The organism is Halorussus litoreus (genome assembly GCF_003382685.1).
GTDB classification, from domain to species: domain Archaea; phylum Halobacteriota; class Halobacteria; order Halobacteriales; family Haladaptataceae; genus Halorussus; species Halorussus litoreus.
Map to the genome: position 1 here is coordinate 1 of NZ_QLVG01000001.1, position 56730 is coordinate 56730.

The 56730-nt window shown below is 66.6% G+C and carries 52 protein-coding genes (1 of these 52 only partly in view); 24 read left to right on the forward strand and 28 right to left on the reverse strand.

Going from position 1 to position 56730, the window contains the following annotated elements:
• From DPQ64_RS08900 to DPQ64_RS08910, 3 genes are all read right to left on the reverse strand, one after another.
• On the reverse strand, window positions 1-695 hold a 695-nt coding region (locus DPQ64_RS08900; RefSeq protein WP_115864003.1), incomplete at its 3' end, for a flippase activity-associated protein Agl23.
• Window positions 696-698: 3 nt separating this feature from the next.
• Window positions 699-1331 (reverse strand): hypothetical protein, encoded by a 633-nt coding sequence (locus tag DPQ64_RS08905; protein ID WP_115864004.1) that lies wholly within the window; start codon window positions 1329-1331, stop codon window positions 699-701.
• Between the two features lie 400 nt (window positions 1332-1731).
• The gene (locus DPQ64_RS08910) at window positions 1732-2541 is read right to left on the reverse strand and encodes a DUF63 family protein (RefSeq protein WP_115864005.1); all 810 of its coding nucleotides are present in this window, start codon (window positions 2539-2541) and stop codon (window positions 1732-1734) included.
• Window positions 2542-3314: 773 nt separating this feature from the next.
• On the opposite strand from DPQ64_RS08910, the gene DPQ64_RS08915 reads away from it, so the two are divergent.
• Window positions 3315-4232: a hypothetical protein gene (locus tag DPQ64_RS08915; RefSeq protein ID WP_115864006.1), complete on the forward strand. Its 918-nt coding sequence runs from the start codon at window positions 3315-3317 to the stop codon at window positions 4230-4232.
• Between the two features lie 255 nt (window positions 4233-4487).
• Here DPQ64_RS08915 and DPQ64_RS08920 read toward each other — a convergent pair whose 3' ends face one another.
• Window positions 4488-5072 (reverse strand): DUF7553 family protein, encoded by a 585-nt coding sequence (locus DPQ64_RS08920; RefSeq protein ID WP_115864007.1) that lies wholly within the window; start codon window positions 5070-5072, stop codon window positions 4488-4490.
• Between the two features lie 122 nt (window positions 5073-5194).
• Complete coding sequence (locus tag DPQ64_RS08925) at window positions 5195-5620, reverse strand: SPW repeat protein (RefSeq protein ID WP_115864008.1); 426 nt, start codon at window positions 5618-5620, stop codon at window positions 5195-5197.
• A 204-nt stretch (window positions 5621-5824) separates the two neighbouring features.
• Between DPQ64_RS08925 and DPQ64_RS08930 the strand changes: the two genes are divergently transcribed.
• The 4 genes from DPQ64_RS08930 to DPQ64_RS08945 all read left to right on the forward strand — a co-directional run bounded on the left by DPQ64_RS08930 (window position 5825) and on the right by DPQ64_RS08945 (window position 12561).
• Window positions 5825-8749, forward strand: a complete 2925-nt coding sequence (locus DPQ64_RS08930; RefSeq protein WP_115864009.1) for an N-6 DNA methylase — start codon at window positions 5825-5827, stop codon at window positions 8747-8749.
• A 1211-nt stretch (window positions 8750-9960) separates the two neighbouring features.
• Window positions 9961-10311 (forward strand): hypothetical protein, encoded by a 351-nt coding sequence (locus DPQ64_RS08935; RefSeq protein ID WP_115864010.1) that lies wholly within the window; start codon window positions 9961-9963, stop codon window positions 10309-10311.
• 106 nt (window positions 10312-10417) lie between these two features.
• Complete coding sequence (locus tag DPQ64_RS08940; protein ID WP_115864011.1) at window positions 10418-11014, forward strand: NUDIX hydrolase; 597 nt, start codon at window positions 10418-10420, stop codon at window positions 11012-11014.
• Window positions 11015-11262: 248 nt separating this feature from the next.
• Complete coding sequence (locus DPQ64_RS08945; protein WP_115864012.1) at window positions 11263-12561, forward strand: COG1470 family protein; 1299 nt, start codon at window positions 11263-11265, stop codon at window positions 12559-12561.
• 55 nt (window positions 12562-12616) lie between these two features.
• Here the strand turns inward: DPQ64_RS08945 and DPQ64_RS08950 are convergent, their stop codons facing one another.
• Window positions 12617-13090: an FxLYD domain-containing protein gene (locus tag DPQ64_RS08950; protein ID WP_157971646.1), complete on the reverse strand. Its 474-nt coding sequence runs from the start codon at window positions 13088-13090 to the stop codon at window positions 12617-12619.
• Between the two features lie 149 nt (window positions 13091-13239).
• On the opposite strand from DPQ64_RS08950, the gene tgtA reads away from it, so the two are divergent.
• The 4 genes from tgtA to DPQ64_RS08970 all read left to right on the forward strand — a co-directional run bounded on the left by tgtA (window position 13240) and on the right by DPQ64_RS08970 (window position 20645).
• Window positions 13240-14712 (forward strand): tRNA guanosine(15) transglycosylase TgtA, encoded by a 1473-nt coding sequence (gene tgtA, locus DPQ64_RS08955; RefSeq protein WP_115864014.1) that lies wholly within the window; start codon window positions 13240-13242, stop codon window positions 14710-14712.
• Between the two features lie 119 nt (window positions 14713-14831).
• Window positions 14832-17663 carry a PQQ-binding-like beta-propeller repeat protein gene (locus DPQ64_RS08960; protein WP_157971647.1) on the forward strand — a complete coding sequence of 944 codons (2832 nt, stop codon included), beginning with the start codon at window positions 14832-14834 and terminating at the stop codon, window positions 17661-17663.
• 72 nt (window positions 17664-17735) lie between these two features.
• Entirely contained in the window at window positions 17736-19532 is a 1797-nt protein-coding gene (arcS, locus tag DPQ64_RS08965) for an archaeosine synthase subunit alpha (RefSeq protein ID WP_115864016.1), read from the forward strand.
• Between the two features lie 240 nt (window positions 19533-19772).
• Window positions 19773-20645, forward strand: coding sequence for a GNAT family N-acetyltransferase (locus DPQ64_RS08970; protein ID WP_115864017.1), 873 nt, complete (start codon window positions 19773-19775; stop codon window positions 20643-20645).
• A gap of 18 nt (window positions 20646-20663) precedes the next feature.
• On the opposite strand, the gene DPQ64_RS08975 is transcribed toward DPQ64_RS08970, so the two are convergent.
• From DPQ64_RS08975 to tmk, 6 genes are all read right to left on the reverse strand, one after another.
• Window positions 20664-21893, reverse strand: coding sequence for a hypothetical protein (locus tag DPQ64_RS08975; RefSeq protein WP_115864018.1), 1230 nt, complete (start codon window positions 21891-21893; stop codon window positions 20664-20666).
• Window position 21894: 1 nt separating this feature from the next.
• On the reverse strand, window positions 21895-22377 hold the full coding sequence (locus DPQ64_RS08980) for a MoaD/ThiS family protein (protein WP_115864019.1): 483 nt from the start codon (window positions 22375-22377) through the stop codon (window positions 21895-21897).
• Window positions 22378-22448: 71 nt separating this feature from the next.
• A complete protein-coding gene (locus DPQ64_RS08985; RefSeq protein WP_115864020.1) occupies window positions 22449-23249 on the reverse strand; it encodes an ABC transporter permease in 801 nt (266 codons plus the stop codon).
• The gene (locus DPQ64_RS08990) at window positions 23246-24382 is read right to left on the reverse strand and encodes an ABC transporter ATP-binding protein (RefSeq protein WP_115864021.1); all 1137 of its coding nucleotides are present in this window, start codon (window positions 24380-24382) and stop codon (window positions 23246-23248) included. Before DPQ64_RS08990 ends, DPQ64_RS08985 begins: the two co-directional genes overlap by 4 nt.
• 73 nt (window positions 24383-24455) lie before the next feature.
• Window positions 24456-25013 carry a hypothetical protein gene (locus DPQ64_RS08995; RefSeq protein WP_115864022.1) on the reverse strand — a complete coding sequence of 186 codons (558 nt, stop codon included), beginning with the start codon at window positions 25011-25013 and terminating at the stop codon, window positions 24456-24458.
• 31 nt (window positions 25014-25044) lie between these two features.
• Window positions 25045-25692: a dTMP kinase gene (tmk, locus tag DPQ64_RS09000; protein WP_115864023.1), complete on the reverse strand. Its 648-nt coding sequence runs from the start codon at window positions 25690-25692 to the stop codon at window positions 25045-25047.
• A gap of 362 nt (window positions 25693-26054) precedes the next feature.
• Between tmk and DPQ64_RS09005 the strand changes: the two genes are divergently transcribed.
• The 5 genes from DPQ64_RS09005 (at window position 26055) to cofG (ending at window position 31355) form a co-directional block, all read left to right on the forward strand.
• On the forward strand, window positions 26055-26975 hold the full coding sequence (locus DPQ64_RS09005) for a complex I NDUFA9 subunit family protein (protein ID WP_115864024.1): 921 nt from the start codon (window positions 26055-26057) through the stop codon (window positions 26973-26975).
• Between the two features lie 228 nt (window positions 26976-27203).
• A complete protein-coding gene (locus DPQ64_RS09010; protein ID WP_115864025.1) occupies window positions 27204-28382 on the forward strand; it encodes a tubulin/FtsZ family protein in 1179 nt (392 codons plus the stop codon).
• Window positions 28360-29145: a hypothetical protein gene (locus DPQ64_RS09015; RefSeq protein WP_115864026.1), complete on the forward strand. Its 786-nt coding sequence runs from the start codon at window positions 28360-28362 to the stop codon at window positions 29143-29145. The genes DPQ64_RS09010 and DPQ64_RS09015 overlap by 23 nt, the downstream gene beginning before the upstream one ends.
• A 296-nt stretch (window positions 29146-29441) precedes the next feature.
• A complete protein-coding gene (cofC, locus tag DPQ64_RS09020) occupies window positions 29442-30173 on the forward strand; it encodes a 2-phospho-L-lactate guanylyltransferase (RefSeq protein WP_115864027.1) in 732 nt (243 codons plus the stop codon).
• A 36-nt stretch (window positions 30174-30209) separates the two neighbouring features.
• Entirely contained in the window at window positions 30210-31355 is a 1146-nt protein-coding gene (gene cofG, locus DPQ64_RS09025) for a 7,8-didemethyl-8-hydroxy-5-deazariboflavin synthase subunit CofG (RefSeq protein ID WP_115864028.1), read from the forward strand.
• Here the strand turns inward: cofG and DPQ64_RS09030 are convergent, their stop codons facing one another.
• The gene (locus tag DPQ64_RS09030; protein ID WP_115864029.1) at window positions 31356-31913 is read right to left on the reverse strand and encodes a metal-dependent hydrolase; all 558 of its coding nucleotides are present in this window, start codon (window positions 31911-31913) and stop codon (window positions 31356-31358) included. It lies immediately after the preceding gene.
• Window positions 31914-31955: 42 nt separating this feature from the next.
• Complete coding sequence (cofH, locus tag DPQ64_RS09035; protein WP_115864030.1) at window positions 31956-33401, reverse strand: 7,8-didemethyl-8-hydroxy-5-deazariboflavin synthase subunit CofH; 1446 nt, start codon at window positions 33399-33401, stop codon at window positions 31956-31958.
• A gap of 251 nt (window positions 33402-33652) precedes the next feature.
• Between cofH and DPQ64_RS09040 the strand changes: the two genes are divergently transcribed.
• Window positions 33653-34735: a phosphoribosylaminoimidazolesuccinocarboxamide synthase gene (locus tag DPQ64_RS09040; RefSeq protein WP_115864031.1), complete on the forward strand. Its 1083-nt coding sequence runs from the start codon at window positions 33653-33655 to the stop codon at window positions 34733-34735.
• Window positions 34736-35099: 364 nt separating this feature from the next.
• Entirely contained in the window at window positions 35100-35714 is a 615-nt protein-coding gene (locus tag DPQ64_RS09045; RefSeq protein WP_115864032.1) for a class I SAM-dependent methyltransferase, read from the forward strand.
• Window positions 35715-35752: 38 nt separating this feature from the next.
• Here the strand turns inward: DPQ64_RS09045 and DPQ64_RS09050 are convergent, their stop codons facing one another.
• The 3 genes from DPQ64_RS09050 to DPQ64_RS09060 form a co-directional block, all read right to left on the reverse strand.
• The gene (locus DPQ64_RS09050; RefSeq protein ID WP_115864033.1) at window positions 35753-36091 is read right to left on the reverse strand and encodes a hypothetical protein; all 339 of its coding nucleotides are present in this window, start codon (window positions 36089-36091) and stop codon (window positions 35753-35755) included.
• 152 nt (window positions 36092-36243) lie between these two features.
• Entirely contained in the window at window positions 36244-37803 is a 1560-nt protein-coding gene (locus tag DPQ64_RS09055; protein WP_115864034.1) for an arylsulfotransferase family protein, read from the reverse strand.
• Window positions 37804-37890: 87 nt separating this feature from the next.
• Window positions 37891-38925 carry a formyltetrahydrofolate deformylase gene (locus tag DPQ64_RS09060; RefSeq protein ID WP_115864035.1) on the reverse strand — a complete coding sequence of 345 codons (1035 nt, stop codon included), beginning with the start codon at window positions 38923-38925 and terminating at the stop codon, window positions 37891-37893.
• A gap of 238 nt (window positions 38926-39163) precedes the next feature.
• On the opposite strand from DPQ64_RS09060, the gene purS reads away from it, so the two are divergent.
• Both purS and purQ read left to right on the forward strand, forming a co-directional pair.
• A complete protein-coding gene (gene purS / locus DPQ64_RS09065; protein WP_115864144.1) occupies window positions 39164-39418 on the forward strand; it encodes a phosphoribosylformylglycinamidine synthase subunit PurS in 255 nt (84 codons plus the stop codon).
• Window positions 39415-40092, forward strand: coding sequence for a phosphoribosylformylglycinamidine synthase I (gene purQ / locus DPQ64_RS09070; RefSeq protein ID WP_115864036.1), 678 nt, complete (start codon window positions 39415-39417; stop codon window positions 40090-40092). The genes purS and purQ overlap by 4 nt, the downstream gene beginning before the upstream one ends.
• Window positions 40093-40280: 188 nt before the next feature.
• On the opposite strand, the gene DPQ64_RS19770 is transcribed toward purQ, so the two are convergent.
• The 3 genes from DPQ64_RS19770 to DPQ64_RS09085 all read right to left on the reverse strand — a co-directional run bounded on the left by DPQ64_RS19770 (window position 40281) and on the right by DPQ64_RS09085 (window position 42695).
• Window positions 40281-40406 carry a hypothetical protein gene (locus tag DPQ64_RS19770; protein ID WP_269814477.1) on the reverse strand — a complete coding sequence of 42 codons (126 nt, stop codon included), beginning with the start codon at window positions 40404-40406 and terminating at the stop codon, window positions 40281-40283.
• Between the two features lie 649 nt (window positions 40407-41055).
• The gene (locus tag DPQ64_RS09080; RefSeq protein ID WP_115864038.1) at window positions 41056-42141 is read right to left on the reverse strand and encodes an archaeosine biosynthesis radical SAM protein RaSEA; all 1086 of its coding nucleotides are present in this window, start codon (window positions 42139-42141) and stop codon (window positions 41056-41058) included.
• Window positions 42142-42263: 122 nt separating this feature from the next.
• Entirely contained in the window at window positions 42264-42695 is a 432-nt protein-coding gene (locus tag DPQ64_RS09085) for a VanZ family protein (RefSeq protein ID WP_115864039.1), read from the reverse strand.
• A gap of 212 nt (window positions 42696-42907) precedes the next feature.
• On the opposite strand from DPQ64_RS09085, the gene DPQ64_RS09090 reads away from it, so the two are divergent.
• Window positions 42908-44839 (forward strand): aldehyde ferredoxin oxidoreductase family protein, encoded by a 1932-nt coding sequence (locus DPQ64_RS09090; RefSeq protein WP_115864040.1) that lies wholly within the window; start codon window positions 42908-42910, stop codon window positions 44837-44839.
• 29 nt (window positions 44840-44868) lie between these two features.
• Here DPQ64_RS09090 and DPQ64_RS09095 read toward each other — a convergent pair whose 3' ends face one another.
• Both DPQ64_RS09095 and DPQ64_RS18740 read right to left on the reverse strand, forming a co-directional pair.
• Window positions 44869-45207: a hypothetical protein gene (locus DPQ64_RS09095; RefSeq protein ID WP_115864041.1), complete on the reverse strand. Its 339-nt coding sequence runs from the start codon at window positions 45205-45207 to the stop codon at window positions 44869-44871.
• Between the two features lie 32 nt (window positions 45208-45239).
• Entirely contained in the window at window positions 45240-45386 is a 147-nt protein-coding gene (locus DPQ64_RS18740) for a hypothetical protein (protein ID WP_157971648.1), read from the reverse strand.
• A 156-nt stretch (window positions 45387-45542) separates the two neighbouring features.
• Between DPQ64_RS18740 and DPQ64_RS09100 the strand changes: the two genes are divergently transcribed.
• Window positions 45543-46031, forward strand: a complete 489-nt coding sequence (locus DPQ64_RS09100) for a GNAT family N-acetyltransferase (RefSeq protein WP_115864042.1) — start codon at window positions 45543-45545, stop codon at window positions 46029-46031.
• Between the two features lie 256 nt (window positions 46032-46287).
• Complete coding sequence (locus DPQ64_RS09105; RefSeq protein WP_115864043.1) at window positions 46288-47580, forward strand: trans-sulfuration enzyme family protein; 1293 nt, start codon at window positions 46288-46290, stop codon at window positions 47578-47580.
• A 223-nt stretch (window positions 47581-47803) separates the two neighbouring features.
• Here DPQ64_RS09105 and DPQ64_RS09110 read toward each other — a convergent pair whose 3' ends face one another.
• From DPQ64_RS09110 to DPQ64_RS09140, 6 genes are all read right to left on the reverse strand, one after another.
• Window positions 47804-48907, reverse strand: coding sequence for a DUF4367 domain-containing protein (locus DPQ64_RS09110; RefSeq protein ID WP_115864145.1), 1104 nt, complete (start codon window positions 48905-48907; stop codon window positions 47804-47806).
• 200 nt (window positions 48908-49107) lie between these two features.
• Window positions 49108-49476 carry a hypothetical protein gene (locus tag DPQ64_RS09115; protein WP_115864044.1) on the reverse strand — a complete coding sequence of 123 codons (369 nt, stop codon included), beginning with the start codon at window positions 49474-49476 and terminating at the stop codon, window positions 49108-49110.
• A gap of 31 nt (window positions 49477-49507) precedes the next feature.
• Window positions 49508-49792 carry a hypothetical protein gene (locus DPQ64_RS09120; RefSeq protein ID WP_115864045.1) on the reverse strand — a complete coding sequence of 95 codons (285 nt, stop codon included), beginning with the start codon at window positions 49790-49792 and terminating at the stop codon, window positions 49508-49510.
• A complete protein-coding gene (locus DPQ64_RS09125; protein ID WP_115864046.1) occupies window positions 49793-50107 on the reverse strand; it encodes a ubiquitin-like small modifier protein 1 in 315 nt (104 codons plus the stop codon).
• A gap of 1 nt (window position 50108) precedes the next feature.
• The gene (locus DPQ64_RS09130) at window positions 50109-50492 is read right to left on the reverse strand and encodes a hypothetical protein (RefSeq protein ID WP_115864047.1); all 384 of its coding nucleotides are present in this window, start codon (window positions 50490-50492) and stop codon (window positions 50109-50111) included.
• A gap of 304 nt (window positions 50493-50796) precedes the next feature.
• The gene (locus tag DPQ64_RS09140; protein WP_157971649.1) at window positions 50797-53865 is read right to left on the reverse strand and encodes a right-handed parallel beta-helix repeat-containing protein; all 3069 of its coding nucleotides are present in this window, start codon (window positions 53863-53865) and stop codon (window positions 50797-50799) included.
• A gap of 248 nt (window positions 53866-54113) precedes the next feature.
• Between DPQ64_RS09140 and DPQ64_RS09145 the strand changes: the two genes are divergently transcribed.
• From DPQ64_RS09145 to glmS, 3 genes are all read left to right on the forward strand, one after another.
• Complete coding sequence (locus DPQ64_RS09145) at window positions 54114-54977, forward strand: undecaprenyl-diphosphate phosphatase (RefSeq protein WP_115864050.1); 864 nt, start codon at window positions 54114-54116, stop codon at window positions 54975-54977.
• A gap of 116 nt (window positions 54978-55093) precedes the next feature.
• Entirely contained in the window at window positions 55094-56317 is a 1224-nt protein-coding gene (locus tag DPQ64_RS09150) for a sugar phosphate nucleotidyltransferase (RefSeq protein ID WP_115864051.1), read from the forward strand.
• A 66-nt stretch (window positions 56318-56383) separates the two neighbouring features.
• On the forward strand, window positions 56384-56730 hold the beginning of the coding sequence (gene glmS, locus DPQ64_RS09155) for a glutamine--fructose-6-phosphate transaminase (isomerizing) (protein WP_115864052.1). The gene runs 1444 nt beyond the window's last position; 347 of the gene's 1791 nt are visible here — the first part of the coding sequence; its start codon is at window positions 56384-56386; the stop codon falls past the right edge of the window.

Genomic DNA, 56730 nt, shown 5'->3' on the forward strand with positions numbered 1-56730 from the left:
TGGCCGCCCGCACCGCTGGCAGTGTGTTGGCCGGCCCGCTGGCCGGCCTGCTGGACCAGCAGTCGCCGATCCCAGAGCAGGAGCGCGGCCCCGGCCCAGCAGACGGGGTAGACGAGCGCGTTCTCCTTGGTCGTCACCGCGAGTGCGAGGGCGGCCGTCCCGGCGTAGAGGAAGACGGATCGACGGTCGTCGTACGCCCGGACGAAGAACCCGACCGCCGCGAGCATCAGACCCGCGAGCAGCACGTCGTTGCGGTAGAACCGCGAGTAATAGAGTAAGAGCGGGTTCGCCGCGAGCAGCGCGGCCATCGCGACCGTCTCGGAGTCCCGGAGCCGACCGCGGAACAGCAGCGCGACGAGCGGGAGCAGGCCGCCAGCGAGCGCGACCAGCGACCGCATCGCGAGGTCAGACGTGCCGAAGAGGTCGAACAGGTGGCTGGCCGTCAGCGCGAGGAACGGGCCGTGGACCGCGGGCCGGTACCAGTAGACGCCCGACTCGGCGTAGCGGTACGCCCAGTAGGCGACCCGTGCCTCGTCCTGATGGGCGACCCGCGCGCCGAGGCCGTAGAACCGCGCCGCGAGCGCGAGCAGGGCGATGGCGGCCACGGCGACCCGGACTCGCGTCGCGCCGTCGGCCAGCGCCTCTCGGAGTTTCGCTGCCGGGTCGCCGGACGCGGAGAGGAACCTGTTCGGCATGCGTCAGCAGATGGTGTAGATAATCTGAAGGCTGCCGTCCTCCCGAACCGTGACGTAGGCGTTGCCGTAGCACTCGTTGGTGTGGAGCGGCGCGCAGTCCCGGCGCTCGGAGTCGGTGGTGGTCTCTTCCGAGTCGGTGGTGGTCTCTTCCGAGTCGGTAATCGTCTCTTTCGAGTCGGTGGTGGTCGTCCGAGAGCCGACGGTCGAGGTATCCGACTCGACAAGTTCCGCGCAGACCGTGAACGCCTCGACGCCGTCGGGGCTGGCCTTCTTCAGATTCCAGACCGAGATATCGACGCCCGCGTCGACGGTTTCGGTCGACTCGAACACCGTCTCGCCGGTCGCGTCGCGCTCGACTCGGATTCGGACCGCCTCCGCCGCGTCGGACTCGTTCTCCAGCGTGATTTCGTGGTCCGGGTTCGGCTGGTTCGAGGCGTGCTCGATCCAGTCGCCGGTCGTCGTCTCGCCGCCCGAATCCGTGGTCTCGCGCTCGCGGGACTCGGTGCGGGGGGTCTTGCCCGGGGCGGTCGTGGTCGTCCCGCCACCGCCCGGTCCGTCGCCGGAGTCGGTCAGACAGCCCGCGGTGAGGGCGACGCCCGTCGCGGCGAGCAGCGAGCGTCGCGTTACGTCGGTCATACCTCGGGGGTCGAGAGCCGACGGGATAAGCTTTCCAGAGAGTGAAAGAAGCGTTTGAGCCATCGAGTATCCGTCCGGGCGGTCGAATCACCGAGGACGATCCGTGGAATCGGGCGGAGCGACGGATCGGAAAAGCGACAGATATGGTGGGGTAGGACGGTCGCTACCCCGAAGTTCGGCGCAGTGTGTTGGGTGCCATACCAGCGCAGGTTGCTGGTTGTCGGTGGTGCAGTTCGGGTCGATGCAATTAGCCTCCTCCGGGAGGCCATCGAACACTGGGCGAGCAGTGATTGTGAATATTTCCCACACGGCAAATTTCGATACTTTCCGAAGATAATGATTCAGCTCTGAATTATATTCTGCGAAGCTCGGTAGAGTCTGTACGGGACTCAACTGAGGGTCAACCGGTGATCACGAACAGTAGCAGGTTGTGGGCGCCCGGGCCGAGCCCGACCGCCGCTACCGCACCGAGCAGGAGGTAGCCCTCGGTGGGCTCGTCGCGAACGAGGTCCGCGAACAGCACGACCACGACCTGCGCGATGACGAGCTTCACGAGCACGAACAGCCAGCCCACGCCGATGACCTCCGCGGTGGGGAGCGACGCCGCGAGGTCCATCACCGCCCGCGAGATGGGCGTGCGCTCGCCGAAGCCGAGCACGTCGACGCCGACCGCGGTCGAGACCGCGTCGAGCGCGTGGCCGAAGAGGGCGAGCGCGCCCGCACCGCCGGTCGCCGCGGCGACCGCGGGGGAGGTCAGTCGCGTTCCGAGCCAGAGCGCGGCCGCGAGCGCGACCGCGACGAGCAGGCCGACGGCGGGCCACAGCAGGCGGAGGCCACCCTCCCCGGCACCCCACGCGAGCGCGTAGGCGACCACGGCGAGCGCGAGCACCGTCCCGACCGCGACCAGCGGGCGCTCGGCGTCGACCTCCGCCCGGAGCGCCGCGAGCCAGACGATTCCGGCGACGACGAACGTGGTCAGGTACACCGCGGGTGTGCCGAGCAGCGGCGCGACCGACTCGGGGGCGACGCCGACGACGAACAGCACGTGGAGGCTCGACCCGACGACCACCCACGGCGCGAGCGCGAGGACGGTCCGGTCGGAGACGTAGGGGCTGGCCCGGTAGAGCGCGCCGACGACCGCCGCGACCGCGACGAGCAGGCCGACGAGGTAGGGGACCGGCGGGAGCGCGAACCCCTCTGGAAGCACCATGGCCGAATTCGCGGAGCGCTCGCCCGAAAGGTTTGCGATACGCGAAACGTGTGAATACTCACTGTTGGCGGCTCCCGGTGACTCTTCCATCCGAAGCGCGCTCGTGGATCATCTGACCCGGCGCGCCCGTGACCTTTCCAGCCCGGCGCGCCCGTGACCTTTCCAGCCCGGCGCACCCGTGACCCATCCGACCCGGCGCGTGCTGGCGCGACCTCGTGTCGCGCCCAAGCGCGCGAGGGACGAGCATGGCGAGGCCCAGTGCGCCTCGCGTGCCGTGCGGGCGACTCGTGGGTCGCCCGCAGCCATCGCAGGCCGGAGGCCGAGAAGCGCAGGAGGCTGGGGAGGGTCGAGGCTGCGGTGCGGTCGTGGTGCGGTTGTTGTGCGGTCGCGGTCACGCCTAGGCTCAAGCAGTAGCTAGCTCGATGCACCCGCAGAAATTCTCAGATGTAAAAAACAAAACGACTCGAAAGCCCTCGGCGCGCTCTCAGATACCACGACAGCAAACGGAGTTTCGAAAGCCCTCGGCGCGCTCGCGGTCGCTCAGCGGGATATTCTCGCTCGCTACGCTCGCTCGAATAGTGCCCGCTGAGGCGACCAAGCGATGCGCGAGCGCGCCTCGCCCTTTCAGTCCGCCAGGAGATCCGCTGTTCGACTGGCCGAAACCGGAGGTCGATTGGTCCGTCTCGAAGGACCGGAGACTCCCAAAATCGAGACCCCACGGATTCAGCCCGCGCCACAGAAAGCACTTACAACCCCGTACGAAAGTCGGGTGTATGCGACGCCGCCAGCTCCTCGCCCTCTCCGGGTCCCTCCTCGCCGGTAGCGCCGGATGCCTCTCCGCGTCCGCGCCCGAGGCGACCGATCCCGAATCGACCGATACGACCAGCACGGAATCGCACAGGACCACGGAAAGGTCGACCACCGCCGAGACGACCAGCACCGAGACGACTTCGACCGTCGAGTACGCCGACCTCGCCGTGGAACTCGACGCGCTCCAGCCGGGGCTGGTGACGATGAACACGCCGGACTCCATCGGGGTCTCGGGACGCGACCAGCGCTACCTGCTGGTCGACGTCTCGACCGGGGAAGGCGGAGAAGCGCCGGCCCGCGACGAGTTCGCGTTCGAGTTCGACGGAGCAACCCACCGACCCGAGCCGATGGACGAACCGTGGCGCGTCTGGCGGTTCTACGACGACGAGGACGCGCTGTACGACCGCGGCTCCGGCGGGCTGCTCGTGTTCGAGTTCCCGGAGGCCGAGAAGGGCGACTTCGATTCGGTCCCAGAGTTCCCCCTGACGTGGCCCGGCGGGGAGTGGCAGCCCGACGAGACGCTCCGGCGGCGACTCTCTGCGCCGGAGCCGCCGCTATCGGTGTCGCTCGACGTGCCAGAGACGCTCGCGACCCACGAGTCGCCCACCGTCTCAGTGACCGTCGAGAACGAGGGCGACCTCCCCGGTCGGTTCGTCGCGGGGCTGAACCGCATCGGCCCGCGGGTCGCCTACGCGCCGGTCGCGCGCGTCTCGATGCTCGTGCCCGCCGGAGAGTCCGAGACGTGGGAGTTCACCGACGACTCGCTGATGGCGGGCGACTACTCCGACGAGCGAATCGGCGACGACGAGAGCGACATGACCTACCACCTCGACTGGGCCGACGGTGACGTTCGGAAGGGCATCCGGTACGTCGAGGTCTGAGAACTTACGGCCCGGCCCTAGGTAGTGTCAGATAGAGCGGTGGATCTGGCAAGATATCCTCGAAAGCCCTCGGTCGTTCGGCTCCCGCGGCTCGCTGCGCGCTTCGCTCCCTTCGGTCGCTGCAGTGCTTGAGTCGCCGGGGTTCGCCGAACAACCTCGCCCTTTCAGTCCACCAGGATGGTCGGCTGATTCACCGAGCGAAGCTGGGAACTAGTCACGCATATCTGAACACCACCCGATTCCGCACCCCGACACTTACGGCCCGGCCTCGCGCACCGCCACCGCGTACCGTTCCGCGTCGCTCGGCACGTCCACGTCGAGTTCGATCTGGCCCTGCTCGCCGGCCGGGAGCTCGAACGTCGGGCCGCGGACCGACTCGACCTCGTCGCCGTCGCGGTCGTAGAACCCCACGACCGGGACGATCTCGCTGTCCTCGCCGGCGTTCGCGACGGTGGCGGTGATGGTGGCCTCGCCGACCGGGAGGAGACCTTCGTCGTCAGTCGTCTCTGCGTGGCGGACGCCCGAGTCCACGACCGCGAAGTCCTCGCCGGACTGCTCGACCGACTCCCGGTAGATGTGGATGCGGTTGCGCGCCGACCCGATGGCCCGGGCGGCGTCCTCGTCGTCGCGCTCGATCAGTTGCTGTTCGACCCGGAGGAGCTGGTTGTCGATCTCGTCGACGACGCCCTCCGGGTCCGCGCCGGAGTCGCGCTCCTGGAAGTCGTCGAAGCGGTCCAGCACCGTCTCTATCTCCGCGGCGAGGTCGTCGTCCTCGTCGGTCGCCTCCAGCGCGCGGTACAGGTCGTCCCGAACGTCGAGAATCGGCGGAATGGAAGCCACGGGTATCCCTCGCGTGGAGTACCGCGCGCTGTCGGAAGTGCTCTCGGGCCGTCCGCTGTGGACACCCCTGACTCCTGAAAGCGACTGCTGTCGTCGCGAACGGCTGCGAAAAACGAGTGGGTCTAACGCGGTTCGGCTTCGGCGGTCCGGGTCCGGCGCTCGGTCGAGCGGGCCTGATACGCGTTGTACCCCGCGAGCACTGCGACGACCGCCCCGGAGATCACGTCGCTCCAGAACGCGCCGTCGGTGAACACCTCGAAGATGAACGGCGCGACGACCATCCAGAGCCCGAGCAGGGCGACCAGCGACGCCGCCCCGGTGTTGATTTCCTCGTAGTCGTCGGTCCGCAGGGCGTTGTACCCTGCGATGATGCCGATGGCCGACCCGACGATGACGTCGTTCCAGAAGTTCGCCGCGGGCGGCGAGTAGAGGAACGCGGAGATGAGTATCCACGCTCCGACGAGCGCGACCGCCGCCGAGATGTACCCCCCGATGGTGCCGTCGCTGTCGCGGTCGCTCCGCGTCGTCGTTGTCGTATTTTCGCTCATTGGTTTTCCCCCATCTAGAGTTCGTGTTCACGGGCATAAGTCGACTGGCTACCACCGGTAGCGATCACTGCTACCATCTGCTCGTCACCAAACGCAGGTCTTCTTGCGTTTGTACTCGCGTGGAGGAGCCGGGCTCAATCGGTCCCGAACGAACATAGAACCATATCCGCTGGAACTTTATACAATAGATTAAAAGATTTAAATATGGGTAACAAACCGAGTGAGCAAAAATTCCATAGTCTCCTCTACTCGGCGCTTTACAGATATGTTGAGAATACCGATACAAAGTTTTCTGACGTTACTATCGAGAAGGATGTCAAGGGCCGACGGGCGGACATCCATCTCGCAAGTAATCTCACTGGCAGTCTCGTCATCGAGGTCAAGCGAGATGACATTTCCCCGTACGACAAGGACGTGATAAAGCAGGCTCGTGACTACACACGAGACATCGGTGCTGACTTCTTCGCTACCTGCAACAGTAACGACTTTTACCTCTTCAACTACAGCGGTGAGATCGAACTACAGAACGTCCCATACAACTACGCAAATCTTCGACCAATCTCCCTTTCGGACCCGGAACTCGACGGGTTTGTTCCGCAACTCCTTGCTAGCATCGACCATCTCTACCAACGCGGCAAACTCCCCGAACAGGAAAAGAAAGAACAAGTTGTCGGGCTACTCCGAACGTTCCACTCGACGATCTGGCCGGCGTACAAAGAACTTGCACAGCAGAAATACGGAAGCAATGAGAAATTCATCAACCTTCTCGACGATTGGGTTCGAGAAAACGATTTCACCGACCTCACGACTGACGAACAGTTAGATACCGCAGCGAAGCAGTACGCCTACTTATTGACGAATAAAATCCTGTTCTACGAAGTCGTCCGGGAACAAACACCCTCCCCAATCGAGCCAAGCGACGGGGATAAACTCCAATCGCTCGTCGGTGTCTCCAGTCTCGATTTCCTCGACGAGCATATCCGTCGACGATTCGAAGAAATCATCGAGAAAATCGACTACGAACCTATCTTCCGGAACAGTGACTTGTTCGAGCAGTTCCCTCACAACAAGAAAACCTTGCAAAACATTCAGTCGCTCGCAGAAAACATCGAACAACGCAAAATATCCGGAATCGACGAAGACCTACTAGGTGACGTATTCGAAGAACTCATTCCGGAAAGCGAACGGAAGAAACTCGGCCAATATTACACTCCACCGACGATAGCTGATGCCGTCTCGAAATGGGTGCTCGACGCGCCAGCAGAAAACGGACTTCCTGAAATCCTCGATCCTGCATCCGGTAGTGGGACATTCCCCGTCGAAGTCTACACCGAACTGAAGCACGAGTATCCAACTGCCTCACATCAAGATATTCTCGACGCCATCACCACTATCGACATCAACAAATTCCCGCTACATCTTACCGCACTCAATCTAGCGAGTCAAAACATCGAAGAGGAGATCGATACACTGCACGCCTATCATGCTTCGTTCTTCGATATCGAACCGGACTCGACGATGCTGTTATCCGCACGGCTCGATAACCGCGACGCGGGGGAGGTCGGATATTTCGACGGTGTCGTCGGGAACCCTCCGTACATCCGGAACCGCGACATCCCAGATAAAGACGCCTTCAGAGCACACCTCTCACGATTGGGACCGGAAAACCAGTCACCGTACCTCGACGGGTCGAAGAAACTCAGTAAGAAAAGCGATGCGTACGTGTACTTCGTTACGCACGCTACACAGTTCCTCAGAGATGGGGGTCGGCTCGGGTTCGTCATCCCACCGAAGTGGATGAGTGTCCGGTACGGAATGGATTTCCAACAGTTCCTGTTCGATCACTACCGTATCCACGCAGTCGTCGAGTTCGCAGAACGAGCCTTCGAAGATGCGTTTGTCGATACATGCCTCCTCCTCATCGAACGGTGTGAAGACGAGGACGTGCGGCGAGAGACGACCACGCAGTTCGTCCGCGTACAAGATGAGATGGAACCGGGTGACCTGTACGACACCGTGACTTACGGCGTGACACTCGAACAAGAACCGATCGATATCCGGACTCGGCCGAACTACCGGTCCGTCGGAGTCCGGCAAGCGTATCTGGAGGATACCGGCCCGAAGAAGATTGGATACTACCTCAACGCACCGCTTACACTCATCAACCTAATCGAGCGCGATGCTTTCGTCCCCGTCAGCGAATTCGTCGATGTGTCGTACGGACAGAAGACTGGCGCGAATCGATGGTTCCTACTCGATCAAGATGAAGCACACCAACGGGGTATCGAAGACCGATTCTTGAGTCCGGTAGTTAAAAGCATCAAAGGGATGGACTCGGAAGTATTCGACTCCGAGGATGCTGATACGTACCTCATCGACGTGCACGACTACGTTGAGGAAGTCAAGCGAGAAACCGGCGAGTTCGGTGAAGATACACGGTTGGAAGACGATGTCAAGAACGCGTTGAAACGTGACGGGTACACTGGGTTGCTGCAATACATCGGCGAAGGTGAAAACAACGGTGAGCACGAAGGAAGCACGTGTGCATCCCGGCCGGTGTGGTTCGATCTCGGCGAACAAACTCCACCGGAGCTCTTCCATCCGCGGTTCTTCAAGTGGCGGCTATTCACTGTCGTGAACCGCGCTGAAGCGCTGACCACGGACGCTGTACAGTGCGTCCAAGTGAACCCCGAGTACGACTCGAAAGTCGTGACCGGGGTGATGAACTCTAGTCTTTACGCTGCGGTCGTCGAGTGCTGGGGACGCGTTGAAGGGAACGGTGTCTTGCAACTGATGACGTACGAAACGAAGAGTATTCCGGTGCCTGACATCCGGGAATTCGATGATGAAGCGTGCGATGCTATCCGTGACGCAACAGACGCATTATTGGCTGGTGAAGACGGTGCGGGGAAGCAACTTAACGAAGCTGTGCTTGATGCAGTCGGGGTCGACGAGATCACACCAGACGAACTCGAAGAAATGCGCCAGATAATGACGCATCAACGGTTAGAGGGTGAGTTCGAATCAGAGGTACTGCTTCGGGATCTTGACGCTGCAACGGAATGGTCCGCGGAGTATTTCGGTGGAGAAAATGCGGGCGGGGTCAGCACGTTGGACGACTTCTCGTAACCCTATAACTGCGCCCGGTAATACGCTGGATTATAATCGTGCTACAGTGACGCGATGTAACTGGGGCTGGGACGTGTCGAGTGGGCCAGAGCAATTCTCGGAGCGGAGTTATCGTGACTCCGAATCAAACGTGGTCAGTATCGTACTCTCTGGTGGAAACTTCCCTGCACCGGGCCTAGCGATTTTGATGCGGTCGCTTGGACAGATTCTGTCGTTAGCAACTACCGTGAGTAGTCGGTGAGGCCAACGGTGGTGCTGGAGGGCGTGAATCAGCGTTCCCTGTGAAATGATTCGATCTGGTCCCTGAGTTGTCAGAGGACCTGCCAGCTGGCGCTCTGTTTGTCGGGGTTGTACCTGAATAGTTATACCCGGGCGACATAGCGTTTTGATATCGCAGTATCGGGTTTACGTACTGCGTTCGGGGGGTAGACCGCGATCGTGTGGATCGGGCGAAAGCGACGGCCGAACGCTGTCGCACCCCGCATCGGTCCAACCCAGTGCTCCTTCACTGTGCTCAACGTGGAATGCTCTCCTCGCGGACGCGAACGGCACCTCGGAATGAGACTCCCATCGTGAACGCTGCCGGTCGCCGAGTGCAGAGAGCGGGAGTGGGGCCTACACTCGTGCGACCGGACGGACGTCCGGCCGCGCCGACCCTCGCCTAACTCGGAAACGGGACGATTCGACAGGGCGTCGCGGTCAACTCGCTCCCGCAAACGGACGGGGAGTCCGCTTCACTCCGACGACTCACCCTCGCGACCGGATAGAGCTTCGGCGTGGCCGAGCGGTGTACTGCTCACCAGACGACGAGGGCGGACCGGTCGGGTGCAGACGCTGTGGGGCACGGTGGCTGGCGCAGTGAAATATCGAGATTCGCGCGTTCGCGCGCCCCGGCCCCCCCGAGTCGAACCACCGACCGAGTCGAATCGACCTCGAATCGCGTGCTGACTGATAGCCCGCCCGTTTCGATGGCGCGACACAGGTAGGGTGAAATCGCGCTTCCTGCCGACGAGTCGAGTGCGTGTGATGAGACGGCCTGCAGGGGTCGAATAGCGGCTGACAAATCCAATCCCGCTATATTGACTCTGGCCGGCGGTCGAATAGCGCGCTTTTCGCGGCGGCGTAGCTCGCGACGAGCCCGGACAGCCCCGGCTTATCCATGAGATAGCGTCGCATACTTTTGGTGGCGGACGCCGTCTCGGTACGCAACGATGTCGGGAATGTTCGGCAGGACCGCGATGGCGGCCGCGTGGCTCGCGGGCGGCGGCGTCCTCGCGGCGCTCGGCCTGTGGTACTGGGCCGACTCGCCCGAAGGCGGGCAGTTCGTCCGCTTCGGGATCGTCTGGGGGCTGTTCGGCGTCGCACAGCTCGCGATGGTGACCGGCTGGTACCCCTCGTGGGCCGACCGGCGGGTCGAGGGCTGGTCGCGGGTTCGGACGGGCTTGCTGGGGGCGGGCGTCGCACTGCTGTTGCTCGGGTTCGTGTTGAGCGGGCCGTTCCTGCTCGGGTTCGGCGCGGGCGGTCTCCTACTGGTCGCGATCACCGTCCTCGCCGACCGATGAGCCTACTCGCAGATCGGTGAGTCGGTCGAACTCCCGGTCCTGAGCACCACGAGCACGCACCCGCGAACCGAAGTCCCTTTTCGGGACTCGACTCGAAACCACAAGCATGACCGACGAGAACGGTCCCGAACGGACCACTGGCGAGCGGACCGCGGCCGAACGCGACCCCCTCGCGTGGGAGTTGCTCGACAGCGAGGTCGCGTACTCCTGTCCCGGATTCGACGTGCGCCGCGAACAGGTCCGCCTGCCGGACGGTACCGAGACCGACTTCGACTACCTCGCGGAGCCGCCGAGCGTGGTCGTCCTGCCGTTCACGCCCGACGGCGAGGTCGTCGTCATCGAGGAGTGGCGGCAGGCCGTCGGGCGGGTCAACCGGAGCCTCCCGGCCGGCGGGATGGAGGACGAAGACGGAGATCGCGCCGCCGCGGCCCACCGGGAACTCCGGGAGGAAACCGGCTACGAGGCCGACAGCGTCGAGTTCCTGACCAGCGTCGAGCCAGCGAACGGCGTGGCGAACGCGGTCCTGCACTACTTCGTCGCCCGCGGGTGTACCCCGACCGCCGAACAGGAGTTGGATTTCAACGAGTCGATCCGGGTCGAGACGACGACGATGGACGACCTCCGCGAGTACGTGGCCTCGCGGGAAGTCCGGGACGGCCGGACGACGCTCGGGGTGCTCTACTACGAGGCGTTCGGCGACTGAAATTTCGGGGGCCCGTTCGGCCGCCGAAATAAAATATTCCGGACGTATCCGGCCTCAGAACGATTTCTTCAGGCAATTAACGCGAGAAAACATAACCCATTAAACATTTATGCGGGAGGTGACTGGATTGGAGTAGGCAGCTCCGCCGCGGACCTGCCCTCCGCATTCGGAGTGGTTGCCCTCCACACCCGGAGAAACCGCCCTCCACGTTCGGGAGCAGTCCGCGAGCGCGAGTTGCGACAACAACCATGAAACTACGAGTAGTAGCCCTTATCGTACTGGTCGTCGGTGCGCTGCCGGCCGTGGCCGCCCAAGCGCCGCCGGCCGCCGACTCGACCGCCCTAAACGACCGAGACGTATCGTCGGTCCAGGACAGCGCCGCGAACGAAACCAACACGAGCGACGCTGACGCGAACTCGTCGGACGAGTCCGAATCCTCGGACTACACCAAGCTCTACGTCGAGAGCGAGTACGACCACCCGGATCTCAAGCCGGGCGAGTCCACCGAGTTCACCGTCACGGTGACCAACCGCGAGGACTCCGCGGTCGACCTCGACCCGCACGTCCACGTGCCCCCGGTCGGCGAGAACCTCATCGAGAAGTCGTGGGTCACCATCGAGGGTGACTCGACCGTGGCAGCCGGCGAGGAGACGGAGTTCACCGTCAGCGTCTCCGTCCCCGACGACGCGGAGATCGGCCACTACCGCGGACAGGTCGCGTTCACCGACGAGACGGTGACCTACCCCGGTCGGCCCGAGCGCCCGGTCCACGCCGCGGGCGTGAACGTCCGCGTCTGGCAGGAGCCGACGGTCGAGATCATCTCGTCCACCTACCTCCGCGGACAGGTCGAAGCCGGCGACACCACGACCAAGCAGATCGTGGTCGAGAACACCGGCGACGAGGCCGCCCCGCTGAGCCCGAAGCTCCAGAGCGAGCGCAACGTGCGCTACGGCGGCAGTTCCTCGACCATCGACGCCTCGTGGGTCGACATCGAGGCTCCGTCGAGTATCGCGCCCGGTGAAACCGCGACCGTCTCCGTCACGGTGTCGCCGCCCGAGAGCGCCGACAGCATGCGCTACCGCGGCGAACTCGACCTCGGCCTGAAAGACCCGAACCGCGACGACGACCGCAACCACTGGCAGCGCGTCAGCATGAATTTCGAGGTCTGGAACCAGCCCGAGCAGGCGTTCGAGTCCTCCTTCTCGGTGAGCGAGGACGCCGAGAACGTCACGCTCACGCTCTCGCCGCGAGCGGGCTACGGCAGTTCGAGTTCGGACCGCGCGAGCTTCGACGTGACCTTCGTCACGCCCGACGGTGAAACCGTCACCGCCGAGCGCGTGCAGGTGACCGACCGCGGGTCGGTCGACCTGAGCAGTTCGACGCGCGGCAGCGCCCAGCAGCAGGGCGAGTACTCGGTCCGGAACGGCGGCCAGCAGTTCGTCTACCGGATCGACGACCCCGACGCCGGCAACTGGGACCTCCGCGTGATGCCCGAGAACGTCATCGGATTCAGCTACGAGATCACCCGGAACGAAAGCGCGGAGTAACCGCCCGCAGAATCATTTTTTCGAGCAGAGTCACTCTATCGACGAGTTCGACCGATCAGTCCTCGATCTCGACCGCGAGCGAGTAGTCCGCGACCGCGCGGGCGTCCTCGCCGGTACCGGGGTAGACGAGTTCGAACGACCACGTCTGACCGGGCGAGAGGTCCGACGCGTCCGCGCTCGCCCGGTCTAGCACCGCGCCGTCGCTCCCCTCGAACGTCGCGGTCACCGTCGCCGCCGCGACCGTCTCGTCGGTGGGGTTGCGAACCGATCCGGTCACGGTTGCGAGTTCGCTTGCCGACCCCTCCTCGGAGCGAACCAGTTCGTGGTCCGTCAGTTCGAGAGGTGGCTCTTCGGTGGTGGTCTCGGGCGTCGTCTCGGCAGTCGTCGCTCCAGAGGTGGTCGTCTGGGAGTTCGTCACTGTCCCGGAGTCGGTCGTGGTCTCGGAGTCTGTCCCGTCGTCGCCGAGGCGACCGCCACAACCGGCGAGGGCGGTCGCGCCGACGGCGCAGAGGAGGGCACGGCGTCGCATGGTCGCGGGGTCGAACGCCCCGGGCATAAGCATTCCTCGTTCGACCGGCGATGTTCCCGTTCGACCGGCGGCGTTCCCGTTCGACCGGCAGCGTCCCCTGCGACCGGCGAACGGAACCCTTACCCACCTCGTCGGGCTACTCCGGGGCAATGAGAGAACAGTTCGAGATCCGCGACCAGGACGCGCTCGGTCGCATCGGGGAACTGGACGTGCCCCGGGCGGGCGTGACCGTCGAGACGCCCGCGCTCATGCCGGTGGTCAACCCCCACGTCCGGACCGTCGAGCCGTCCCGCATGCGTTCGGAGTTCGGCGCGGAGATCCTCATCACCAACTCCTACATCTTCTACGGCAGCGACGAGTACCGCGACGCCGCCCTCGAGAAGGGCCTCCACGACGTGCTCGACTTCGACGGGGCGATCATGACCGACTCCGGATCGTTCCAGTTGGCGGAGTACGGCGAGATCGACGTGACAACGCCCGAGATTCTGGAATTTCAGCGCGACGTCGGCAGCGACATTGGCACCCCGGTCGACATCCCGACCCCGCCGGACGTCGACCGCGAGCGCGCCGCGGACGAACTTACCACCACGCAGGAGCGCCTCGAAGTCGCCGAGGGCGTCGACACCGGCGAGATGCTGGTGAACGCGCCCGTGCAGGGTTCGACGTATCCCGACCTCCGCAAGGAGGCCGCCCGCCACGCCAACGCCACCGGCCTCGACGTGTTCCCCGTCGGCGCGGTCGTCCCGCTGCTGAACGATTACCGGTACGCCGACGCGGTCGACGTGGTCGCGGGAGCGAAGCGCGGACTCGGTCGGGACGCGCCGGTCCACCTGTTCGGCGCGGGCCACCCGATGATGTTCGCCCTTGCGGTCGCGATGGGCTGTGACCTGTTCGACTCGGCCGCGTACGCGCTGTACGCCCGCGACGACCGCTACCTCACCGTCCGGGGCACCGAACAGCTCGACGACCTCGACTACTTCCCCTGCTCGTGTCCCATCTGTGCCGACTACACCCCGGCCGAACTCCGCAAACTGGGCGACCGCGAGCGCGAGGAACTGCTCGCCGAGCACAACCTCCACGTCACGTCCCGCGAGATACGGACCATCAAGCAGGCGCTCCGGGCCGGCAACCTGCTCGAACTCGTCGAGACGCGGGCCCGCGCCCACCCCGCGATGCTCGACGGCTATCGCGCGCTCGTCGACCACGGCGACCTGCTCGAAACCGAGGATCCGACCTCGAAGGGCGCGTTCTTCTACCTCTCGGGCGAGAGCGCCCGCAGGCCCGAAGTCGTGCGCCACCACGCTCGCCTCGACCGGCTCGAACTCGCCCCCGCCGACGAGGTCCTGCTCACCGAAGGCGGGCCGAGCGATCGCTACGACGAGTCGTGGCGGGTCGTGGCTCCGTTCGGTCCGTTTCCCCGCGACCTCTCGGAGAGCTACCCCCTGACCGCGGAGGTGCCCGAGCGCATGGACGGCAAGGGGTACCGGTCGGCCGCCGAGGGGGTCGCCCGACTCGTGGACGCGAATCCCGAGACAGAGTTCGCGCTGGCCCACCACGGCTGGCCCGCGAGCGCGCTGAAGCAGGTTCCCGAGTGCGTGGACACCGTCGATTTAGCAGAATAGCCTTTGCCCCGATATTGAATTGAAATATTAATTTACTTGTCCCTATATCCGTCTATCATTTAGTTTCCTGATGTCAAAGCGAATGTTTATAAACTCCGTTACAACACGTTTGCGACAGAATGTCCGAGTTAGGATTGTCGCGGCGCGACGCACTCTCGTTGCTCTCGGCAGGTGCCGCAGGAACGCTCGCGGGATGTTCAGAGAGCGGAGATGGGGACGATGGGACACCACCGAAGGTTACCCACCTCTGGCTCCGCGTCGTCGAGACCGACGGCGAGAACGCCACCGGCGAGCAGTCAGAAACCAGTGAGGAGTCTGACTCCGGCGACGGAGTCGAGAAGCGGGCAGCGGCGCGACTCAGTTCGGGCAGTAGTGCGGACATCTCCGAGACCGCCGTCGAGGCCATAATCGAGGGGCCGGGGGCGGAAGCAGTCGAGACGGACGACGTGACACTCGACTTCCTCGTCGACGAGTTCGACTTTCCATCGGACTTCGAGAGCAAGTACGGCATCGGTCAACCGCCCGAGACCGATTACAGCGAGAGCAAGTTCTGTCGGGCGGCGGACCTCGGCGCTCCGGGCCCCGGTGACTTCGTCCGACTCGGCGAGGACGCCATCCGCGACCTCCACGAGTACGCCGAGCAGAACCCCGACAGCAGGAACGGGAACTATCGCCAGCAACTCCCGTCGCCGATTCGCGCCGACACCGCGGACCGCGACGACCTCCTCGGCGCACGACTTCCGAACTTCGCCACGCGGCGCGACCGCGAAACCCAGACCACCTACGTGCTTTCCAGTTTCGGCGTGGCCGAGCAGGCGATACCCGACGCCGGAACGACCGTCGTCGTCCAGTTGCCGGACGGGTCGCGACGCCACTATCAGGTAACCGGGCAGAATGGTTTCCCCGAGATAACCCACTATCACTCGCCGAAACTTGCGGAGATCCAGGCTATCGAGCGATTCAAGCGCGACAGCGCCGCCCGACTCGTCCACCTGTTCAGTATGTCGTGGACGAACGTCGAGGAGGAACGTGCGAAGGTTCTCACGCTGGTCAGCATGGAGACGGCGGCACTGGTTCTGGACCTCACCTCGCTCGTCTACACCGGCGGAATGATGGCGTTCGTGGACGGGTTCGGCGTCGCCTTCGCGAGCGCCTGTGGCTTCTCGAAGGTGTTCCGCGAACTCGAACAGCTCTCGGTCCCGCGGAACACCGCGGTGGACTTCGTGAGGATCGCGGTCGGGGGCAACGACCACGTCGATCGGAACAGCCTCTACGGCTTCCTCGCGCGCTCGAACAGCGTCCTCTCGGTGCCCGACCCGTCCGAACAGCCACTCGGCGAGCGCAGCGACTCGCTCACCGCGATGACGGCCCACATCCAGACCCAGAAGAGCTACGCGGACAGCATCGAGGGAAAAACTCACACACCCACCTCGGAGAGGCTATCGGTCGTATTCAACGACCCTCAGAAAACGCAGTACTACCGAGACCTCCGTGACTTCTGCCGGTTCACGATGGACGCGTACGTGGGTCTCTGCAAGCGACAACTCGACCTGATAGGCGAGATCGTCGAACAGGGGAACGAGTTCGCCGCGGTCGAGGAAGTGCCGAGTCCCGACTACTTCGAACTGACGGTCGCCGAACCGGCGTGGAAGAATCTGCTCGAACTCGCCCACTCGGGAGACGATTCGTTCCCCGTCGCCGACCTGACGGTGACCGTCGAAACCACAAGTGGCGAGGTCGTCACGAGCGTGGGCGTGGAGACGGTGACGTCGAGCGCGACGATTTCGGCAGCCGAGCCGGCCACGATTCCGATCTCCGAACTCGGCGAGGAGATTCCGGACGACGCGACCGTCTTCGTGGACTGGACCGCTCTCGCCGGAGAGTCCGTGGCACTCGCGAGTAGTGGCATCCCGGACGGCGTGACTCACGAGTGGGAACGGGACCTCGGAACGCCCGAGTCGCTCCGAACCGAACCGGCGGCCGACGCGCTACTCGCAACCGCCGAAGACGGGAGAATCAGCGTGCTCAGTACCAACGATGGGTCCGTCGCGGGCGAAACCGGCGTCGGCCAGTCGAATCTCACTATCGAGACCACGGCCGACGGGTTCTACGTCGGCCAGGAGGGGGGTATCGTCCGCTTCGACTGGGAGGCCACTCCGCAGTGGCGAACGAGTACAAACATTTCGAGCGATAGCCGCCCCGAACTCCGAGTCGATGGTGCCAACCTCTACGCCGCAGTCGGGTTGGACGACGGCCAGATAGCCAGCATTCAGCAGTTCGACGCCGAGTCGGGCACCGAGCAGTGGTATTACAGGGTCGGCGACTCCTCCATCTACGCCTCGTACGGCGGAGCCACGACCCCGTTCGTCGAGTCGGGGACAGTCTACGCGGGCCTCAACGACACGTGGCACGGGAGCGGTATCTACGCGCTGGACGCCGACGGCGTCGACTGGCAGCACTCGACGTCGGGACTGATCGATAGCATGGTGCGCCACGAGGACACCCTCGTCGCCGCGGTTCGGACCGAAGAGAACTCGTTTTCCGACGACGAGTACGGCCTGTTCGCGGTCGGACTCGACGGCACGGAGCGGTGGTCGCTCTCGCTCGACAGGGAGGTCACGCGACCGATACGCTCGCACGGTACGCAGATGTACGTCCTCACCGAGACAGTTCTGCGCTCGTTCGCGATTCAGGGCGTCGAGAACTGGCGGTACGAACTGTCCACCCCCGCCGAGTCCGTCGTCGGTCCGGTCGTCGTGGCCGAGGCGGTTGCTGTCGCCGGAGCGACCGAAGACGGTGGTCACGCCGTGACGTTCGTTCGGGACGGCGAGTCGGTCGGCGAAATCGCGATCGGTGAGCCGGTTTCGGGGCTGGCAAGCGCCGGCGAGCGCGTCTACGTCTGGACCGACTCCGGAACGGTTCACGCGTTCACACCGGCGTTGGACGAGTAACGTCTCCGTCCCTCACTCGCGGTCCTGCCGGACAAGGTAAGATAGTTCACCCTCGGTCCCCGACGGGGATACATGACCGACTACTTCGAGATTCACCACCGCGACGGCCCGGCTCGGATCGCCGAGTTGCGGCTCTCCGAGTCGGTGACCACGCCAGCGGTCGCGTCGGCGGCCGCCGACGCTGGCGACGCCGACGCGACCGTCCCGCTCGCCGATTCGGGGAGCCTCTGGACCGCAGACCGCGAGGTTCCCGACGAGGGACTGGACGGAACCGAGAGCGAACTGACGATCCTCCCGCATCGCGGGTTCCCGAGCGGAACCGACGAGGAAGTGATGGACTCCTTCGCGGTCGAGTACCCCGACGTGGAATATCCGAGCGCGGCCGTGGTCTCGCCCGAGACGGCCGACGACCACGGCACCGACGCCTACGTCCTCTCGGGCGCGCAGGGGTTCGTCGGCCACGGCGCAGGCTTCGTGGACGCCATCCTCCAGACGAGGGAGGCGATTCCGGCCGACAGCGCGCTCTACATGCCGGGTGTCGCGACGCCCGCGAACGTCGCGGTGCTCGTCTACGCTGGCGTGGACCTCGTCGACACCGACCGGGCAGTCGTCGCGGGGACCCAGGGCAGATACCTGACGAGCGAGGGGACTCACTACCTCGACGACCTCTCGGAACTGCCCTGCGCGTGTCCCGCGTGCCGGAAGCCCCTCTCGGAGTTCACTCGCGAGGACTGCGCCGCGCACAACGAGAACCGCCTGCGGGCGGAGCTTGGCGTCGTCCGCGAGCGCGTCCGCGCGGGACGGCTCCGCGACTACGTCGAGGGGCAGGCCCGCCACGAGCAGTGGCTTACCGCGGCCTTCCGGGAGTTCGACCAGCAGTGGGGATACCTCGAACAGCGGACGCCGGTCATCCGGGACACCGAACTCGCCGCGGCGACCGAGGACAGCCTGCGCCGGGTCGAGATACAGCGGTTCGCCGACAGAGTGACGACTCGGTACACGAACCGGTTCGACAACCCGCTCGTGCTGGTGCCCTGCTCGGCGAAGAAGCCCTACAGCGAGTCCCAGAGCCACGGCCAGTTCCACGACGCGATCCAGTTCCGGGGCCACACCGTCTCGATGACCTCGCCCATCGGCGTTGTTCCACAGGAGCTCGAACTGACGTATCCCGCCCAGCACTACGACGCGGTGGTGACCGGCCGCTGGTCCGAAGACGAGAAGGAGTTCGTGGCCTCGGTCCTGCGGCGGTATCTGGAGCGCAACGACTACCCCCGCGTGATCGCGCACGTCCCGCCGGAAGGGTACCGCGAGGTGTGCGAGCGCGTCGAAGCCCAACTCGGGATGGAGTTCGAGTACACCGTCGAGGACCACCCCACCACGACCGAGTCGCTGGGCAACCTGATGCGGACCCTCGACGGCGAACTCAAGTACGGCAAGCGCGAGCGCCAGCACAACACGGTCCGAGCTATCGCCGACTACCAGTTGGGTGACGGAGCCGGAGACGACCTCTTCGAGGACGTACAGACCGAGAGCCGGTATCCCAAACTCCGAGTCCGGGACAGCGACGACGAGCAACTCGCCGCGATGGTGCCCCAGTACGGCGTGCTATCTTTCACTCTCGCCGGAGCGCGCCGGTGGGTCGAGAGCGACGCACCGACCAAGCGGGTCGAGATCGACAGTTTCGCGCCCCACGGGAGCGTGCTCGCGCCGGGCGTCGTGGACGCCGACGACGACGTGCGAGTCGGCGACGAGGTGGTCATCGAAGGGCCGAAAGCGTTCGCGGTCGGCCGTGCGGAGATGTCCGGCCCGGAGATGGCCGAGAGCACGCGCGGCGTCGCGGCGTCGGTCCGCCACGTCGAGGAGAAGTAGCAGGCTCGCCCGAGGTTTCAACTCCAAAGGCGGGACGAAACCGGGGACCGGTCTCCCTGTTCACGTTCGACGGGACGCTCGCCACGTTCTCCGATACCGTCGGCGTGCCCGTGCTTCCGTATTCGACACCACTGCGGGACGATTCCGCACGCCGATGACTCGCGAACGGACCCTATCCGCCGCATACTCACGCGTACTCGGTGAATAATTTTGATGACTCGCGACGTATCCCCAGCCGACATGGGCACGCCGCACCTGGAGTTCGAGAGCGACGTGGCGGGGCGGATCTACCGCTACGTCGAGCGCCACGGGGCCGCCACGCGCGAGGAGGTCCGCGACGCGGTCCGGGTCGCCGAAAGCGCCGGAGCCAAACCGCCGCGGTCGGGCACCGAGCCCGCGGCCCGGCTCTCGGTCCCGGAGTTCGACGAGTACGTCGCGGAACTGCTCGATAGTGGGTCCATGGTCGAGCGCGACGGTCGACTCTACGTCGACCCCGGCGCCGAGGACGAAATCCACGAAGCGGAGTCGTTCGAGTACGTGGTCAGGTCCGCCGACGAAGACGACCGCGAGGCGGTCGCCGACCGCATCCGCGAGGTGGCCGCCGAGGGGGCCATCGTGGTGGACGAGCGCGTGGCCGACGCCGTCGGACACGGTCCGACGAGCAATCGGACGTGGTCCGATGACGCCATCGAACGCGAGAGCGCGCTGATCCGGCACAACGAGCGCGAGTCGCGGATGTTCTTCGTCGCGGAAACGACCGCCGACGAGGCCGACGGAGCCGACGAGGTGGACGACTCCGGCGAGATAATCGGCTGGGTCCACGTCCACGGCTTCGAACTCCCGGCCCGGAGCCACACCGCCGAACTCACCGTGGGAGTCGCCCGGAAGTACCGCGAGCAGGGGGTCGGCGGCACCCTGCTCGAACGCGGGATGGCGTGGGCCGACGAGGAAGAGTGCATCAAGGTGTACCAGAGCCTCCCGGCGACCAACGAGGAGGCGCTCGAACTGCTCGACGAGCACGGCTGGGAGCGCGAGGCGACTCGCGCCGACCACTACGAGGTGGAAGGCGAACTCGTCGACGAGGTCCAACTCGCGAAGCGACTGGACGAGTAGCTCGCCGACCAGCGTTGATTATCCGCGTTCGCGGAACACGCCGAGGACGAGCCACGCGAACGCGACTGCGCCGGCCAGCGCGCTCGCGCGCCCGGCGAGCGTCGCCGTCGCCAGCCCCGCCAGCGCACCGCCGAGTTCCGCGAGCAGGCCGAGGCCCATCAGCGCGACCGAGGCGAGGGCCGTTCTGTCCGACGCGCCGGGGAAGGTGCCGACCGTCGGCGGGTAGAACTGGTAGGTCGCGCCGACGATGGTGAGGCCCAGAAATCCGAGCACGTTGAGCCGGAAGTGGGCCTCGATCAACGCGGCGGTGACGCCGCCCCACGCGAAGTGAAGCCCCACGAGTACACCGAGAACCCCGGCCGCGGTCCCCGCGAGGACCGCGTAGAAGCCGGCCCGGCGGCGCTCGGACCGGGCGAACAGGGCGGCGTACGCCAGCGCGAAGCCGATCACGGCGGTCGCCTGCAGGATGGCACCCGCGCGGAACCACCAGCCGCGGTAGAGCCCCCACGCGAGAACCGCGGGACCGACGGCTCCCGCGGGCAGGACGACCGCGACCAGCGGAACTGGCGGCGAAGCGACCAGAAACCGAGGGAAGAGTCTGAAGCCGACCGCGAAGACGAGGAGTGCGGCGGTGCCGGCGGCCAGCAGGTGGGCGGTCCTGGCGAACGCCACCGCCGGAATGTCGAGGCCGAGGAGACCCGCGTAGGGCGTCAGCGTGGCGAGCGAGCCGACCAGCAGGTAGGCGAACACGACCGGGACGAAGGCGTTGGCGAAGCGGTCGACTCGCCGACGGTGAGCGTTCGCCCCGCCCGTCCCCGTCTCCCCGCCCGTGAGATTGCCCCGAAGCGTCCACCCGAGCGCGCCGACGAACACCGCGACGCCCGCCACCCAGCAGAGCGCGCCGAGCAGACCGACGATTGCCGGGACGCCCGAGAGGGGTTCGGCAGCGAGCCCGACCACACCGACCGCGGTCAGCGGGAGGTGGACCGCGGGGGCGCGCTCGACCGAGAGCGACCGGTCGAAGTACGAGGGGACCAGCGAGTACGCCTTGCCGAAGACGGTGTGGAGGACGAAGCCGTACACCGCGAGCGCGACCTGCGACTGTCGGGGAACCGAGACGGTCCCGGCGGAGAGGCTGTCCACCTGCGAGAGTATCGCGAGGAACGCCGCGGTCTGCCACGCCACGAGGAAGATCGCGCTCGCGGCGACGAACCGACGCGCCCATCTCGTTACGACGCCCGCGCCCATATCAGCAACAGAAGATGAACGGGTACATAAGTGCCACGCGGTCGCCGTCGGCGAGGCGGGTGTCGAGGCCGTCGAGGTGCTCGTTGAACGTGCCGTTGACTGCGACGCGGGCGTAGGTCCGGGTCTGCTCGCCCTCGGGGTTCTTCTCCCACTTGCCCGGCAGGTCCTCCGGCGCGTCGGCCCACCCGCTCGTGGTCGCTTCCGCCTCGGTCTCGGCGATAAGGAGGTCCTTCACGTCGAATTGGGCGAAGAAGGCGTCGAGGAGCGCCCGGAGCGTGGTGCCCTCGAAGGTGAACTCCATGCTGGGCTCGCCGACCGCGGTCCGGACGTGGCCGGTGCAGCGCACCTCGACGGTCGTCTCGGTCGAGCTCGCGGACTCCTCCTCTCTCGCAGGATACTTCGCCTGCTCGCCAGCCCCTTGGCTGCGCTCGCCAACCCCGTCGCCAGTCGACCGCTCGGCGGTCCCCGTGGCTTCCGTCTCCATGGTCGAAGGTAGGCGTCCCGTCCGGGAATAGTACGGGCCGAACAAGTTCGGTCGAAGAGCTGCGCTCGCCGTCAGTAGTCACCTAGCACGCCGAGTTTGCGTGCGCGCCGGGTCGTCAGCCCGAAGACGGCGTAGCCGACGCCGAGGTAGAGGGCCGCCGTTCCGACGAGGATAGCCAGCGCCGCGGGCTCGAACTCCCAGAGGCGGACGCCCTCCGTCATCGCCTCCTGGAGCATCGCGCTCCCCTGGGCCAGCGGGAGGAACTTCGCCCACCAGAGGTCGAACACCGGAGCCGAGATGAGGCCGATGAACGCGAACTGGAGCAGGTTGACCACGTTGCCGATGCGCTTGTACAGCACGCCGAGGCCGCCCATCGCCAGGCCGAGGCCGAGCGCGGACGCGATTGCCAGCGAGGCCACCGGAACGACCGTGAGGAAGTTGAGGTCGAGGCTGGTTCCGGTCATCAGCAGCATCAGCGCGAGCACGACCGACGAGGTCAGGAACGTCCGGAACACGATGGCGAGTCCCTTGGCGAGGATCACCGGCCCGAAGCCGAACGGCGTCGTGTAGTGGCGTTCGAGCGTGCCCCAACTCGCCTCCGAGCGAACGTCGTTGGTGATACCCGAGTACGCGCCGATGGAGAGCGTCCAGAGGAAGTAGCCGACGATGAGCCCCTCGATGGTGTCGGAGATGGCCTGGCCGGCGACCAGCGTCCCGCCGTAGAACATCAGTCCGAAGAAGAACACGCCCATGAACAGCCCGAGCGCGGCGTTGACGGGGTACCGGACCCAGACGAGCAGGTCACGGTACACCACCGCCTTCAGCAGGGTATAGTACTTGCGGGCCCGGCGCTGACGCGTCGCGGTGGTCATCGGCTCTCACCACCCTGTAGCTCGGGGCCGGCTTCGGCGACCCGTCCGCCGCCCGCTGCCGTCATCTCCACGAACGCCTCGGCCAGATCCGGCTGGACGGTGTCGACGCCGTCGAGTTCGACGCCGTGGCGCTCCAGCGCGTCGGTCAGGCGGTAGAACGCCGCGGTGTCTGCGGCCACCTCGAAGCGGGTGCGACCGCCGGTTCGGTCGACCGCGCTCAGGTCGAAGCGCTCGTGAAGGTCGGCGAGCGCCGCCTCGTCGAGGTTCCGCGCGGTGATGCGGTAGCCCTGCGTCTCGAAGCCCGCGAGCAGGTTCTCGACCGTGTCGTCGGCGACGATGCGCCCCTCGCTCATGATGACGACGCGGTCGCACACGTCCTCGACAACCTCCATGTCGTGGCTGGAGATGACCAGCGTCAGGCCCCGCTCCTCGGCCAGCCGGACGAGTTCGCGCCGGAGTGTCAGCGAACTCTCCACGTCGAGGCCGAGCGTCGGCTCGTCGAGGAACGCGACCGAGACGCTCCCGGCCAGCACGCTCGCCAGCGACACCTTCTGCTTCATCCCGCGCGAGAGGTCCCGGACCGCGGTGTCGGCCTTCTCGGCGAGGTCGAGCGCGTCGAGCAGTTCGTCATGGCGGTCGGCGAGCGCGTCGGGGTCCTGCCCGCGGACGGCCGCGAAGTACCGCAGGTTCTCCCGGACGGTGAGCCGCCAGTAGTCGTTGCGGGCACCCTCCAGCATCGCGTCGACGTGCTCGTAGGCCTGCCGGGGGCGGTCGTACACGTCGATGCCGCGAACGTTCACCTCGCCCTCGTCGGGGAGTATCAGCCCGAGGATCGACTTGATGGTGGTCGTCTTCCCGGCACCGTTTGGGCCGAGCAGCCCGATGACCTCGCCGGGCGCGACCGAGAAGGAGATGTCGTCGACCGCGGTCACGGCGTCCTCACCGCTCCCGAACGTCTTCGACAGCCCCTGGACGGAGAGGGCGGCTTCGTCGAAGTCCTCCGATGCGGACTTGGTCGTCGCTGTGGAGTTGGCCGGAGTCGGAGTCGTGGAGTCCGTCGCGCCCGTGGCGGGAGAATCGCCGTCCCCCGCGGACTCGCGGTCGCTCTCGGCGTCCTGCGTTTCGTCGAGCATGTCGGTCTCGTTGTGCCCTCTACTCGCCGAGCGCCCATGACCCTGTTGCTGGGCTCCTCCCGAACGATACGGACTACTGGGAGAGAAGGAGGCGCGCCAGCACGAGCGCGGTCAGCGTCGGCGCGAGCGACAGCACGCCAATCCCGCCGAGGATGGCGAACAGTTCCCACGCGTACAGCAGGCCCGGCCCGCCGACCAGCACCACCGAGACCAGGATTCCGACCGCGCCTCGCGCCCACGCGAGCGTCTCCGGGCCCGCCAACGCGACCACGAATGCGTCGAGCGCGTCCGCGAGGACCACCGCGAGTAGGACCCGCGACGCCTCGATGCGCACGGGCTTGCTGACCTTTTCCGGCGGGTCGGGAATCGGAAAGACGAGCCGGATGCGCTCGGGGAGTCGCATCTCCGGGAGCGTGATGGGCGGCAGCGAGAAGCCGAGATCGGTGGTGTCGGGGCCGTCAGTCTCGCGGCCGTGACTGCGCGGCGCGCCCGGGCGCTCGGGACGCGTCCCGGCTGCGCGCCCGCCGACACCCTCCGTCTCGCCGTGTTGGCGACCGCGAGCGCCCGAGCGCTCGCGGTCGCCAACACGGCCAGCACCCTCGTCCACCCGGCCAGCGTCCTCGTCGGCCATGCGTCCGGGTACGCCGCCGGGGGCAAAAGAGCTACTCCTCGGGGCCGTCCTGACCGTTCTTCGCGTCTGCCTCGTCCGCGCCGTCCGCGGTGTCGTGCTCGTCGAGCAGGCGCTCGAACACGTCCACCGCCGAGTCGATGACTTCCTCGGGCGAACGCGTGGCGTCGATGCGGACGAACCGCTCGGGCTCGGCGTCGGCGAGCCGCTCGTAGTTCTCGCGCACGCGGCTCAGGAACGCCGTCTGCTCGAACTTGTTCGTCGCGCCGCTCCGGGCCGCGCCCGTCTCGGGGTCCACGTCGAAGTACAGCGTGACGTCTGGCGGGCGAGTCCACGGCTGGTGGACGCCCCGGATGTACTCCAGCGGGCGCTTGAGATGCTCCTCGATGCTGACCGCCTGATAGGCGTACCGGGAGTCCGAGTAGCGGTCCGAGACGACGACCTTCCCCTCGGCGAGCGCGGGCCGGACCGTCTCCGAGAGGTGGGCCGCGTGGTCGGCGGTGTAGAGGAACAGCTCGGCGATGGGGTCGGCGTCGTCGTCTTCGACCGAGCGGTCGACCGCCTCGCCGTACCACGTGTCGGTGGGCTCGCGGGTGTAGACGTGATCGGGGAACTCCTCGCGGAGCACCTCCCAGACCGTCGTCTTGCCGCTCCCGTCGAGACCCTCCAGAGTCACGAGCATACTCCGAGGTGGTTCCGGCTCGGTATAAAGCGCTGTGGGTCGCGCCTAGCAGAATTAAATTAGTCAGATTGATCTCGTCGCTCGGGAGATCACTACTGAGAAAACGACGGCATAGAGGATTACAGCCCGGATACTCCGTTTTCGAAAGCCCTCGGCGGGCTCGCGGTCGCTCAGCGACATATCGGCGCTCTCCGCACCGCCCGCGCCGATAGTGGTCGCTGAGACGACTGAAGTGAACGCGACCCGCCTCGCCCTTTCAGTCCACCAGGGCGGTGGCTTTCCGGCCATCCGGAACCGGGCGGTTCACCGAATCTCAGGTCCGCAGCAGTAGCTTTACCTTCCGTGGATACCTATCATGAGGTATGAACGTACTCGTCGCGGGCGGAACTGGTTTCGTTGGCACGCACCTCGTGGACGAACTCGACGGCGACGGCCACGACGTGACCGTCCTCGCGCGGGACCCGACAGACGCCGACCTTCCCGAAGGCGTCGAGACTGCTCGCGGTGACGTGACCGCCTACGACTCCATCGAGGGCGCGCTGGCGGGCCAGGACGCCGTCATCAACCTCGTGTCGCTCTCGCCGCTGTTCAAGCCCTCGGGCGGGAAATCCCACACCGAGGTCCACCTCGGCGGGACCCAGAACCTCGTGAACGCGGCCGAGGCCAACGACGTGCGGAAGTTCGTCCAGATGAGCGCGCTCGGCGCGGACGCGACCGGTCCGACCGAGTACCTGCGGTCGAAAGGACAGGCCGAACAGGTGGTCGCGGACTCGGAGTTGGCCCACACCATCTTCCGGCCCTCCGTTATATTCGGCGACGGCGGCGAGTTCGTCTCGTTCACGAAGCTCCTCACGACGCCGTACGTCACGGCGCTGCCCGGCGGCGGACGCACGCCGTTCCAGCCAATCTGGGTCGAGGAGCTCGCCCCGATGCTCGCGGCGTGCGTCGAGGCCGAACGAGACGGTGAAACCTACGAGATCGGCGGTCCCGAGGTGCTGGCCCTCGCTGACGTGACGCGGCTCGCCTACCGCGCGGAGGGCAAGTCGGTGAAGATTCTGCCCGTTCCGATGGCGCTCGCCCGCCTCGGACTGGCGTTTGCCGCCCCGGTGCCGTTCGTCCCCTTCGGGAGCGATCAGTACCGGTCGCTCAAAGTCTCGAACACCGTCGCGGACAACGACGTTTCGGCCTTCGGAGTCGACGAGTCCGCCCTGACCACGCTCGCGGAGTACCTCGGCATCCCGGCGGCCACGGATCCCGCCGCGACCGGCAAGACGAGCGTCTGACGCGGGCGCAGTTACCGTCCGTCAGTGATACGTCGCCGCGCGGATAAACTTAAAGGGACATGTTCCCTAGCTGTTGGTGATTTTCCAACCGTTGGGAAACGACCCGTTTCCCTCGGGCGATTTGGAGTAATCGGTCGTTTCCGTTCGACGCCGACCATCGCCGAACGGACCAAAAGGATTATGAGGCCTTCGTGGTTGTGTTTCTCCCAACGGAGTACGGTTCGGAAAATGAAGCTCGCAATGATCGGTTTCGGGCAGGCCGGTGGGAAGATCGTCGACAAATTCCTGGAGCACGACCAGCGGTCGGGCAGCTCCATCGTACGGTCGGCAGTCGCGGTTAACTCCGCGAAAGCCGACCTGATGGGGCTCGACCGGATCCCCCAGGAGCAACGTGTCCTCATCGGTCAGTCCAGAGTCAAGGGGCACGGCGTCGGCGCAGACAACGAGCTCGGCGCGGAAATCGCCGAGGAGGACATCGACGAGATCCAGGGCGCGGTCGACACAATCCCGGTTCACGAGGTCGACGCGTTCCTGATCGTCGCCGGGATGGGTGGTGGTACCGGTTCCGGTGGGGCACCGGTCCTCGCCAAACACCTCAAACGCATCTACACCGAGCCGGTGTACGGGCTCGGCATCCTGCCCGGAGGCGACGAAGGTGGGATATACACCCTCAACGCCGCGCGGTCGTTCCAGACGTTCGTCCGCGAGGTGGACAACCTGATGGTGTTCGACAACGACGCGTGGCGACAGTCCGGCGAGTCCATCGAGAGCGGCTACGCCGAGATCAACGAGGAGATCGTCCGGCGGTTCGGCATCCTGTTCGGCGCGGGGGAGATCGACGGTGACGAGGAGGTCGCCGAGAGCGTGGTCGACTCGAGCGAGATTATCAACACGCTCGCCGGCGGCGGCGTCTCGACCATCGGCTACGCGGCCGAGGAGGTCGAGAACAACAAGTCCGGCGGCGGCCTGCTCTCGCGATTCACCGGTAACGAGGACGACTCGATGGACAGCGCCAACACCACCAACCGCATCACGAGCCTCGTCCGGAAGGCCGCGCTCGGCCGGCTCACCCTTCCCTGCGAGATCGAGGGGTCCGAGCGCGCCCTGCTCGTTCTGAGCGGTCCGCCCCAGCACCTCAACCGGAAAGGGATAGAGCGCGGGCGGAAGTGGCTCGAAGAGCAGACCGGTTCGATGGAGGTCCGGGGTGGCGACTACCCGGTCGCGGACTCGAACTACGTCGCCAGCGTCGTCCTCCTGTCGGGGGTCAACAACGTACCCCGCATCAAGGAGCTCCAGGAGGTCGCCATCGAGGCCCAGGAGAACATCGACGACATCCGGGAGGAGAGCGAAGAGAACTTGGAAGAGCTAGTGGAGGATGATGACGATGAACTCGAACCGTTATTCTAGGCTACTCACGCTCCTGCTCGCGGCCACCCTCCTCGTATCGGCGGTCAGCCCCGCCGCCGCGCTGTCGGTGTCGGCCAGCGACGCGCCCTCCGAGGCCGAGGTCGGCGAGAGCGTCGAGACCACGTTCACCGTCGAGCGACCGTTCAGCGAGTACGACTCGTGGACGCTGAACGGCGAAACGAACCTCACCGACGTGACGTGGACCGTCAAGCTGTACGACCAAGGCGGCGACAAGTTGAACCAGACGTCCTACGACGGACAGTCGTTCAACCACTCGCTCCAGCAGAGCGACGCCTTCGAGATCGAGGTCGTCGTCGAAGGGACGGTCGCCGAGGTGGAGTCGTTCAACTACGACCCGCCCCAGCAGACGCTGCTCGCGGAGCTGAATCAGGTCCGCGAAGGCGGCAGTAGCGACTCCCTCGACTCCTGGGCCTTCCGGCCGTACACCCAAGACAGCGACGAGGCCCGCGACGCTATCGCAAGCGCCGAAGGGACGATAGCCGACGCCGAGGATAGTGGCGCGAGCGTCTCGGAGGCCACCAATCTGCTGGACCGCGCTATCTCGGCGTTCGACCACGGCAACTTCGAGAACGCGAACAGTCTCGCCGGCGACGCCGAGGAGAGCGCCAACTCGGCCCAGCAGTCGAGCCAGCAGACCCAGATGCTGCTGTACGGCGGCCTCGGACTGGTCGCGCTGGTGCTGGTGGTCGGTGCCGTGTTCTGGTACCGCTCCCAGCAGGACGACTACGACAAACTGGGTTGACGAGGCTTCGTTTCCGAACCGTCTTTTCGCGTCGCGATGGACTCGAACGCGACGGTGGAGTCCCATTTTTTCGCCAGAGCCGAGCCGAGGAGCTTGCAGGCGGCGCGTGGAATCGTCACCGCGAGGGGCGCGCCGCGCTCCCGCCTCGACCCCTCGCGACTGCGGTCAGGGCACACCACCGTTTCGTCCCGCTCTCGGATTTAAAATCTTGGACGGCCGCTCCGCTCTTCGCGCGTTCGCTCTCGCGACTGCATTCCACAGGTCCTTAACCCGTGGCGAGCGAGGATGGAGGTGAGATGCGAGTCGTCGTGCCGTACGCCGCGCGTGAGCCCAAGACCCGGTTAGCCGACGTGCTGTCGCCCGACGAGCGCTCGGCGTTCGCCGCGGCGATGCTGACCGACGTGCTCACCGCGGTGCGAGCGGCCGGTCGAACCCCGGAAGTGTTGGCGACCGCGCCGGTCGACGTGGACGCGCCGGTGACGGTGGACGACCGACCGCTCACGGAGGCCGTAAACGCCGTGCTGGCCGAGGCGACGGGCGAGCAGGGGATGGACGAACCGGTCGCGATAGTGATGGCCGACCTCGCGCTGGCGACCCCCGACGCGCTGGCGCGGCTGTTCGAAACCGACGGCGAGGTCACCATCGCGCCGGGTCGGGGCGGCGGCACGAACGCGCTGGTGGTCCGCAGTAGCGAGTTCCGGGTCGACTACCACGGAACCTCGTTCCTGGATCATCTGGAGCGAGCGAGTGAGGTTGGGGCCGAGGTCGAGGTGGTGGACTCCCATCGGCTGGCGACCGACGTGGACGAGCGCGCTGACTTGGCGGAGGTGTTGATCCACTCCTCGAGCGAGGCGCGACGCGCCTCGGAAACGCGAGTAGCGAGGGACGGAGTCCCTCGTACCGTGCGAGCGGGTGAGGCCCGGGAGCAGACGGTGGAACCGCGAGCAGGCGAGTCGTTCGAGTGGCTGAAGGCAGCGGGGTTCGCGCTGTCGAGCGACGACAGTCGAGTGGGCGTGGTCCGGGAGTAGCAATCGTTTTCCGGTCCGCACGGGAATGGAGAGCCGATGGCAGGTGCCGACATTCCGGGAGCCGACGAGTACGACGTGAGCGTCGCCATCGACGAGTCCGATGTCCAGCGACTCCTCGACGTCGGCCCGGAAGACGTCGCGCCCGCAGACGAACTCACCTTCGCGAAGAACGTGTTCGTCCCCCTCACCACCGCGTGTCGGTACACCTGCACCTACTGCACCTACTTCGACCCGCCGGGCGAGGCGTCGCTGCTCTCGCCCGAGGAGGTCCGGGACATCGTGGAGACGGGCGCGGACGCCGGCTGCACCGAGGCGCTGTTCACCTTCGGCGACGACCCCGACGACCGCTACGACCGCATCCACGGCCAACTCGACGAGTGGGGCCACGACTCCATCCACGACTACCTCCGAGAGGTCTGCGAGATCGCGCTCGACGCGGGGTTGCTTCCCCACAGCAACCCCGGCGACCAGACGCGCGAGCAGATGGCGACGGTCGTGGACGTGAACGCCTCGATGGGCGTCATGCTCGAAACAACCGCCGACGTGGCCGCACACGCCGGCCCGCGCGAGAAGTCGCCGGGCCAGCGTCTGAACACGCTCCGCAACGCGGGCGAACTCGGCGTCCCGTTCACCACGGGCCTGCTGGTCGGCATCGGCGAGGACTGGCGCGACCGGGCCGAGAGCCTGCTCGCCATCCGGGACCTCCACGAGCGCTACGGCCACATTCAGGAGGTGATCGTCCAGAACGTGGTGCCGAACGAGCGCTCGACGTTCGACCAGCCCTCCGTCGAGACGATGCGCCGGGTGGTCGCGATGGCTCGCTACTGTCTCCCAGAGGCGGTCTCGGTGCAGGTGCCGCCGAATCTCTCGCCGACCCGCGAACTGCTCGACTGCGGCGTCGACGACCTCGGGGGCGTGTCGCCGATCACGGACGACCACATCAACCCCGACTACGAGTGGCCCGCGCTGCGCGAACTGGAGGACATCGCCGAGTCGGCCGGCGTCCCCTTGCGCGAGCGCCTGCCGGTGTACGAGCGATTTCTGTCCGAGGACGATTCTAGGACGAGCGATGATTCTGACCCGAACGAGGAGTGGATCTCCGACCCGATTCGCGACGCGCTCGGTGCCGACGACGAGGCCGGCGAGCGCTACCGCGACGTTCTCGACGGTACTGCATCTTGATTAGCGCAGGTACCGCATCTCGACGTCCGGCAGTCGCTTCCTGACCGCCACGTACACCACCGACACCGAGAGCGCGGCGACCGTTAGCCGGCGTACCCAGCCGTCGAACAGCACGAGTCCCGGCAGCGAGAAGACGGCCGCCAGCAGGAGGTCCTCGGGAGCGCCGTCGTAACGGATCCACCGGCGAGCCCGGACCCAGCGACCCGCCGGGTGGACGTACACCCCGCGGTCGTCGGTGGCCTCCCACGGTCGGAGTTCGAGGCCGCCGCCCGCCGCGTCCGCGACGCAGTGGACCGCCGCGGACAGCAGGAAGAAGGCGCCGGCGACCGTCGATTGTTGGGGAGCGAACAGGACCACGAGCGCGGCGACGAGCGCGGCCGCCGAGTAGTAGACCGGGAAGTGGAGCGTCCGGCGGTGCTGGCCGCCGAGCAGGTCGAGGTCGGGAAACGAGCCGCCGAAAAAGCCCGCGAGCGCGGCGGCGAGCGCGAACTCGGGCGCGACGACGACGAGCGGGGCCGCGAGTGCGACCCCCATCGCGGCGTGGGTGGTGTTCATCATCCGCGTTGGTCCTCCGGTCGCGGCGTGGATTCGACGGGCATCTCAGTCGTCCGCCGGCGAGGGGTCCTCGGCGGTCGCTGGTGTGGCCTCGGCGTCGACCATCGGGGTCCCGTCGGCGGCCGGGGCGAGTTCGGGGCCGAACGGCGGGTCGTCGGGGTCGATCTCGCGCAGCTGTCGGTAGTCGGTCGAGCGCTCGACGGGCGTTCGGCCGATTGCGGTGATCATCTCGACGTACTCGGCGACGCTCCGGAACTCGCCGAACTCCCCGCCTGCGCGCTTGGTGATCTCCTCGCTCAGGATGGTGCCCATGAAGTCGTTCGCCCCGCAGGACAGCATCTTGAGCCCCTGCTCGTCGCCGTACTTGACCCACGACGACTGGACGTTCTCGACGTTGTCGAGGAACAGTCTGGAGACCGCGATCATGAGTTCGTCCTCGTGGACCGTCGCGCCGCCCTCGATCATCCCCCGCTCGTAGAGCGGCGTGTTCGGATGGACGAACGAAAGGGGCACGAACTCCGTGATCGCCCCCGTCTCGTCCTGGAGGTCCCGGACTCGCTTCAGGTGCATCGCGCGGTGGGCCTCGTTGTCGACGTGGCCGTACATGATGGTCGCAGTCGTGTCGAGGCCGACCGACGCGGCGGCCTCCATCGCGTCGAGCCACTCGTCGGTGCCGATCTTGCCCGGGCAGATGACCGACCGGACCTCGTCGACGAGAATCTCGGCGGCGGTGCCGGGCACGCTGTCGAGGCCCGCGTCGGCGAGGCGGCCGTACACCTCCTCGTACGACCAGTCGGTGCCCCGGCGGGCGTGGTAGGCCTCCTCGGGCGTCATCGAGTGGAGGTGGACGCCCTCGACGTTCATCGCTTCCATCTGCTCGACGTAGGTGCCGGGGTCGGTCACGTAGGCGTCGGCGGACTTGTAGTTGAGGTCGCCTCGGTCGCTCGATTCGAGGATGGCTTTGTGCTCGTCGTCGAGCGCCAGCGCGGGATGGAGGCCGCTGACCGACGTGACCTCGTAGATGCCCATCTCGCGGGCCGACTCGACGACTTCCCGGGACTCGGCCGGCGTCTTGGTGAACCCGGCGTGGTCGGTTTCTGCATCGGCGTCTCGCGGTTCCGCCGCTCGACCGTCCGCGTCGCTTTGCGACGCGCTCTCGAAGTTCTCCGCGGTGTCCTTGAAGTTGCAGAACAGACAGCCCGTGTTGCAGGCCGTGGTGACGTTGTTGTTGAGGTTGGCGACGAAGGTGACGGCGTCGCCGACCACCGCCTCACGACGGCGGTCCGCGGCCTCCAGCACCCGCTCCTTGCGGGCGAGGTCGATGCCCTCGCTGTCGGTGCCCGTGGTCAGCAGTTCGATGGCGTCGTCGACGCCGAGTCGGTCGCCGTCTCTGGCCTTCGCCAGCGCCGTCTCGAACGACCGGTCGGTGTCGGGCACGTGCTCGAAGTCGAACGCTTCCCGCGGAACGTTCGTCGGAACCGCGTCTTCCATCACCGGGGACGAGGAGTGCGAGGGGTAAAAACCGCCGGGTTACGGCAGTGTGGTCTGGATCGCTAGAGGCTCCGGGGCAATCTATGGCCGACTCTACGGCCAGTTCATGCGCGAACGTGCATACGTCCGGCCGTGCTCGGGGCGGCAGTCCACACGGGAATGGAAACGCCTTAGTCCGGCGGCGGCGACCCCTCGCACATGACCGACAAGCGGGTGCGGCCCAGAGCCGCCACCGCACGGAGGCGGTCGCAGTGACCAGCGTGAAGGAGTTCCGGGTCGAGTCGGAGCCCACGGCGGACTCGCTCGGCTCCGGAGCGTTCGAGTTCACCGACGACTACTCGGTGTTCGACTGGGGCAAGATGCCCGACGAGATCACCGACAAGGGGGCGAGCCTCTGCTCGATGGGGGCGTACAACTTCGAGCTACTGGAAGCCGAGGGCGTGCCGACCCACTATCGGGGCGTGGTGAGCGAGGCGGGAAGCGCCTCGGAGGGTCGAGCGGGGGGCTCCGACTCGCGAGACGAAGACACCGAGTCCGGCGACGTCGTCCCGCTCGCGGAGGCCGACGAGCCGCCGACCGGGATGGCAATCGACCTCACGCAGGTGCCCGACCTGCCACGCGACGGCCGCGACTACGACTACGACGCCTACTTCGCCGACGCCGGAGACAACTACCTCGTCCCGCTGGAGGTCGTCTTCCGCAACAGCGTCCCGCCGGGGTCGAGCCTGCGCAAGCGCACCGACCCCGCCGACCACGGCCTCGACTTCCCGGAGTGGCCCGAGGGCGTCGTCCAACTGGAGGAGCCCATCGTGGAGTTCTCGACCAAGTACGAGGAGAGCGACCGCTACCTCTCGCCGAGCGCGGCCGACCGCATCGCCGGGAAGGCGGCGGTCGAGGACCTCGAATCGCTCGCCCGCGAGGTCAACCGCGTCGTGACCGAGCGCGCGGCCGAGGCTGACCTCGTCCACGAGGACGGCAAGATCGAGTGTCTCTACCTGAACGGCGAGGTCCGGGTCGCCGACGTGGTCGGCACCTTCGACGAGAACCGCTTCAGCTACCACGGCCAGCAGGTCAGCAAGGAGTTCCTCCGCCAGTACCACAAGCGCACCCAGCCCGACTGGGTCGACGCCGTCGAGGACGCCAAAGCGGAGGCGAAGGCCCGCCACCGCGCCGACTGGAAGACCCTGTGCGACCGCGAACCCGAACCGCTTGCCGACGAGGTGATCGAGGCGGCCCGCGACCTCTACGCCGCCGGGACGAACGCGTACATCGACCGCGACCTGTTCGATGCGCCGCCGCTCGACGAGGCCGTCGCGGCGGTTCGGAACCTCTGAGTGGGAAGTAATCGACTTGACGGCGAGCCTGCCACTGATTTTTGGTATCTCTCGAACCCTAGACGTACCACCCCGGCGCGCGTTTGGGCGCGGCGCACGGCTGCGCCGCGCCCTAGCGTGCGAGGGACGAGCATCGCAGGCCGAAGGCCGAGAAGCGCAGGAGGCTGGGGAGGTCTGAGGCCCGCGGTCGCGGTGCTATGCGGTTTCTCCGATGCTCAAGCGATAGCTAGCGTCGGGCCGTCGTTTCCCGCGTTCGGAGTGCAGCAACAATTCCCACAGCAGCCAGTGACTTTTGATAACGCAACTCAGAGACGCGAAACGCTTACCAGCCGACCTCACGAGAATTCCGACACCGAAAAGACTCATGACCGACCAGAAGCGCGCAGTCCAGGACGGCTACGACGAACTCGCCGACGAGTACGACTCCCGGCGGAGCGACGACCCTGCGTTCCTCGACGAATTCCGCGAGCGCCTGCCCGCCGACGCCCGAGTCCTCGACGCGGGCTGTGGCGCGGGGCGGCCGGTCGCGGCGTCCCTCACGGCCGACTCCGACCTCGACCTCGTGGGGCTCGACATCTCGCGCGAACAGGTCCGGCTGGCCCGCGAGCACGCGCCGCGCGGCCGGTTCGCGCAAGCCGACCTCGCCCACCTCCCGCTGGCCGACGACGCCGTGGACGGCGTGGCCGCCTACCACTCGGTCATCCACGTGCCGAGCGACGAGCACCCCGACGCCGCCCGCGAGTTCGCGCGCGTCCTCCGGCCGGGCGGCCACCTGCTGATGACGGTCGGCTCCGCGAGGTGGGAAGGTGCCAACGACGACTGGCTCGACACCGGGGTCGAGATGCAGTGGAGCGTTCCCGGCCCCGGCGAGAGCGCGTCGCTGCTCGACGCCGCGGGCTTCGAGGTGATCTGGCGGCGGGTCGTCGACGACTCGTTCGGCGGCGAGGCCTGCTTCGTGCTGGCCCGGAAGTCTGGGTGAGGCGCGACGATAGCTTGACCGAGCCTCGACCGGTCGATTCAGGGGACGGCCACGCTCACGGAGTACGTCTCGTTTCGATACCGGACGTACTCGTGTTCGACCCAGACCTCGTGGTCGACGCCGGTCGGCACCCTCGCCGAGGGATACGATCCGTTCATCGCTCGCTCGAAGGTGTTCTGCTGGCGAGGTGTTAGCTCCTCGAAGTCGATTACGCGGTCCGGCGTCGGAGCGACGGACTCTTTCTCGGCGGTCAACAGGTACGAACCGAGTTCGGTTTCGCTTGGGTCGTCGCCGCCGAACGGTTGGAGACAGCCCGAAAAGAGCGAGAGCACGAGAACGAGGGCGAGGACGGTTCTGGAGCAGTGGAACTGATCCATACGATAGCAACCTCACACGTGTCGATAAATTTTCCCGTTCCGTCGAGGTATCCATCTCCAGATCGGTTGCCGAGCTACCGCGAATTACGTGGAGAGTCACGCGTTGCCGACTGGTCGCTCGTCGGTGCGGAACTGACAGCGTGAGACTGACTCTACTTCCGCCGTGAGAGCGACACCGGACTCCGGACCGACGCGGTCCACGACGACCAGTAGGCCTCCGCAGCGAGCCAGAGCAGCAGCGTGAGCACCAGCACGCCGAGCGCGAGCAGCTCCGGGCCGGCCATCCAGACTGGCGTGACGTACATCAGCGCGTTCGCGGTCCGACCGGGCAACAGGCTCTCGACGACCTGCCACGCGCGTTCGAGCGCACCCGTGACTCCGGACTCGACCGCCAGTCCGTCCTCGCTATCGGCGCTGTCCCTGGCCTCGGCTTCGCCCGGCCCACCTGCTTCACCGCCGTCCCCGCTCGCACTACCGTCACCGGTCGCACCGCCGCTCTGCGACTGGAGGTCGGCCGAGGCTGCGGAGGGGCCGCCCGTGCTCTCGTCGCCAGTCCCGAGTCGTTCGGACTCGTAGGGGAACGCTACGTCGACCTGCCAGACGATCTCGCCCGCCTCGTTCACCTCGACCACGCGGTTCCCGTTCGAGTCGGTGATCAGCGTGTGGCCGTTCGGCAGTCGGTCGGCGTCGCGGGGCCACTGTGCTCGGGCGTCCGACCAGACCCACGACCGCTCCCACTCGCCGCTGGTCCGCCACTCGCCGTCGCCCCCATCGCTCCCGCCGCTGCCGTCGCTCGCGTTCGTGCGCTGGTACTCGACCACCCGGTCGTTCTCGGAGTCGCCGATCAGGACTGCGGGCCCGCCCTGCGACTCCGGAATGTAGTCGGGGTTGTGCTGCTCGTAGAGTGTGTCGTGGTCGCCGTCCTCGCCGAGGGTCATGTTCTCGATCACGCCCGTTTCGGGGTCGAGGAAGACGACCTGATCGTGGTTGCGAACGCTGACCATCAGCGTCCCGTCGTCGAACCGCGGGCTGTCGTCGATCACCTCCACGTCGTTGATGTGGGTCCAGTCCTCGGGGTACGGGCCGCCGCTCTCCAGCGGGAAGTGGCTCCGGGCGTCCCACGACCACTCCACGAGTTCCGTGGTCGTGTTCACCACGAACACCCGGTCGCGAGCGATGTCGGCGACCGCGAGCCGGTCCTCGCTCACGCGGTCGACGTCGTGCCACCGCGTCGAGTGCTTGCCGGGCGTGATTCTGGCGTACAGCCGGTTCACCTCGCCGGTCGAGAGGTTCACGCGCTCGACCACGTTTCGAGTGCAGGCCTCTCCGCTGCCGCCACACTCCGACGCCGGGAGGTGGTCGGCCGCCACGGAGAGAACGGTCGTGCTCTCGTTTCCGACGGGGCTCAGGTCGGGATCCACGGGGTCGACGTCCCAGTAGCGCGTGTGTGAATCGTCGTAGTACAGCACGCTCCCGTTCGGCGCGAACGCCACGAGTTCGGCTCGCGCTCGCGGTCCCTCAGCAGACTCGCCGAGCCACGTGTTCGAGTCGGTGGCGATCACCGTAACGTCGTCGCGCGCCCCGGCGTCGAACGCGGGGCGACCCGCCTCCGACCCGGCGGTGTCGGCCGAGAGGTATCCCGAGGCCACCACGAACGACGACGCCACGACGAGCGCGACGAACAGCACTCTCACGGCATCCCGAGAACGCATCGCCTCCCGGTTGCGGGCGTGTCGTCTTTGTTATCCACCGACTAGTCGAACCCATCGTCACGTTACCGCCCGAGGGCGGCGGGTATTTTACTGCCGGGCCGTCGACTCGGCGACTTCCTCGGCAGTCTCGGGGTCGGTGGGCTCCTCGTCAGCCTCCGTCTCGGCGACCTCTCCGTCGGCCTCTCGCGGGGCGAGCCCGTCGTCGGTCGGCCGGTCGGGCGTCTCGCGGTCGAGTTCGGACGGCATGCCGAGTTGGTAGCCGTTCGTGCTCTCGCGGAGTTCGGTGCGGCCGCGGTGGACCGTCACCGCGCGGTCGAGGTGGAGCTGGACCGCCTCCAGCAGCACCTCGGCTTCGAGGGGCTGGCCGCGCCGCCTGAGCTCCTCGACGGCCGCCTTGTCCGGGACGTTGAACGCGCGCTGGGCGACGATTGGCCCCTGGTCGAGGTCGGTCGTGACGTAGTGGGCGGTCACCCCCGCGATGCGGACGCCGGCCTCGCGGGCCTGCCGGTAGGCCTTCGCGCCGGGGAACGCGGGCAGGAGGCTCGGGTGGACGTTGATGATGCGGCCCTCGTATCGGAACACGACGTTCGGCCCGAGGATGCGCATGTACCGGGCGAGCACCACGAGGTCGACGTCGTACTCCGCGAGCACGTCGAGCAGTTCGTCCTCGTCGGGGTTGCCGCTCTCGTCGCCAACGTGGTGGAACGGGATGTCGTACTCCTCGGCGACCGGTCGGAGGTCGGGGTGGTTGCCGACGACGACCGAGAGTTCGGCGTCCAGCGTCCCGTTCTCGCGGGCCTCGCAGAGGCGTTCGAGGCAGTGAGACTCCTTTGTGACCAGCACCGCGATGCGGCGGGTCTCCCGGTCGGCTGGGAACCGGACCCGCACGTCGACCGCGAGGTCCTCGCCGAGGCCGTGGAGTTCTGCGCGGAGGTCCTCCTCGGTGGCGTTCATCCCTGTGGTGTCGACGTGCATCGTCATCCGGAACAGCCCGTCCTGAACCGCTTGATCGATGTCCTCGATGTTGATTCCGCGCTCGAAGAGCAGCGAGGTCACGCCAGCGACGAGTCCGGTGTCGTCGTCGCCCACGACGGTGATCTCGGTCAACTCGCGCCGGCTCATCGTCTCACCCGATCTGCAGTCGCTTTCTGCGTAGGCATCCGCTCGGCGGTCGCTAACTGCATAGAGATTCTAGCCTGCTCGGAGGGCATGAGTGTAGGTTCTAACGGGCCGGAGAGCCAAAAAGGGCGGGCTTGGTGCAAGACTTCCTCACGTGGAGGCCCTCGAAGAGGTATTCACGTTCGTGGAACGAACTCGGATTCCGAAAGGGCTTTTGAGCATGGACGACCACACCGACACGATGACTGGCTACACCGCCACGGTCACCGTGCGCCTCAAGCAGGGCGTCCTCGACCCCGAGGCCCAGACGACCCAGCGGGCGCTGGAGCGACTCGGCTTCGAGCTGGACGCGCTCCGGTCGGCCGACCGGTTCGAACTCGACCTCGACGCCGAGTCGGCCGAATCGGCGGCCGAACGCGCCGAGGAGATGGCCGAGCGCCTGCTCGCGAACCCGACCATCCACGACTACGAGGTCGCGGTCGAATCCCGAGAATGACGGTTGCAATAGTCCAATTCGGCGGGAGCAACTGCGACCGCGACGCCGAGCAGGCCCTCTCGCATCTCGGAATCGACGCCGAACTCGTCTGGCACGAGGACGGCCTGCCCGACGACGCTTCGGGGGTCGTGCTCCCCGGCGGGTTCTCGTACGGCGACTACCTCCGGGCCGGAGCCATCGCCGCGAACAGCCCCATCGTCGGGGAGGTCCGTGAAGCCGCCGAGGCCGGGACGCCCGTGCTCGGCGTCTGCAACGGCGCGCAGATCGGCTCCGAATCGCGGCTCACGCCCGGCGCGTTCACCACCAACGCGTCCGCACGATTCCAGTGCGAGCACGTCCACGTCCGGGTCGAGAACGCCGACACGCCGTGGACCCAAGCCTACGACGAGGGCGCGGTGCTCGAACTCCCCATCGCCCACGGCGAGGGCCGGTTCGAGATCACGGACGACCGGATGGCCGCCCTGAACGACGAGGACCGCGTTCTCTTCCGATACTGCGACGCCGACGGGACCGTCAGCGACGAGGCCAACCCCAACGGCTCGACGGAGAACGTCGCGGGTGTGGCCGGCGAGCGCGAGAACGTCGCGGTGCTGATGCCCCATCCCGAGCGCGCCAGCCTGCCGGACGTGGCCCCGACAGACGGACAGGGTATCCTCCACGGATTCGAGAACTGAGTATCGACTCTATTTTGCAGTTCCGCGACAATTTCGATTCGACAGTCGATCACGCCTTCGAGCGCCGACCGCGCGCGACCAGCAGTAACCAGACCACGCCCACCGCGAGCAGCCACGCCAGTACGACGACCGCCGACCACGCCGAGATGGGTTCGACCGATACCGTCATGCGTCGAACTCCAGTTCCGTCATCGCTCTATCGAGACTGGTTCGTCGGTCGCGATCCACTGGTCGTCGGTCTCCGCGCTGTTGCGGATCTCTACCCAGCCGTTCGAACAGAAGATAGTTTCGTAGTCGCCCCTTGCCTCGGACATCGTATCCGACACGCCGTGTGGGCGGCGCGGCGCACTCCCCGGTCGCCGCGCGTCGCCGCCGACGTGCCACCCCCGAGAGAATCGGTGGACGGACGACGACTTTGTTATCCGGTGGATAGCCGGGGTGTAGGTCGGCCTTAGCCGAGTGAACGCCTCGTTGAAGCGTCGTAAGCCGACGCCTCCGTGGAGAATGGTCGGTCTGGACGACGACAACGACGCGGAGGCGTGGCTCCGGCTGCGCACCGATTTCGGGACGGAGCCGAACCCTGCCGCCAGCCTACGGACGGCTCGCGACTACGAAATCTCGGTTCGTGTCGGTGACCGGGGCGAGACCGTCGGTTCCGGCGAACTGGCTCGACTGCAACGACACGATAACGAACGCTGCGGTTCGATCTCGTGGCGATAGCGGTGTTTAGTTCGTTGGAGCTAGCTACTGCCGAGGCATATGAGAGACCGCACCGCCACCGCGGGCCTCACGCGTCCCCAGCCTCCTCACTCCAACGCTCACGTCGTTCGCTCGTCGTTCGTCCCTCGCACGCTAGGGCGCGGCGCGTGCACCGCGCCCAAACGCGCGCCGGGGTGGAGAGGTCTCTGTCGAGCAGTTCGGCGGGCGAAAACAGGGCCCTCAGTAGCGTCCAGACTCGACCGTCTAGCGAGCCAGCGGCAGACTGTAGCTAGTCTCGCGCTCGACCACGACCTCCCACGTGGCCTCGCACTCACAGGAGACCTCCGAGAAGACGCTCGGATCCTGCCGGATGTCGAAGTCCTTGATGGCGGTCTGGACGCGGTCGTCGCAGTCGCCGCAGTTGTGCGGCCCCCGGTCGCTGCCGTGGCCCACCGGGTCCGAGACCACGATGGCGTCGGCGTCCGCGGTGTCTTCGAGCACTTCGGCGACCGACCAGAGCCACGGCGGGCGGTAGCCGTCCCGGAAGTAGAGTTCGTCGACCATCGTGTAGCGCTGGACGTTGGTCGGGTTCATCGAGACGGTGTGGGCGTACTCCGCACAGCGCCGGACCGACGACTTCATGTCCTCGATGGCTTCGGACTCGCTGAGGAACGGCGGCTTCATCAGGAGGTAGGCCTTCACGCCGGCTCCGGCGGCCTCGGCGTGCTCGCTGGCCTCGATAAAGTCCGCGAAGTCGAAGTACTTGTTCACGCAGTCGTGGCGCACCCGGTCGGTCGCGGTTTCGAGGCCGATTGCGACGTCGGTGTCGAGTCCCTGCTTGGTGAAGTCGGCCAGCTTCTCGCGGTCGACGAAGTCGGGCAGGCTCTCGACCACGATTCGCTCGCGGTCGGCGAACGTCTCGGCGATGGCGCGGCGGGTCTCCGCGCCGACCTCGCGCTCGTCGAGGAACGACCCGGAGGTGTAGATCTTGATCAGGCCGGACTCGCCGTCGGCCTCGCCCGAGTCGATCTGCTCGCGCTCGTGGGCGAGGCAGGCGTCGATCTGGTCCATCAGCGCGTCGTGGGCCACCGACCCGCCCTCGACCGACTCCGCGACGTAGCCACACATCGTGCAGCCGCCGGCGCGCGCCCACCGACACCCGCCGGTGTTGAGGATGATGGTGAGGCTCTGGTACACCCCGCCGGGCGTTCGGTCCTCGTCGATCCAGACCCGCGTTGGCTCGTGGGGGTCGTAGGTCTCGTCCTTCTGGGCCCGGATGTCGCGCATCACCGTGTTGTGGGCGTCCATCCCGCGCCCCTGCTCGTACGCGTCGGGACTCGGCTTGCTCATTGCCAGAGGGTAGTGGTCGGGCGTGTAAAGCGGCTTCGGGATACTCGCCGGTCACTACGCCCCGGTCCACGACGGCTCCTCGGCGTTCACAGAACGTCGTCTCGCGGACTCTCCAGTAGTAACTACAACTCCGCCTCCACGGCCGGTTCCACGCCCGACTGGCGCAGGACGCCGACGAGCGCGCGCCACGCTACCACGCCGAGTCCCGCACCGACCGCGTTCGCGGCCATGTCCGCCAGCGAGAAGGACCGCTCGGCGAGCGGGGCCTGCGCGAACTCGACGCCGACGCCGTAGCCGACCGAGAGCAGCACCGCGAATATCACGACGCGCGCGGTGCGGGCGCGCGGCGCGAACGCGTTCGCGAGCGTGACCGCGAGCCCGGCGTAGGCGGTCGCGTGGAGCCACTTGTCGATACGGAGCACGCCGAGCGGCCCCATCGAGGGGAGGCCGCTCGACGGCGAGGCGAGCACCGAGGCGTAGAAGATACCCCCCGCGACGAACGCGACCGCTGCCCAGCGGAGCCAGCGCGGCGGGCGCACTGCGTCGAAGTTCATCGACCAGCGGTTCGCAACCCCGGTGGTAAAAGGCGGCGGTCGAGGCCAGCAGTCGAAGCTGACGGTCGAAGGCAGCGGTGTTCGGAGGCGCGGCGGTCGTAGACGAGGGTCCACCGCCGCCCGTCCGGTGCAGTCGGCGTAACCGGATTTGGTTACCCGATCAAGGGAATCACTAACACATTGGCGGCCCAATATAATTATAGGACGTTACTATGACTGACCTAGGCGGATACCACGACCACGTCGCCCGCGTCGACCTGAGCGACGAGGGAGTAGACTACGAGAGCGTCGACGACGACGACGCCCGGAAGTACATCGGCGCGCGGGGACTCGGCGTGAAGTACGTGTTCGACAACGGGGTCGACGTCGATCCGCTCGGCCCCGACAACCTGCTCGCGTTCATGAACGGCCCGCTCACCGGCTCGCAAGCCGTGATGAGCGGTCGGATCGCGGTCGTCACCAAGTCGCCGCTCACCGGCACCGTGACCGACTCGCACCACGGCGGCTGGTCGGGCGCGCGGCTCAAGTGGGCCGGCTTCGACGGCCTGCTGTTCGAGGGGAAGGCCGACGACCCCGTCTACGCGGTCGTGGAGGACGGCGAAGTCGAGTTACGGGACGCCTCGCACATGTGGGGCTGGGGCGTCCACGAAACGATGGACGAGATCGAAAACGAGATGGCGGGCGCGTACGGCAAGAACCTCTCGGCGATGGCCATCGGCCCCGGCGGAGAGAACGGAGTCAAGTACGCCTGTATCATCAACGAGGACGACCGGGCGTCCGGTCGCGGGGGCACCGGCGCGGTGATGGGGTCGAAGAACCTCAAGGCCGTCGTCGTCAAGTCCGCGACCGACATGCCCAAGCCCGCCGATCAGGAGACGTTCCGGAAGGGCCACAAGCAGGCGATGCAGGTCATCCAGGAGTCGGACGTCACCGCGCCGAACGAGGGCGGGCTGTCGATGTACGGCACGAACGTCCTGATGAACGTCACCGAGGAGATGGACGGGCTGCCGACGCGGAACGCCCAGTACACCTCCACCAGCAGCGAGGCCGAGGACGACCCCAGCGAACCCAACATCGACGCCGAGAACGTCTCCGGCGAGAACGTCCGCGAGAACATCCTCGTCGACGAGCCCACCTGTCACTCCTGTCCGGTTGCGTGCAAGAAGGAGGTCGAGGTGCAGGTCCACCACAAGGGCGAGGACCACAACGTCCGGATGGAGTCCTACGAGTACGAGTCGGCGTGGGCGCTCGGCCCCAACTCGATGTCCGACGACCGCGACAAGGTCGCGATGATGATCGACCGCTGTAACGACATGGGCATCGACACCATCGACACCGGGAACACGATGGCGATGGCGATGGAGGCCACCGAAGAAGGCCACCTCGACCAAGGATTGGACTGGGGCGACGCCGACACCATGATCGAGATGATCGAGCGCATCGCCCACCGCGATGACGACCTCGCGGACCTGCTGGCCGAGGGTTCGATGCGCGCCGCGGAGGAACTGGGCGACCCCGACATGAGCCTCGACGTGAAGGGCCAGACCATGGCAGCCTACGACCCACGCTCGATGAAGGGCATGGCCATCGGCTACGCCACCTCGAACCGCGGTGCCTGCCACCTCCGCGGGTACACCCCCGCCGCCGAAATCCTCGGCATCCCGGAGAAGGTCGACCCGCAGGACCCCGACGGGAAGGGTGAACTCTGCGCGACCTTCCAGAACATGCACGCCATCAGCGACTCGTTCGACATCTGCAAGTTCAACGCGTTCGCGGAGGGCGTCGAGGAGTACGTGCTCCAGTACAACGGCATGACCGGCCTCGACGTGAGCGAGGAGGAACTGATGAAGGCGGGCGAGCGCATCTACAACCTCGAACGGTACTTCAACAACCTCGCGGGCTTCGACGGCAGCGACGACGACCTGCCGGTCCGGTTCGTCGAGGGCGAGGCCGAGGCCATCCCCGGCCAGGGCGGCTCCGAGGGCGAACTCGTCGAACTCGACGAACTCAAGCAGGAGTACTACGATGTGCGCGACTGGGAGGACGGCGTGGTGCCAGACGAGAAACTGACCGAACTCGGCATCGACGTAGGGCCGGGAACCGGTGTGAGTCGCGGCGGTGCGGCAGCATCCAGCGACGACTAAAACGCGTTCTCTTTTCGAGAGCTGATTGCTTACAACGTCTCTGCCCGTTTGACGATAACGTCGAGATCGCGCTCGTACGTCGTATCGCGTTCGCCGACGCCGATACACCAGAGTGTGTCGGCCCTTCTGACGTAGTCCGCGCGGTAGTCCGACTTTCCAATTCGCTGGCGGTACAGCGTTTCGTTGCTTCCGGTCGTGAGCGGGGTCACGTAGTTCCGAAAGTCCGCGTCCCACGTTTCGACTTTCGACTCCGGTTTTCGGATTCCGCTGTCGTCATCCTCGAGGATTCGCTCCTGCTCGGGAGGGTCGAACTGTTCGAGATCGTCGTAGACACTCTCGTGTACGTGTACGTAATCGACGTTGTGCATACGAACCAGCGAAGAAACGACTGAGCGCCTGCTCAGTCCTCCAAATTCAGTTTCTCGCGCATCTCAGCGACGGAGTGAGCTTTCTCGTCGTCGAACTCGATCTCGTCGAGACGATCACGCAAGGTGTCACCGTCAGCGAGTTCGACTTCTTCCACGTCGCGTTCCGAATCGGCGGCCATACCCGATTATTGGCCCGGTATGACATAAAAACGTTCGGACGAAAACGGTTCTGAGAGCTTCCCGATTTGCTTGATAGTGCGAGCGGTCATCCCTCAGTGAGGTTGGCGGCTGCAACTCGACGCTAACGCTATCTACGTTGCGAGCGAGTACCTACCATGGACATCCGCACCGCCACGACCGACGACGTAGCGACCGTCCGCGAGGTCTCCCGGAAAGCGTGGACCGAAGCGTACGCCGACACCGTCCCCGAATCGGTCATCGAGGACGCGGTCTCGGAGTGGTACGCCGACGAGACGATGGACCGGATCATCGGCGACGACGAGCAGGTGTGTCTGGTCGCGACTGACGAGGACGGCGACATCGTGGGGTTCGCGCACGGCGCGACGGACAATGGGAATGGCGACGTGCTCCGGCTGTACGTCCACCCCGACCGATGGGACGAGGGCATCGGAACCAACCTGCTGGAGACGATGGAGGAGCGACTCCGGGAGATGGGAGCCGAGCGCACGCAGGCGATGGTGCTGGCCGACAACGAGATGGGCAACGCCTTCTACGCCGACCAGGGCTTCGAGAAGACCGGCGAAGCCGAGACGCAACTCGACGGGGCGACCCGGACCGAGAACGTGTACGCGAAGGCGCGCTGAGCCTACCGACGCGAGGGTGCCGCCGCAGGCGGGCAGCGTGCGAACACGCTTCCTCGGACGCGTACGCGGTTGCGGCGCTAGCGCGCGACCGCGAGCCGATTCTATCCAGTCTTGCACGGCCATGAAATTTCTACACTCGGGGCAGCAATTCCACCTGGCATTCGTCTCGGTAATGATTCGCGGGCATCCATTCTTTCGGCGCATTATACAGTCGAAGGAATCAAATGGCCGAACGTCGGAGACACAATAGTTGTGTATGTCCTCTGAAAAACCGACTCGGGACGACGACAGACGCTTCGAAACCCTCACCGTGACCCACGGGGAGGAGCCGGACCTCTCGACGGGGATGGGCGACGTGACCTCGCCCATCCATCTCGCCTCGACCTACGCGGTCGACGGCATCGACATGGACGTCGCGCTCGAAGACCTCGACCCCGATTCGGACGAGTTCCTGTACACCCGGCTGTCGAACCCGACCCGCCACGCGGTCGAGAAGCGCATCGCCGCGCTCGAAGGCGGCGACCACGCCATGGCGTTCGCCTCGGGGACGAGCGCTATCGTCTCGACCGTGATGGCGGCGGTCGAACCGGGCGACCACGTCGTCGCGTTCGAGGACCTCTACGGCGGAACGAACACGATGCTGAAGGAACTGTTCCGCGACAAACTGAACGTCGCGGTGGAGTTCGTTGACGCGACCGATCCCGAAGCGGTCCGGGCCGCGACCACCGACGAGACCGCCCTGCTCTGGATGGAGACGCCGACCAACCCCCTACTCCGGCTCTGTGACGTCGAGGCGATGGCCGCCGTCGCGGACGACCACGACGCACTGCTCGGCGTGGACAACACCTTCCTCGGGCCGTACTTCCAGCGCCCGCTCGAACTCGGAGCCGACGTGGTCGTCCACAGCACCACGAAGTACATCAACGGCCACAGCGACTCGCTCGGCGGCGTCGCAGTCACCGATGACGACGAGTTCGCCGGCGAGATCGGCTTCCTCCAGCAGGTCGGGATGGGTAACGTGATGGCGCCGTTCGACGCCTACATGGTCCTGCGCGGGCTGAAGACCCTGCCGCTCCGTATGCGCCAACACGAGACCAACGCCGCGGAGGTCGCGACCTATCTCGAATCGCACGACAGCGTCGCATCGGTTCACTACCCGGGCCTCGACAGCCACCCTCAGCACGACCTCGCCGTCGAGCAGACCGACGGCCACGGGGGCGTCCTCTCGTTCGAAATCGACGGCGACCTCGCGGACGTGGAACGGTTCGTCGCCGCGCTGGAGGAGTTCACCCTCGCGGTCAGCCTCGGCGGCGTCGAGAGCCTGATCGAGCATCCCGCGAGCATGACCCATTCGCCGCTGCCGGCCGAGGAGCGCGCGGAACTCGGGATCACGGACACTCTCCTGCGGGCCTCGGTCGGCGTCGAACATCCGAAGGACCTGCTCGCGGACCTCGAACGCGGCTTCGAGGCGATGGACGCGGGCCGGACCGACGCGTCCGACTCGTCCGGGGCCGCCGACGCCTCGGAGGCGCCGGCCTCGACGGACTAGCGACACGTCGGTCCGCGTGGCACGGTCTCGTTACGCGACCTTCGGGTATACGGCGAGTACAGCGCCGCTTCGACCGTGGTCTTTACCGGTTAGACTTCTCGTTCGACAGGAAAACTGGGACAGTCGCACCTCAAGACCACGTCGTAAACCACGATATCCCAACGCGGGAATCCTCGCCCGCCAGGCGGGGAGGATGTCGAACCTGCACTGAGACGAGTGAGGATTAGTTGGAAATCGATTCTGCGATCTCGACGAGCGTCGACTGCGAGAACGGCCCGCTCACCGAGAACGTGAAGCCATCACTCTGCCACCGCAGTATGCCCTGGTCGCTGACCTCCAGGTACGTTCCTTCGTGGCCCGCTACGGACACGTTCTCTCCCTGTGTCGCCGACCGAGTGGCCGTAGATTGGCTGAATCGTAGCGTCGTCGACTCGTTCGCGTACCTCAGCGACACGGAGGTCGTGTCCCCGGAGCGCGTGGTGGTGACGTTCGTCAGTCGGAGGTCGCCGGGCAGCGAGGTCGGTTCGCGGATCGAGAAGTTCACCGCGCTCTCCGCCGCGTCGACCGACGAGAACGTCGTCGTCTCCGGCAGCGTTACGTTCTCGACCGTCGCGTTCGCCGGTGGCTCGAAGGTGAACCGGTCGGCCGGAATCGAAGCGTTGTACGTGATATCCGAGTAGGTGATGGTCGATGTCGACGTCTGGTTGCCGACCGTGGTCGTCACCTGCGTCCGGACGGGGAACCAGTTGTCCTGATCGAGCCAGACTGTCTGGTTGGCGTGGACGCCACCGAGCGTTTCGTTCGGCGACTGGATCGAGACGACGTACGTCGGCTGGCCCGAGACCGTCGCTTCGCCCTGATAGTCGGCGGTGAACTGCGACGAGAGGTTCTGGAACGCTCGCGTCAGATTCTGGACGACCCCGGTGTCGTACTGCATCTGGCGTGCAGTGTTCGTGGTTTCGTTGTACATCCAGAACGTCGATTCGTTCGCCACGAGGGTCGTTCCCTCAGTCGGACCGGACACGTACTCGTACCGCACGTTGTTCGGTGGCTCCTGCCAGACGTTCGCGCGCATCGTCTGCGTCTCGTTTCCAGCGTCGGTCGTGATCGTGACCGTGCCGGTGATGCTCTCTATCGTCGTCTCGTTTCCGAGCGCGTGCTGTTCGATGGTGCTCTCGGACGGCTGTGCGTCCGAGGTCGTCGTTGGCGGTGACGTGGTCGTCTCCTGGGTCGGCGACGCCTCCTGGGCTCCCATACATCCGGCCAGGGATGCGGTGAGGAGGAGCACGACCACGCCGAGAACGACAGGGGATCGTTTCAGGGACATTTCACCCCACATTTCGACGACGAGGGACTTCAATCCCAGGATAGCGGACCGCTCGCGACCCAGCGGTTCGTCGTTTCACCGGGTAGACGCTGAGTCTGCCCCAGCGACGTGCGGTTCGTTCTCCGGCCGTCTGCCGGTCCTGCGTAACTAGGCCGTGCCGCCCTGGTCGGCGAGCAAGAAGACCGACGCTACCCAGCCGTTCACCGCTCTGACGCGCCCACGACGACCGCGTCGCGCACCTCCAGCGCGGCCTCGAACTCCGCCTCGCGGTCCTCGCGCCTGCCGATCCGGAGGAGTTGCTCGTCGTGCGCGCGGGCCACCGCGTCGCGCTCGCGGTCGGTCCACCCGAGGTCGTCGGCTACCTCGGACCAGAACCCCTCGGGAACGAGGAAGACCGCGCGCACCTCGTCCTCGTGCACGCACTCGTACAGCCTGCGGAACTCCTCGGTCCGCGGTTCGAGTTCGCGGCGGGCCTCGGCCACGAGATCGGGCACGCGCCGACCGCCCACGCTGGCCTTCGCGGCCGTGAGCACGAGCACCTGCCCTTCGATGGGGTTGTTCTCGGTCATGGTCGCGTCCTCGGAGTCGGTCCGAGAGAGCTCATCCGCCGGCTCGCATCGCTTTGCGCGAGAAGTCCGCGACGAGGTCGTCGAGCGCGTCCTCGTCGCCCTCGAAAACTACAGTGACCTCGGTGAGCGTCACCGACGGACCGATGGCGACCGTCCCCGAGGAGATGGCGGCGCGCCAGCCGTCGCCGACCACGTCGCCGCCCTCCTCGGGGGTCGCCTCGCCCGCGTCGCCGGGCTGGATCTCGCCGCCGAGGTTCGAGAGGTAGTGGCGTGCCAGTCGCTCGGTGATGCCCCGGTAGGACTTCTCGACGCGCATCTACTCACCTGTCGCTTGCGACGGGAGACTTCCATCCCGAGGTGGACTCCCGCCGGCGACCGGAGGGAAGACGCTCAGCACGTCGCCGTCGGCCAGCGGGGTGTCGACCCCGTCGAGGTGGACCACGTCCTTGCCGTTCTTCATGATCGAGAGCTGTTGGCGGAGTTCGCCGTCCTCGAACAGGTTCATGTCGAACTCCTCGGCGAGGTCGCCGAGCACCTCGCCGACCGCGGTCCCTTCGGGGTACTCGCGTTCGAGCGTCTTCTGGCCGACCGCCTCGCGGAAGTTGGCGAAGAAGCGCAGTTCGAGTTCCATCCTATCGCCCCGGCCGGATGCCGTCGCTGACCATGCGGGCGTGGCGCTCGCGGTCGATGCGTTCCGAGAGGTCCTCGTGGTCGTACAGCTGGCGAAGCAGCGACGCCATCAGGTCGCGCCACGCCATCGCGTAGATGGGCGACTGGCCCCACGCGCGGAGTTCGGCCACGAAGTCGTCGTACTGCTCCCACCGCTCCTCGAACCGTTCGAGCACGTCGACCACCGCGCCCGCGGCGTCGTCGTCGCTCTCGGCGTCCTCGATGGCGCGGTTGAGCCGTCGCTCCCAGCCGTCGACGGCCTCCCGCATGTCGCGGGCGGCGTCCTCGCCGTCGGCCGGTAGCGACTCCACGATGGGGTCGGGTACGGACAGCGTTATCTGCTCCATGCCCGGACGTTGGCCGCCGCGGCTCAAATACCTACGGCACTCGTGCGGACGCAGTCACCCTCGTCCGCGGTTCGTGACGGGTTCCGTGCGGTCGCGGTCGCAGTTGCGGCTGTGGTCGCGGTTGCGGGTGCGGTCGCAGTTGCGGCTGCGCTCGCCGTTCTCATTTGTTCAACGATAGCAGCGGTCGCGGTAGCGGTAGCAGTGCGAGTGGGGTTGAGTTGCGGCCGGGATTGGAGTTGCGGCCGGGATTGGAGTTGCGGCCGGCTTGCGGTTTCTTCGGGCCGATAATCGAAAAGCGACGCGATCAGTCCATAACGCGGGTGACGAGCCAGAGGACGACCACGAGCCCGACCCAGAGGACGATGCCGCCGAGTCCGACCGAGAGGAGGCCGTCGGTGCCGAACATCCCGAACCCGACCCACGTGAGCACGCCGGCACCGGCGAGCCCGTTGATGGTCCGACCACTCACGGTGATCGAACTCGCGAACATCGTCTGGAGGGTTCCGTACGCTCCCAGCGCGAGCCCCAGCCCGTAGAAGACGAGCCCGAGCAGGCCCCCGACGGTCGTGAACAGCGGTCGGAACAGGCTCGACTCCTCGGGCGGGGCGGGAGTGGTCGGTTGGGCCGTCGTCTCGGCCGTGGTCGGCGTCGGCTCGCTGGTCGTCGCCGGAGTGTCGGGGGTGGTCGTCTCTGGGGATTCGTCCACGGTCGTCGTCTCCGGGGGTTCGCGGACGTTGATCGTCCGCCGGGCGTCTGCGTCGCTCTCGATGCCCACGTCGTCCTCGACGGCGAGCGAGACGCTGTAGTTTCCGGGCTCGTCGAACGAGACGGCGACCTCGCCGTCGGCGGTCGTTCGAGTCGACCCGTCGATCCGGAACCTGTAGGTCGCGATGGACCGGTTGCCAGCGGTCGAATCCCGACCCGAGACGACGACGGTCTCGCCCGGTCGAACCGGGTTGGACGGAATCGTGAGGTTGGCCAGCGGTCGCTGATATGCCGGTTCGAAGGCCGACTCGGCGGGCGGGATGAAGTCGACCCAGCCGTTATCGGTCACGACGCGGTCGCCGTTCCCCTCGGGATGGATGGAGTCGTGGGTCGGGCCGTCGGGTGCGCCCCAGTAGTTGCGTTCGGCGCGGACGGTCCGGGTCGCGTCGAGCAGCAGTCGCGTGGTCGTGTTGGCGTCCACGAGCGTGTCGACGTTCACGACCAGTCCGCGGTCGTGTCCGTACACGTTGTTCCCGGTGACGTTCACGGCCGGGCGTCGCTCGTCGCCCTTCTGGAGGGCGATACCGGTCGGGATGTCCGTCGAGACCGACGCCACCGAGAACGCGCTGCCGTCGCCGCGCCGGATCTCCCCCGCCGCGTTTCGCTGGAGGACCACCGTGTACGGCTCGTCGGAGTGTCGAGGCAGATACTCGTACACGTCGTCGTCCTCGTCGACGAGGGCTTCGAGTTCCTCGCGGATTCCCGTCGCCTCGAAGAGCGCGCCCCCAGGACCCTCCTCGACGATGATTCCGGAGTTGGGCTCGTAGCCCCGAAGTTCGTCGGGGGACCCGAACCCGTACGTGTTGTAGACGATGGAGTTGTTCTCGATGCTGGTGTTGAGCGAGCCCACGACGCGGACCCCGTACGCGTTCGCGGCGACCGTGTTCTCGGACAGCGTCAGGCTGCCCGCGTGGGTCAGTCGGTTGCGGAAGTCGAGGCCCACGCCCGCGTTGTCGAGCACGCGATTCGCGTCGACCGAGACGTTGTGGACGACGAACCCGGTCTGCATCGACAGCCCGTGGTTCCCGTTGTCGGCGACGGTGTTGTCCGTCAGCGTCGAGTGGGTCACCTGCTCGACAGCGATTCGGAGTCCGTTACGGCCGTTTTCGGTGAGTTCGTTGCCGCGGACCTCGGTCCGGCCGAGGTGGGCGTCGCGGCCGGTAACGGCGATTCCGTGGCGAGCGTTGTTCGTGAACGCGTTGTTCACGACCGCCATCGAGATGCGGGACCGAATGTAGCCCGTCCGCCCGTGGACCGCCAGTCCGGTCGTGCTGTCGGTCACCGTATTCGACGCGACGCGGACCTCGTCGAGACCGTGGTTTCTCGTGGTGAGGCGGATGCCGGCGTTTGCGTCGGTGACGCGGTTCCGATTCACCGTGGTGCCGGTGATCCGCTGGGCCGTCAGCCGGACGCCGTCACCGCCCGCGCCGACTCGCGAGACGCGATTCCGGTCGACGCTGGCCGAACTGAGTCGCTCGCTCCGGACGGTCACGCCGCTGCCCTGCACGCCCGAGAGCGTGTTTCCGTCGACGTCGACGTGCGCGGCGACGTTCGCGGCGACGAACACCCCCTGACCGTCGACGGACTGGAACGTCGAGTCGGTGATCCGGAGCCACGACGCGCGCTCGGGTTGGGGGTCGCCGGTGGCTCTGGGGCGGTCCGGCGACGTGCGCACGTCGAGGGGCAGCGTCGTCGGCGAGATTTGGTCGACCCCGTCCCGCTGTAGCCGTAGCTTAACCGGATACGTCCCGTACGTCTCGGGATTCAGGACGTCGGTGTAGTTCGCGATCAGCGTCTCTCCCGCTGGAAGGGTCACGTCCCGGTCGAGGGTTATCGCGAGAACGTCGCTGCTGGGACGGCCGATGGAGGTGATCGAGGAGTTGAGGAAGCGCTCGATCTCGTCGTCGTCGTCTTCGTCGATTCCGAACCGCCGAATCGAGTTCAGGTCGACCGGGTCGACGCTCCCGTGGGTGCGATACTCGAATCGGATCGTCCGGAACGTCGTATCGGCGCTGGGCGTCACGGAGGCGTTGTGGAACGCCCGTTCGCCGAGGTCGCTCCGGTTGGGGACGATCCGCGAGTCGGCGATAGCGCCGTCGCCCGGACTGATCATGACTGCCCGGTCGCCGATCTCGGAGAACGTCGAGTCCGCGACCGTGACGCCGGGCGTTCCGCTGGTTCCCGCGGCGCGGATGGCGTTGCGCTCGATATCGCGAATCGTCGACGACGTGACGGCGACCGTCCCGGTCTTACTCGCCAGCGTGATGCCGTCTCTGGCGTTCCGTATCGTGGCGTGGTCCAGCGAGAGACGGGATTGGGACGTGCCGTCGTACCGGATCGACGCCCAGTCGGTGCTGCCGGGCGCTTGCGGCGCGGTCGTGAACGTGACCGGTCGGCCCGCGGTGCCGTTCGCGGTGAGGTTCCCGCGGACGGTGATGGTGATGTCCTCGGCTGATTGGACGGTCGTCCCGGGTTCGAGGGTGAGCGTGGCTCCCTTCCGGACGGTGACGTCCGCGGCGATGCGATACGGACCGTCCTCGGGCGACCACGTCGTCGACTCCGTGACGTCGTCCTCGACGAAGGTGATGTCGGCGGTCGACTGACCCACCACCGCTCCCGTCGAGAGGAGGCCTGCCGGAAGCAGTAAACAGACTAAGAGAAGGAGAATGAGCGGTTTTCGAAGCGAGACGCGGGTCACATCGGTCTTTCAGAGATGCGAGACATAAATCATACTGTTCGCTCTCTGTCAGTCCCGTCGTCTGTCAGTTCCAAATTCGTCGAGTGACCGGCCAATATTCCAGCTGACTCGGCGCGCGAACCGACCGACTTTTCACTCCGCACCGACGCCCACCGAGCATGGACCGGTCCGTACTCGTCGCCCTCGTCGCCGGCGCGGTGCAGGGCGTCTTCGAGTGGCTGCCCATCTCCAGCGAGGGCAACCTCACCGTCTTCCTGACCGCGCTCGGCGAGTCGCCCGAGGTCGCCGTGCAGTTCTCGCTGTTCCTCCACGCCGGGACCGCGGTGTCGGCTGCAGTGTACTACCGCCACGAACTCGCCGACGTGCTGGGCGCGCTCCCCGACTGGCGGCCGGGCTCGGCGTTCGCGGTCGAACCGGCGGGCGCGACCGACAGCGTCGAGAACAGCGGAACCGGCGGCCAGCGCGCGACCCTCTCCTTCCTCGGCGTCGCTACGCTGGCCTCCGGCGTGGTCGGCCTCGCGGCGTACGCCACGCTGGAGCACGTCGTTTCCGCGCTGACCGGCGGCGCGTTCGTCGCGCTCATCGGGATCTTGCTCGTGCTGACGGGTGTCCTCCAGCGGGTCGCCGACGGCTTCGACTTCGGTGGGAAGGCCGCGCCGGACTTCGTCGACGCCGTGCTGGTCGGCGGGCTTCAGGGCCTCGCCATCCTGCCCGGCGTCTCGCGGTCGGGCACCACGGCGTCGGCGCTGCTGTTCCGGGGCCACGACGGCCCGGCCTCGTTCCGGCTCTCGTTCCTGCTGTCGATCCCGGCCGCGCTCGGCGCTGGCGTGCTCGTGCTCCTTGACGCGGGCGTGCCCGCGGTCGCGCCCGTGCCCGCCGTGCTCGCGCTCGCGACCGCAGCGCTCGTCGGCTATCTGACCATCGACGCCCTGATGCGCGTGGTCGAGCGCGTCCCCTTCTGGGGGGTCTGCGTCGGACTCGGCGCGCTGGCGACCGTCGGTGGCGCAGCGCTGGCGCTCTGAGAACGGTCGACTAAGCGGACAGAGCGCCGCTGGTCGTTCAGCGGACCGGCTTGCAGTCGCGAAGCGCCACCGAAGAAACGCCAACGTTCATACGGTCCGTGGTCGTTGCTGTACCCATGACAGTACGCGCCGCCGTGGTGCTGGCCGCCGGGGAGGGGACCCGGTTGCGGCCGCTGACGCGTAATCGCCCCAAACCGATGCTCCCGGCCGCCGACAGACCCATCCTCGAACACGTGTTCGACGCGCTCATCTCGGCCGGTATCGAGCGCCTCCACGTGGTCGTGGGCTACAAGCGCGACCGGGTGCAGGACCACTTCGGGCCGACCTACCGGAACCTCCCGATCAACTACGTCCATCAGGACAAGCAGCTGGGGAGCGGTCACGCCCTCCTGCAGGCCCGCGAAGCGGTCGACGACGAGGACGGCTTTCTGGTGGTCAACGGCGATCAGGTCATCGAGCGCCGGATGGTCGCCGACGTGCTCGCGGCGTTCGAGGACGACGACGCCAGCGCCACGCTCGCGGTCACCGAGCAGGCCGACGTCTCCCACTACGGCGGCGTCGTGATGGACGGCGAGCGCGTGACCGAACTGGTCGAGAAGCCCGACACCGACGACTACCGGCTGCTCAACGCCGGGGTGTACGCCTTCGCCCCGACCATCTTCGACGCCATCGCGGAGACGCCGCGCGTGCAGGGAGAACTCGCGCTCACCGACACGCTGGTCCGGCTCATCGAAGCGGAAGCCGACACCGTCGACAACGACGTCGCGGTCCGTGGGGTCACCACCGAGGGGCTGTGGGTCGACGCCACCTACCCCTGGGACCTGCTCGACGTCTCGCGCGAACTCCTGCTCGACGCTCGCGTCACCGAACCCGAGCGCGAGGAGTCGGTGTGGGTCGCCGACAGCGCGACGGTCCACGACGACGCCACGCTACAGGGTCCCGTCGTGGTCGGCCCCGACACCGAGGTCCGGCCGGGCGCGGTCGTCGGCCCGTTCGCGGCGCTCGGACGCAACGCGACCGTGGGCGAGAACGCGGTGGTCGCCGAGTCGGTGCTCGACACCGACGCGCGGGTCGGGCCGAACGCGACCCTGCTCGACTGCGTGACGGGCCAGGGTGTCTCGCTCGGCGCGAACTCCACGGTGCCCGGCGGGCCGGGCGACGTGCGCGTCGACGACCGGGTGTTCGCCGACCAGCGCCTCGGCGCGGTGCTGGCCGACCGCGTGACCGCCGAGGGCAGCGTGAACGTCGCGCCCGGCACCCTCGTCGGCCCGAACGCGACCCTCCACACCGGCGTGACGGTTTCCGAAAACGTTACGGAGTACGCCGAGGTGTTCCGGTGACATGACCACGCGTAGCAGGCGGCGGACGAACGCGACCGGGGGCTCGTCGTCCGGAGGTGGCCGCTGATGTGCGGCATCATCGGCTGTACGGGGCGCGCCGAGGACACCCTCGACGTGCTGCTGTCGGGGCTGGAGGGCCTGGAGTACCGCGGCTACGACTCGGCGGGCGTCGCGCTCGCCAACGGGTCGCTGGAGATCTGCAAGCGACAGGGTGAACTCGACCGGCTCCAGCAGGCGGTCGGGAACTCGCTTCGCGGCCCGGTCGGCATCGGGCACACGCGCTGGAGCACGCACGGCCCGCCGACCGACGCGAACGCCCACCCGCACACCGACTGTACCGGGAACGTCGCGGTGGTCCACAACGGCATCATCGAGAACTACGACGAGCTGAAAGCGGAGCTGCACGCTCGCGG

Coding starts and splice junctions, on each gene's coding strand:
- purS (WP_115864144.1), top strand. CDS start 39,164: ATGACTGGCTACACCGCCACGGTCACCGTGCGCCTCAAGCAGGGCGTC.
- DPQ64_RS19770 (WP_269814477.1), bottom strand. CDS start 40,406: ATGTCCGAGGCAAGGGGCGACTACGAAACTATCTTCTGTTCGAACGGC.
- DPQ64_RS09110 (WP_115864145.1), bottom strand. CDS start 48,907: ATGTCCCTGAAACGATCCCCTGTCGTTCTCGGCGTGGTCGTGCTCCTC.
- DPQ64_RS18740 (WP_157971648.1), bottom strand. CDS start 45,386: ATGGCCGCCGATTCGGAACGCGACGTGGAAGAAGTCGAACTCGCTGAC.
- DPQ64_RS09085 (WP_115864039.1), bottom strand. CDS start 42,695: ATGAACTTCGACGCAGTGCGCCCGCCGCGCTGGCTCCGCTGGGCAGCG.
- DPQ64_RS08960 (WP_157971647.1), top strand. CDS start 14,832: ATGTCCGAGTTAGGATTGTCGCGGCGCGACGCACTCTCGTTGCTCTCG.
- DPQ64_RS08950 (WP_157971646.1), bottom strand. CDS start 13,090: ATGCGACGCCGTGCCCTCCTCTGCGCCGTCGGCGCGACCGCCCTCGCC.
- DPQ64_RS08980 (WP_115864019.1), bottom strand. CDS start 22,377: ATGGAGACGGAAGCCACGGGGACCGCCGAGCGGTCGACTGGCGACGGG.
- DPQ64_RS08905 (WP_115864004.1), bottom strand. CDS start 1,331: ATGACCGACGTAACGCGACGCTCGCTGCTCGCCGCGACGGGCGTCGCC.
- DPQ64_RS09055 (WP_115864034.1), bottom strand. CDS start 37,803: ATGCGTTCTCGGGATGCCGTGAGAGTGCTGTTCGTCGCGCTCGTCGTG.
- DPQ64_RS09030 (WP_115864029.1), bottom strand. CDS start 31,913: ATGATGAACACCACCCACGCCGCGATGGGGGTCGCACTCGCGGCCCCG.
- DPQ64_RS09050 (WP_115864033.1), bottom strand. CDS start 36,091: ATGGATCAGTTCCACTGCTCCAGAACCGTCCTCGCCCTCGTTCTCGTG.
- DPQ64_RS09080 (WP_115864038.1), bottom strand. CDS start 42,141: ATGAGCAAGCCGAGTCCCGACGCGTACGAGCAGGGGCGCGGGATGGAC.
- cofG (WP_115864028.1), top strand. CDS start 30,210: ATGGCAGGTGCCGACATTCCGGGAGCCGACGAGTACGACGTGAGCGTC.
- DPQ64_RS09145 (WP_115864050.1), top strand. CDS start 54,114: ATGGACCGGTCCGTACTCGTCGCCCTCGTCGCCGGCGCGGTGCAGGGC.
- DPQ64_RS09005 (WP_115864024.1), top strand. CDS start 26,055: ATGAACGTACTCGTCGCGGGCGGAACTGGTTTCGTTGGCACGCACCTC.
- DPQ64_RS09125 (WP_115864046.1), bottom strand. CDS start 50,107: ATGGAACTCGAACTGCGCTTCTTCGCCAACTTCCGCGAGGCGGTCGGC.
- DPQ64_RS08995 (WP_115864022.1), bottom strand. CDS start 25,013: ATGGCCGACGAGGACGCTGGCCGGGTGGACGAGGGTGCTGGCCGTGTT.
- DPQ64_RS09120 (WP_115864045.1), bottom strand. CDS start 49,792: ATGCGCGTCGAGAAGTCCTACCGGGGCATCACCGAGCGACTGGCACGC.
- DPQ64_RS09105 (WP_115864043.1), top strand. CDS start 46,288: ATGTCCTCTGAAAAACCGACTCGGGACGACGACAGACGCTTCGAAACC.
- DPQ64_RS08915 (WP_115864006.1), top strand. CDS start 3,315: ATGCGACGCCGCCAGCTCCTCGCCCTCTCCGGGTCCCTCCTCGCCGGT.
- DPQ64_RS09095 (WP_115864041.1), bottom strand. CDS start 45,207: ATGCACAACGTCGATTACGTACACGTACACGAGAGTGTCTACGACGAT.
- DPQ64_RS09015 (WP_115864026.1), top strand. CDS start 28,360: ATGAACTCGAACCGTTATTCTAGGCTACTCACGCTCCTGCTCGCGGCC.
- purQ (WP_115864036.1), top strand. CDS start 39,415: ATGACGGTTGCAATAGTCCAATTCGGCGGGAGCAACTGCGACCGCGAC.
- DPQ64_RS08910 (WP_115864005.1), bottom strand. CDS start 2,541: ATGGTGCTTCCAGAGGGGTTCGCGCTCCCGCCGGTCCCCTACCTCGTC.
- DPQ64_RS08990 (WP_115864021.1), bottom strand. CDS start 24,382: ATGCTCGACGAAACGCAGGACGCCGAGAGCGACCGCGAGTCCGCGGGG.
- arcS (WP_115864016.1), top strand. CDS start 17,736: ATGACCGACTACTTCGAGATTCACCACCGCGACGGCCCGGCTCGGATC.
- tmk (WP_115864023.1), bottom strand. CDS start 25,692: ATGCTCGTGACTCTGGAGGGTCTCGACGGGAGCGGCAAGACGACGGTC.
- DPQ64_RS09130 (WP_115864047.1), bottom strand. CDS start 50,492: ATGGAGCAGATAACGCTGTCCGTACCCGACCCCATCGTGGAGTCGCTA.
- DPQ64_RS09115 (WP_115864044.1), bottom strand. CDS start 49,476: ATGACCGAGAACAACCCCATCGAAGGGCAGGTGCTCGTGCTCACGGCC.
- DPQ64_RS08945 (WP_115864012.1), top strand. CDS start 11,263: ATGAAACTACGAGTAGTAGCCCTTATCGTACTGGTCGTCGGTGCGCTG.
- cofH (WP_115864030.1), bottom strand. CDS start 33,401: ATGGAAGACGCGGTTCCGACGAACGTTCCGCGGGAAGCGTTCGACTTC.
- DPQ64_RS08935 (WP_115864010.1), top strand. CDS start 9,961: ATGTCGGGAATGTTCGGCAGGACCGCGATGGCGGCCGCGTGGCTCGCG.
- DPQ64_RS08940 (WP_115864011.1), top strand. CDS start 10,418: ATGACCGACGAGAACGGTCCCGAACGGACCACTGGCGAGCGGACCGCG.
- DPQ64_RS08925 (WP_115864008.1), bottom strand. CDS start 5,620: ATGAGCGAAAATACGACAACGACGACGCGGAGCGACCGCGACAGCGAC.
- DPQ64_RS08970 (WP_115864017.1), top strand. CDS start 19,773: ATGGGCACGCCGCACCTGGAGTTCGAGAGCGACGTGGCGGGGCGGATC.
- DPQ64_RS09100 (WP_115864042.1), top strand. CDS start 45,543: ATGGACATCCGCACCGCCACGACCGACGACGTAGCGACCGTCCGCGAG.
- DPQ64_RS09045 (WP_115864032.1), top strand. CDS start 35,100: ATGACCGACCAGAAGCGCGCAGTCCAGGACGGCTACGACGAACTCGCC.
- DPQ64_RS09010 (WP_115864025.1), top strand. CDS start 27,204: ATGAAGCTCGCAATGATCGGTTTCGGGCAGGCCGGTGGGAAGATCGTC.
- DPQ64_RS09090 (WP_115864040.1), top strand. CDS start 42,908: ATGACTGACCTAGGCGGATACCACGACCACGTCGCCCGCGTCGACCTG.
- tgtA (WP_115864014.1), top strand. CDS start 13,240: ATGAGAGAACAGTTCGAGATCCGCGACCAGGACGCGCTCGGTCGCATC.
- DPQ64_RS09060 (WP_115864035.1), bottom strand. CDS start 38,925: ATGAGCCGGCGCGAGTTGACCGAGATCACCGTCGTGGGCGACGACGAC.
- DPQ64_RS08930 (WP_115864009.1), top strand. CDS start 5,825: ATGGGTAACAAACCGAGTGAGCAAAAATTCCATAGTCTCCTCTACTCG.
- DPQ64_RS09150 (WP_115864051.1), top strand. CDS start 55,094: ATGACAGTACGCGCCGCCGTGGTGCTGGCCGCCGGGGAGGGGACCCGG.
- DPQ64_RS08975 (WP_115864018.1), bottom strand. CDS start 21,893: ATGGGCGCGGGCGTCGTAACGAGATGGGCGCGTCGGTTCGTCGCCGCG.
- cofC (WP_115864027.1), top strand. CDS start 29,442: ATGCGAGTCGTCGTGCCGTACGCCGCGCGTGAGCCCAAGACCCGGTTA.
- DPQ64_RS08985 (WP_115864020.1), bottom strand. CDS start 23,249: ATGACCACCGCGACGCGTCAGCGCCGGGCCCGCAAGTACTATACCCTG.